At 66.0% G+C, this 54,832-nt stretch carries 58 protein-coding genes and 1 pseudogene (1 of these 59 cut by a window edge); 34 read left to right on the plus strand and 25 right to left on the minus strand.

Translation table 11 applies throughout. The features are described 5' to 3' along the window. Positions 1-171 precede the first annotated feature (171 nt). The 3 genes from ACVILH_RS17765 (at position 172) to flaF (ending at position 4,262) form a co-directional block, all read left to right on the plus strand. Positions 172-1,716, plus strand: a complete 1,545-nt coding sequence (locus ACVILH_RS17765; protein ID WP_456714042.1) for a flagellin N-terminal helical domain-containing protein — start codon at positions 172-174, stop codon at positions 1,714-1,716. Positions 1,717-1,945: 229 nt separating this feature from the next. Beyond that, positions 1,946-3,523, plus strand: coding sequence for a flagellin N-terminal helical domain-containing protein (locus tag ACVILH_RS17770; protein ID WP_456714043.1), 1,578 nt, complete (start codon positions 1,946-1,948; stop codon positions 3,521-3,523). A 373-nt stretch (positions 3,524-3,896) separates the two neighbouring features. Further along, on the plus strand, positions 3,897-4,262 hold the full coding sequence (gene flaF / locus ACVILH_RS17775; protein WP_315715999.1) for a flagellar biosynthesis regulator FlaF: 366 nt from the start codon (positions 3,897-3,899) through the stop codon (positions 4,260-4,262). A 310-nt stretch (positions 4,263-4,572) separates the two neighbouring features. Here the strand turns inward: flaF and ACVILH_RS17780 are convergent, their stop codons facing one another. From ACVILH_RS17780 to ACVILH_RS17795, 4 genes are all read right to left on the minus strand, one after another. Next, the gene (locus ACVILH_RS17780) at positions 4,573-4,959 is read right to left on the minus strand and encodes a hypothetical protein (RefSeq protein WP_456714044.1); all 387 of its coding nucleotides are present in this window, start codon (positions 4,957-4,959) and stop codon (positions 4,573-4,575) included. A gap of 219 nt (positions 4,960-5,178) precedes the next feature. Beyond that, the gene (locus tag ACVILH_RS17785) at positions 5,179-5,664 is read right to left on the minus strand and encodes a hypothetical protein (protein WP_456714045.1); all 486 of its coding nucleotides are present in this window, start codon (positions 5,662-5,664) and stop codon (positions 5,179-5,181) included. A gap of 57 nt (positions 5,665-5,721) precedes the next feature. Then, positions 5,722-6,132, minus strand: a complete 411-nt coding sequence (gene flgJ, locus ACVILH_RS17790) for a flagellar assembly peptidoglycan hydrolase FlgJ (RefSeq protein ID WP_456714046.1) — start codon at positions 6,130-6,132, stop codon at positions 5,722-5,724. Next, on the minus strand, positions 6,132-7,256 hold the full coding sequence (locus ACVILH_RS17795; RefSeq protein ID WP_456714047.1) for a flagellar basal body P-ring protein FlgI: 1,125 nt from the start codon (positions 7,254-7,256) through the stop codon (positions 6,132-6,134). Before ACVILH_RS17795 ends, flgJ begins: the two co-directional genes overlap by 1 nt. A gap of 271 nt (positions 7,257-7,527) precedes the next feature. Between ACVILH_RS17795 and ACVILH_RS17800 the strand changes: the two genes are divergently transcribed. After that, complete coding sequence (locus ACVILH_RS17800; protein WP_006614432.1) at positions 7,528-7,941, plus strand: flagellar assembly protein FliX; 414 nt, start codon at positions 7,528-7,530, stop codon at positions 7,939-7,941. A 92-nt stretch (positions 7,942-8,033) separates the two neighbouring features. Here the strand turns inward: ACVILH_RS17800 and ACVILH_RS17805 are convergent. Continuing rightward, a pseudogene (locus ACVILH_RS17805) lies at positions 8,034-8,410 on the minus strand (winged helix-turn-helix transcriptional regulator). A gap of 144 nt (positions 8,411-8,554) precedes the next feature. Between ACVILH_RS17805 and ACVILH_RS17810 the strand changes: the two are divergent. From ACVILH_RS17810 to ACVILH_RS17835, 6 genes are all read left to right on the plus strand, one after another. Beyond that, positions 8,555-9,166 carry an NAD(P)-dependent oxidoreductase gene (locus tag ACVILH_RS17810; RefSeq protein WP_456714048.1) on the plus strand — a complete coding sequence of 204 codons (612 nt, stop codon included), beginning with the start codon at positions 8,555-8,557 and terminating at the stop codon, positions 9,164-9,166. A gap of 227 nt (positions 9,167-9,393) precedes the next feature. Next, a complete protein-coding gene (dksA, locus tag ACVILH_RS17815) occupies positions 9,394-9,759 on the plus strand; it encodes an RNA polymerase-binding protein DksA (protein WP_172889752.1) in 366 nt (121 codons plus the stop codon). Positions 9,760-10,088: 329 nt separating this feature from the next. Beyond that, a complete protein-coding gene (locus ACVILH_RS17820; protein WP_456714049.1) occupies positions 10,089-12,107 on the plus strand; it encodes a sensor histidine kinase in 2,019 nt (672 codons plus the stop codon). 96 nt (positions 12,108-12,203) lie between these two features. After that, on the plus strand, positions 12,204-13,232 hold the full coding sequence (locus tag ACVILH_RS17825; protein WP_456714050.1) for an SDR family oxidoreductase: 1,029 nt from the start codon (positions 12,204-12,206) through the stop codon (positions 13,230-13,232). A 165-nt stretch (positions 13,233-13,397) separates the two neighbouring features. After that, positions 13,398-14,189, plus strand: coding sequence for a 2-keto-4-pentenoate hydratase (locus ACVILH_RS17830; protein ID WP_456714051.1), 792 nt, complete (start codon positions 13,398-13,400; stop codon positions 14,187-14,189). A gap of 74 nt (positions 14,190-14,263) precedes the next feature. Next, on the plus strand, positions 14,264-14,524 hold the full coding sequence (locus ACVILH_RS17835; protein WP_456714052.1) for a hypothetical protein: 261 nt from the start codon (positions 14,264-14,266) through the stop codon (positions 14,522-14,524). 718 nt (positions 14,525-15,242) lie between these two features. Here the strand turns inward: ACVILH_RS17835 and flgH are convergent. Genes flgH through flgF form a run of 4 tightly spaced genes read right to left on the minus strand, consistent with a single transcriptional unit; the run spans position 15,243 to position 18,693 of the window. Then, positions 15,243-16,022, minus strand: a complete 780-nt coding sequence (flgH, locus tag ACVILH_RS17840) for a flagellar basal body L-ring protein FlgH (protein ID WP_456714053.1) — start codon at positions 16,020-16,022, stop codon at positions 15,243-15,245. A gap of 5 nt (positions 16,023-16,027) precedes the next feature. Then, positions 16,028-17,095, minus strand: coding sequence for a flagellar basal body P-ring formation chaperone FlgA (flgA, locus tag ACVILH_RS17845; protein WP_456714054.1), 1,068 nt, complete (start codon positions 17,093-17,095; stop codon positions 16,028-16,030). Positions 17,096-17,114: 19 nt separating this feature from the next. Next, positions 17,115-17,903 carry a flagellar basal-body rod protein FlgG gene (gene flgG / locus ACVILH_RS17850; RefSeq protein ID WP_008962507.1) on the minus strand — a complete coding sequence of 263 codons (789 nt, stop codon included), beginning with the start codon at positions 17,901-17,903 and terminating at the stop codon, positions 17,115-17,117. A gap of 25 nt (positions 17,904-17,928) precedes the next feature. Beyond that, positions 17,929-18,693, minus strand: a complete 765-nt coding sequence (flgF, locus tag ACVILH_RS17855) for a flagellar basal-body rod protein FlgF (protein WP_456714055.1) — start codon at positions 18,691-18,693, stop codon at positions 17,929-17,931. Between the two features lie 377 nt (positions 18,694-19,070). On the opposite strand from flgF, the gene fliL reads away from it, so the two are divergent. The 5 genes from fliL to ACVILH_RS17880 all read left to right on the plus strand — a co-directional run bounded on the left by fliL (position 19,071) and on the right by ACVILH_RS17880 (position 25,893). Next, complete coding sequence (gene fliL / locus ACVILH_RS17860; protein WP_456714056.1) at positions 19,071-19,565, plus strand: flagellar basal body-associated protein FliL; 495 nt, start codon at positions 19,071-19,073, stop codon at positions 19,563-19,565. 19 nt (positions 19,566-19,584) lie between these two features. Continuing rightward, positions 19,585-20,787, plus strand: a complete 1,203-nt coding sequence (fliM, locus tag ACVILH_RS17865; RefSeq protein WP_456714057.1) for a flagellar motor switch protein FliM — start codon at positions 19,585-19,587, stop codon at positions 20,785-20,787. After that, positions 20,784-21,275 carry a DUF6468 domain-containing protein gene (locus ACVILH_RS17870; protein ID WP_456714058.1) on the plus strand — a complete coding sequence of 164 codons (492 nt, stop codon included), beginning with the start codon at positions 20,784-20,786 and terminating at the stop codon, positions 21,273-21,275. The genes fliM and ACVILH_RS17870 overlap by 4 nt, the downstream gene beginning before the upstream one ends. Beyond that, positions 21,272-22,042 carry a MotE family protein gene (locus tag ACVILH_RS17875; RefSeq protein ID WP_456714059.1) on the plus strand — a complete coding sequence of 257 codons (771 nt, stop codon included), beginning with the start codon at positions 21,272-21,274 and terminating at the stop codon, positions 22,040-22,042. Before ACVILH_RS17870 ends, ACVILH_RS17875 begins: the two co-directional genes overlap by 4 nt. Before the next feature lie 104 nt (positions 22,043-22,146). Continuing rightward, the gene (locus ACVILH_RS17880; protein WP_456714060.1) at positions 22,147-25,893 is read left to right on the plus strand and encodes a tetratricopeptide repeat protein; all 3,747 of its coding nucleotides are present in this window, start codon (positions 22,147-22,149) and stop codon (positions 25,891-25,893) included. A gap of 89 nt (positions 25,894-25,982) precedes the next feature. Here ACVILH_RS17880 and ACVILH_RS17885 read toward each other — a convergent pair whose 3' ends face one another. From ACVILH_RS17885 to ACVILH_RS17895, 3 genes are all read right to left on the minus strand, one after another. Beyond that, entirely contained in the window at positions 25,983-26,285 is a 303-nt protein-coding gene (locus ACVILH_RS17885) for a hypothetical protein (RefSeq protein WP_456714061.1), read from the minus strand. A 99-nt stretch (positions 26,286-26,384) separates the two neighbouring features. Next, a complete protein-coding gene (gene fliP, locus ACVILH_RS17890; protein WP_006614450.1) occupies positions 26,385-27,140 on the minus strand; it encodes a flagellar type III secretion system pore protein FliP in 756 nt (251 codons plus the stop codon). After that, positions 27,137-28,174 (minus strand): flagellar biosynthetic protein FliO, encoded by a 1,038-nt coding sequence (locus ACVILH_RS17895; protein ID WP_456714062.1) that lies wholly within the window; start codon positions 28,172-28,174, stop codon positions 27,137-27,139. The genes fliP and ACVILH_RS17895 overlap by 4 nt, the downstream gene beginning before the upstream one ends. A gap of 355 nt (positions 28,175-28,529) precedes the next feature. Between ACVILH_RS17895 and flgB the strand changes: the two genes are divergently transcribed. The 10 genes from flgB to ACVILH_RS17945 all read left to right on the plus strand — a co-directional run bounded on the left by flgB (position 28,530) and on the right by ACVILH_RS17945 (position 37,738). Next, complete coding sequence (flgB, locus tag ACVILH_RS17900) at positions 28,530-28,937, plus strand: flagellar basal body rod protein FlgB (protein WP_006614993.1); 408 nt, start codon at positions 28,530-28,532, stop codon at positions 28,935-28,937. A gap of 29 nt (positions 28,938-28,966) precedes the next feature. Next, positions 28,967-29,392 (plus strand): flagellar basal body rod protein FlgC, encoded by a 426-nt coding sequence (flgC, locus tag ACVILH_RS17905; protein ID WP_006614994.1) that lies wholly within the window; start codon positions 28,967-28,969, stop codon positions 29,390-29,392. A gap of 16 nt (positions 29,393-29,408) precedes the next feature. Further along, a complete protein-coding gene (fliE, locus tag ACVILH_RS17910; RefSeq protein ID WP_257169031.1) occupies positions 29,409-29,765 on the plus strand; it encodes a flagellar hook-basal body complex protein FliE in 357 nt (118 codons plus the stop codon). A 139-nt stretch (positions 29,766-29,904) separates the two neighbouring features. Next, positions 29,905-30,168 carry a flagellar biosynthesis protein FliQ gene (gene fliQ, locus ACVILH_RS17915; RefSeq protein ID WP_012028663.1) on the plus strand — a complete coding sequence of 88 codons (264 nt, stop codon included), beginning with the start codon at positions 29,905-29,907 and terminating at the stop codon, positions 30,166-30,168. A 233-nt stretch (positions 30,169-30,401) separates the two neighbouring features. Beyond that, positions 30,402-31,169 carry a flagellar biosynthetic protein FliR gene (gene fliR / locus ACVILH_RS17920; protein ID WP_456714063.1) on the plus strand — a complete coding sequence of 256 codons (768 nt, stop codon included), beginning with the start codon at positions 30,402-30,404 and terminating at the stop codon, positions 31,167-31,169. 14 nt (positions 31,170-31,183) lie between these two features. Further along, positions 31,184-32,263, plus strand: a complete 1,080-nt coding sequence (flhB, locus tag ACVILH_RS17925; RefSeq protein ID WP_456714064.1) for a flagellar biosynthesis protein FlhB — start codon at positions 31,184-31,186, stop codon at positions 32,261-32,263. A gap of 155 nt (positions 32,264-32,418) precedes the next feature. Beyond that, positions 32,419-34,989, plus strand: coding sequence for a cell cycle histidine kinase CckA (gene cckA, locus ACVILH_RS17930; RefSeq protein WP_456714065.1), 2,571 nt, complete (start codon positions 32,419-32,421; stop codon positions 34,987-34,989). 155 nt (positions 34,990-35,144) lie between these two features. After that, on the plus strand, positions 35,145-36,131 hold the full coding sequence (locus ACVILH_RS17935; protein ID WP_456717014.1) for a Tim44 domain-containing protein: 987 nt from the start codon (positions 35,145-35,147) through the stop codon (positions 36,129-36,131). Between the two features lie 170 nt (positions 36,132-36,301). Then, a complete protein-coding gene (locus tag ACVILH_RS17940; protein ID WP_456714066.1) occupies positions 36,302-36,979 on the plus strand; it encodes a lectin in 678 nt (225 codons plus the stop codon). A 54-nt stretch (positions 36,980-37,033) separates the two neighbouring features. Beyond that, positions 37,034-37,738 (plus strand): glutathione S-transferase, encoded by a 705-nt coding sequence (locus tag ACVILH_RS17945; protein WP_456714067.1) that lies wholly within the window; start codon positions 37,034-37,036, stop codon positions 37,736-37,738. Between the two features lie 74 nt (positions 37,739-37,812). Here the strand turns inward: ACVILH_RS17945 and ACVILH_RS17950 are convergent, their stop codons facing one another. The 3 genes from ACVILH_RS17950 to ACVILH_RS17960 all read right to left on the minus strand — a co-directional run bounded on the left by ACVILH_RS17950 (position 37,813) and on the right by ACVILH_RS17960 (position 39,140). After that, positions 37,813-38,025, minus strand: a complete 213-nt coding sequence (locus ACVILH_RS17950; protein WP_035648579.1) for a hypothetical protein — start codon at positions 38,023-38,025, stop codon at positions 37,813-37,815. Between the two features lie 161 nt (positions 38,026-38,186). Then, positions 38,187-38,600, minus strand: coding sequence for a hypothetical protein (locus ACVILH_RS17955; RefSeq protein WP_456717015.1), 414 nt, complete (start codon positions 38,598-38,600; stop codon positions 38,187-38,189). A gap of 216 nt (positions 38,601-38,816) precedes the next feature. Beyond that, a complete protein-coding gene (locus tag ACVILH_RS17960) occupies positions 38,817-39,140 on the minus strand; it encodes a hypothetical protein (RefSeq protein ID WP_456714068.1) in 324 nt (107 codons plus the stop codon). Between the two features lie 177 nt (positions 39,141-39,317). Between ACVILH_RS17960 and ACVILH_RS17965 the strand changes: the two genes are divergently transcribed. From ACVILH_RS17965 to ACVILH_RS17980, 4 genes are all read left to right on the plus strand, one after another. Further along, entirely contained in the window at positions 39,318-39,515 is a 198-nt protein-coding gene (locus tag ACVILH_RS17965) for a hypothetical protein (RefSeq protein ID WP_456714069.1), read from the plus strand. Between the two features lie 7 nt (positions 39,516-39,522). Further along, positions 39,523-39,825 (plus strand): type II toxin-antitoxin system RelE/ParE family toxin, encoded by a 303-nt coding sequence (locus tag ACVILH_RS17970; RefSeq protein WP_456714070.1) that lies wholly within the window; start codon positions 39,523-39,525, stop codon positions 39,823-39,825. A gap of 215 nt (positions 39,826-40,040) precedes the next feature. Next, the gene (locus tag ACVILH_RS17975; protein WP_456714071.1) at positions 40,041-41,696 is read left to right on the plus strand and encodes a fumarate hydratase; all 1,656 of its coding nucleotides are present in this window, start codon (positions 40,041-40,043) and stop codon (positions 41,694-41,696) included. 434 nt (positions 41,697-42,130) lie between these two features. Further along, the gene (locus ACVILH_RS17980; protein WP_456714072.1) at positions 42,131-42,811 is read left to right on the plus strand and encodes a DUF429 domain-containing protein; all 681 of its coding nucleotides are present in this window, start codon (positions 42,131-42,133) and stop codon (positions 42,809-42,811) included. A 1,052-nt stretch (positions 42,812-43,863) separates the two neighbouring features. Here the strand turns inward: ACVILH_RS17980 and ACVILH_RS17985 are convergent. The 5 genes from ACVILH_RS17985 to ACVILH_RS18005 all read right to left on the minus strand — a co-directional run bounded on the left by ACVILH_RS17985 (position 43,864) and on the right by ACVILH_RS18005 (position 47,730). Continuing rightward, positions 43,864-44,160 (minus strand): hypothetical protein, encoded by a 297-nt coding sequence (locus ACVILH_RS17985; RefSeq protein WP_012028651.1) that lies wholly within the window; start codon positions 44,158-44,160, stop codon positions 43,864-43,866. 115 nt (positions 44,161-44,275) lie between these two features. Continuing rightward, on the minus strand, positions 44,276-44,827 hold the full coding sequence (locus ACVILH_RS17990) for an inner membrane-spanning protein YciB (RefSeq protein ID WP_456714073.1): 552 nt from the start codon (positions 44,825-44,827) through the stop codon (positions 44,276-44,278). Positions 44,828-44,851: 24 nt separating this feature from the next. Continuing rightward, entirely contained in the window at positions 44,852-45,436 is a 585-nt protein-coding gene (locus tag ACVILH_RS17995; RefSeq protein ID WP_456714074.1) for a hypothetical protein, read from the minus strand. Positions 45,437-45,666: 230 nt separating this feature from the next. Next, positions 45,667-46,260, minus strand: a complete 594-nt coding sequence (locus ACVILH_RS18000) for a septation protein IspZ (protein WP_456714075.1) — start codon at positions 46,258-46,260, stop codon at positions 45,667-45,669. Between the two features lie 63 nt (positions 46,261-46,323). Then, positions 46,324-47,730, minus strand: coding sequence for a carotenoid oxygenase family protein (locus ACVILH_RS18005; RefSeq protein WP_456714076.1), 1,407 nt, complete (start codon positions 47,728-47,730; stop codon positions 46,324-46,326). Between the two features lie 109 nt (positions 47,731-47,839). Between ACVILH_RS18005 and ACVILH_RS18010 the strand changes: the two genes are divergently transcribed. Both ACVILH_RS18010 and ACVILH_RS18015 read left to right on the plus strand, forming a co-directional pair. Continuing rightward, positions 47,840-48,562 carry a TetR/AcrR family transcriptional regulator gene (locus tag ACVILH_RS18010; protein ID WP_456714077.1) on the plus strand — a complete coding sequence of 241 codons (723 nt, stop codon included), beginning with the start codon at positions 47,840-47,842 and terminating at the stop codon, positions 48,560-48,562. A 45-nt stretch (positions 48,563-48,607) separates the two neighbouring features. Then, positions 48,608-49,285 carry a DUF6321 domain-containing protein gene (locus tag ACVILH_RS18015; protein WP_456714078.1) on the plus strand — a complete coding sequence of 226 codons (678 nt, stop codon included), beginning with the start codon at positions 48,608-48,610 and terminating at the stop codon, positions 49,283-49,285. Here the strand turns inward: ACVILH_RS18015 and ACVILH_RS18020 are convergent. Continuing rightward, positions 49,282-49,893, minus strand: coding sequence for a hypothetical protein (locus tag ACVILH_RS18020; RefSeq protein WP_456714079.1), 612 nt, complete (start codon positions 49,891-49,893; stop codon positions 49,282-49,284). The two genes, ACVILH_RS18015 and ACVILH_RS18020, sit on opposite strands and share 4 nt — an antisense overlap. A 142-nt stretch (positions 49,894-50,035) precedes the next feature. On the opposite strand from ACVILH_RS18020, the gene ACVILH_RS18025 reads away from it, so the two are divergent. Further along, the gene (locus ACVILH_RS18025) at positions 50,036-50,728 is read left to right on the plus strand and encodes an SET domain-containing protein (protein ID WP_456714080.1); all 693 of its coding nucleotides are present in this window, start codon (positions 50,036-50,038) and stop codon (positions 50,726-50,728) included. 14 nt (positions 50,729-50,742) lie between these two features. On the opposite strand, the gene ACVILH_RS18030 is transcribed toward ACVILH_RS18025, so the two are convergent. Together ACVILH_RS18030 and ACVILH_RS18035 are read right to left on the minus strand one after the other, a co-directional pair. Further along, a complete protein-coding gene (locus ACVILH_RS18030) occupies positions 50,743-51,141 on the minus strand; it encodes a hypothetical protein (protein ID WP_456714081.1) in 399 nt (132 codons plus the stop codon). Positions 51,142-51,168: 27 nt separating this feature from the next. Next, positions 51,169-51,393: a hypothetical protein gene (locus ACVILH_RS18035; protein WP_456714082.1), complete on the minus strand. Its 225-nt coding sequence runs from the start codon at positions 51,391-51,393 to the stop codon at positions 51,169-51,171. Between the two features lie 100 nt (positions 51,394-51,493). Between ACVILH_RS18035 and ACVILH_RS18040 the strand changes: the two genes are divergently transcribed. Further along, a complete protein-coding gene (locus ACVILH_RS18040; protein WP_456714083.1) occupies positions 51,494-52,309 on the plus strand; it encodes a helix-turn-helix domain-containing protein in 816 nt (271 codons plus the stop codon). 68 nt (positions 52,310-52,377) lie between these two features. Further along, a complete protein-coding gene (locus tag ACVILH_RS18045; RefSeq protein WP_456714084.1) occupies positions 52,378-53,040 on the plus strand; it encodes a DsbA family oxidoreductase in 663 nt (220 codons plus the stop codon). Here the strand turns inward: ACVILH_RS18045 and ACVILH_RS18050 are convergent. Continuing rightward, positions 53,018-54,211 (minus strand): GNAT family N-acetyltransferase, encoded by a 1,194-nt coding sequence (locus ACVILH_RS18050; RefSeq protein ID WP_456717016.1) that lies wholly within the window; start codon positions 54,209-54,211, stop codon positions 53,018-53,020. The two genes, ACVILH_RS18045 and ACVILH_RS18050, sit on opposite strands and share 23 nt — an antisense overlap. Before the next feature lie 182 nt (positions 54,212-54,393). Next, positions 54,394-54,832: the 3' portion of an HD-GYP domain-containing protein gene (locus tag ACVILH_RS18055; protein WP_456714085.1), read on the minus strand. The gene runs 608 nt beyond the window's last position; 439 of the gene's 1,047 nt are visible here — the last part of the coding sequence; the start codon falls outside the window, past its right edge; it ends in the stop codon at positions 54,394-54,396.

Genomic DNA, 54,832 nt, shown 5'->3' on the forward strand with positions numbered 1-54,832 from the left:
GAGCGTGATGCGCGTCGGCGGTACCGCATGCAGCCGCTGCGCCGCGCTGCTTCACCCTTTGTTAGCCACTCCCATTTACCTTGATCCACGTCGCCCGGTTGCGAAGTCGATGCGGGCACAACCGATCTCCGAAGAGATCGGTCGTTTGAGTCACACCAGAAGGGTATGAAAATGTCAGGCATTGTTCTCTCGGCGTCGGTGCGCCAGAATCTGCTTTCGCTCCAGTCGACGGCTCAGCTCCTCGCCACCACCCAGAACAACCTCTCCACGGGCAAGAAGGTCAACTCGGCGCTCGACAATCCGACCAACTTCTTCACCGCCCAAGGCCTCGACAACCGCGCTTCCGACATCTCCAATCTGCTCGATGGCATCGGCAACGGCGTGCAGGTGCTGCAGGCTGCCAACACCGGCATCACCTCGCTGCAGAAGCTCGTCGACAGCGCCAAGTCGATCGCCAACCAGGTCCTGCAGAGCTCGGTGGGCTACTCCACCAAGTCGAGCGTGACCTCCGCCGCTCTCACCGGCGCCACCGCCACCAGCCTGCTGGGCGCCAGCACGACGGCTGTGACCGGCACGGCCGTGCTGAACGACAACACGACCGCTGTCGCGATCACCGGCAGCACCAAGCTGTCGGGCACCGCCGGCACCTCGTCGAACGACCTGGCCACCGGCATCACCTCGGGTGAGACGCTGGTCGTCAACGGCACCACCTTCAGCTTCGTCACCGGCACGTCCTCGACCGGCACCAGCATCGGCATCGGCGACACCGTGTCGAACCTGCTGTCGGCGATCCAGACCGCGACCGGCGTGACCTCGTCGATCACCGCGGGTGCGATCACCCTGACGCCGCCGGCGGCTGGATTGACGCTCTCGGGCAGCAGCGGCACCTTGGCCAAGCTCGGGCTGAGTGCTGTCGGCGACGGCTTGGCTGGCAAGACGCTGACGATCGGTGCCACAGGAGGTGGCACCGCCACGAGCATCACGTTCGGGCTAGGGACAGGGCAGGTCAACTCGCTGAACGATTTGAACACAGCGCTCGCCGCCAACAACCTCCAGGCCTCGATCGACTCCACCGGCAAGATCTCGATCTCGACCACCAACGACGCGGCCTCGGCCACGGTGGGTGCGATCAGTGGTACGGCTGCTGGCTCCAGCCAGGCCTTCAACGGCCTGACGGCGGCGGCTCCGGTGGCGGATTCGACGGCGCAGACGCAGCGTGCGAGCCTGGTCTCCCAGTACAACAACGTGCTGGCGCAGATCAACACGACCGCGGCGGACGCTTCCTTCAACGGCGTCAACCTGCTCAACGGCGACACGCTGAAGCTGACGTTCAACGAGAACGGCAAGTCGACGCTGTCGATCACCGGCGTGACCTTCAACACCGGCGGTCTCGGCCTCTCGAACCTCACCTCGGGCACCGACTTCCTCGACAACAACTCGGCGAACAAGGTGATCACGTTGCTGAACACCGCGAGCTCCACGCTGCGGTCGGAAGCCTCGACCTTGGGTTCGAACCTGTCGGTGGTGCAGATCCGTCAGGACTTCAATAAGAACCTGATCAACGTGCTGCAGACCGGCTCGTCGAACCTGACGCTGGCCGACACCAACGAGGAAGCGGCCAACAGCCAGGCGCTGTCGACCCGCCAGTCGATCGCGGTGTCCGCGCTGTCGCTCGCCAACCAGTCGCAGGCCAGCGTGCTGCAGCTGCTGCGCTAAGGCTAAGGCGTTCTCACACAAGCAGCGAAGGCGGCGGGGGAGACCCCGCCGCTTTTTTTCGCCTGGTTCAAGGACTTGGCCCGTATCAATACTGGATTGGAAAGAGGAGCAGACGGCCGGGCCGCGCCGTAACCAGGCGTTAAGCAAGAAATTTAAAGTGCCATTAACCATGTTTTAAAAGTACCTGTTCTAGAACCGCCTGGTGAATAACTAGGAAGGTTTCACAAACATGTCCGGTATCGTTCTTTCGGCTTCGGTTCGCCAAAACCTGCTGGCGTTGCAAAATACTGCATCGCTGCTGGCCACGACTCAAAACAACCTGGCCACCGGCAACAAGGTCAACACGGCGCTCGATAACCCCACCGAATTCTTCACCGCGCAATCGCTCAACAACCGCGCGAGTGACATTGCGAATCTGCTCGACAGCATCGGCAACGGCGTCCAGGTTCTGCAGGCGGCGAATACCGGTCTGACCTCGCTCCAGAAGCTGGTCGACAGCGCAAAGTCGATCGCGAGCCAGGTTCTTCAGGCCCCCACGGGCTACACCACCAAATCCAGCATCACGTCCGCGGTGATCCCCGGCGCGACCGCCAACAATCTGCTGGGCAGCTCCTCGAATGCCTTCGCGACGGGTGCCGCGGTCAACAACGACAATACGACGCCGGCCGCGATTACCGGGACGACCCGGCTGTCGGGCACCTCGGGCTCGTCATCCAACGACCTCTCGACCAGCATCACGACCAGTGACACGCTCATCGTCAACGGCGTGTCCTTCACCTTTGTGGCCGGCTCAGTCTCCGCCGGAACGAATATCGGCGTCGGCGATACCCTAAACAACCTCCTGGCTGCGATCGATTCGGTAACCGGCGCCAGCGCGACGCCGTCCTCGGTGTCAGGCGGCAAGATAGTCGTTGCCACAGGCACGGCGCAGGATCTTAATATTTCGGGTACAGTGCTGGGGAAGCTTGGATTGGGGTCCCCCTTAACCTATCCGTTCTCTCGAAGTCCACCGGCGCTGTCAGGCCAGACGCTGACCATTGCCTCGACAGGCGGCGGTGTCGCGACGAACATCACATTCGGCACAGGCGCCTCGCAGATATCGACGTTGGCGCAACTCAACACGGCGCTCGCAGCCAACAACCTGCAGGCGAGCCTGAGCACGACCGGCCAGCTCACGATCCTCACGACCAACGAAGCGGCGTCATCAACGATTGGTGCGATCGCCGGCTCCTCGACCTTGACGAGCCAGGCCTTCAACGGCGTGGCGGCTTCCACCCCGGTGGCCGACACCAACTCGCAGACGACCCGCGCAGGCTTGATCGCGCAGTACAACAACGTGCTGGCGCAGATCAACACCACGGCCCAGGACGCTTCGTTCAACGGCATCAACCTGCTGAACGGCGATACGCTGAAGCTGACCTTCAACGAGACCGGCCGCTCCACGCTGAATATCACCGGCGTGACCTTCAACAGCACCGGCCTCGGCCTGTCGTCGCTGGTGGTCGGCACCGACTTCCTCGACAGCAACTCGGCGAACAAGGTGCTGACCACCTTGAACAGCGCCTCGACCGCGATCCGCTCCGAGGCCTCCTCGCTCGGCTCGAACCTGTCGATCGTGCAGATCCGCCAGGACTTCAACAAGAACCTGATCAACGTGCTGCAGACCGGCTCGTCGAATCTGACGCTGGCCGACACCAACGAGGAAGCGGCCAACAGCCAGGCGCTGTCGACCCGCCAGTCGATCGCGGTGTCCGCGCTCGCTCTCGCCAACCAGTCGCAGGCGAGCGTGCTGCAGCTCCTGCGCTAAGCGCGACCGCGAACCCAACTCTTGCGAAGCGGCGGGCCTTGCCCGCCGCTTTTGCTTTTGCGCGTTGGTCGATGCTGTCGTTGCTGCATGCCGCTCTGTTCGCATTCGGTCTCCACGCGGCACATGCGCGAGGATGCGAGTCATGGCAGCATCGTCGATCGTTCGACGCGGCAAATGCACGGCGAATTTTTTCGAACAATTTGAAGCGGCGCGTTCGCATCATGTTAAGAGATCTCGCAGGCCCGGTTGTTTTCGGTATCTGCTGATATCGAGAGGCGAAATCCGCTAACAGCTGCTAACCATATTTTAAACGCGCGCAACGTACAAACTCCGTGCAGTTTGTTGGTGTCCCAGCGTCAGTCCGGAGTACTTGATGTCATATGCCGCTCAAGCCTATGCACGCACGTCGCAAACGACGGCATCACCACGGGAGATCGAAGCGCAAGCATTGTTGAAGGCGGCACGGCAGCTGCAGGAAGTTCAGGCCAATTGGAACGGTCCTGATCGCAACATGTACAAGGCGCTGCTGTTCAACCGGCGCCTGTGGACGATCTTCATGAGCGCGATGGAGGCGGATGACAATCCCAACCCGCTCGACATCCGGCAGAACATCGCCAATATCGGCGTCTTCGTCATGAAGCAGACCATCGAGATGCAGATGGATCCGGATCCGGCGAAGCTGAAGTCGCTCATCGACATCAACTGCCACATCGCCGCGGGCCTCTCCGGACGCAGCTGATCGGCCGGACGGACAGGGGCGGCATCGCCGTGGCTGATCTCACCAGCATCCTGTCCGCCTCCTCTAAGTCGAACGTGCTCAGCACGGCGCGCAGCAACAGCAAATGTCTCGCGGTCGACCCAACGCTCGATCAGGGCAGCAGGTCAGGAACGTGGTGACCGACGCCGCCCCCCGTCAGACCTATCTCGACACGACCGACGCGACCCAGAGCGGCTGAGCCCCGCAGGCATCACAGACCACCTCGTGACGGCGCCGCCCATTGGGCGGCGCGGAGATAGGCGAGTGCGGAGCTGTCGCCCCGCAATGTGTCTCAGGCGGTCCGATCGGTCGCCGTCACCCGCGGCACGTCTTCCTTTTGCAGGTCCTTCTGCATGTCGAGCGTATTGAAATAGGCACGACGGCGCAGCACGGCTTCGTCGGGATATTGCGCCACGACCTGGTCGTTCTTGCGGTTGACCACCTGGAACACCATCGCTGCCGCCGCCCGGTCGTAATAGGCCTGGTGCGACACGAAGAGATCGTTTGCAGCATGGGCGGGCACGTCGTTGCGCACCGGGACGCTGCTGTCGGCCGCGGTCACGGTCTGGCTCGGAGGAAGGTCCGTTGGAACAGCGCTCGCCACCGCCGGACTCGACGGTTGGATTAGCGGGGCCGCCGCAGGCGCCCCTACTGGTCTCACGCTGAAATCGGAACTCATGGCAGCCTCCTCATGGCCATCGAGTCAATTCCCATCCCCGTCCCGCTTGCAACTATGCCGATGACCAATCAACGTTATGTTAGGAAATAGGATGAACGTTGGGTTGTAGATCGTGCCGGCCTTTTAGGCTTATTGGAGCGTTAAACGGCGAAAGCCGTGCGGCCCGTTGGGCGGCACGGCTTTCCAATGGAGGGCGAAGGCGTCCCGGCGCCGCCGGCGTCAAAGCGTCCGGCTGACCGCGAGCGGGGTGAGGTGGCGCGCGCCGGGCGCGGCGCGGCGTCCGCCAGCGGTATAGGTGCTCGGGATGTTCTTTCGCTGCACCTCGGCATTGACCCCGCGCACGATCTTTTCCGAGATCGCATGCGCGGTCGCGAGCACTGTCAGGTTGACCTGCAGCATCGCTCGGAACGTGTCGTGGTGGCGGTGCAGCGTGGCGAGCAGCTCCGGCGCGGTCTGCTTCATGAAATTCTGGCTTGCCTTGAGGCGGCCTACCGCGGTGACGTAGTGACGCGAGAGCTCGGTCTTCTTCGGACCGAACGCCATGCCTTCGGCCAGCTTGCCGGCGCGGACCAGCTCGGTCTCCTGCTCGATGACCGCGATCAGCTCGCTCATGACGCTGACCATCTCGTCAGCGAGCGCGCGTGCCTCTGCCGCGGTTGCGGCGGCCGTGTAGGTCGTCTTCTTCGCCTGACCCTGTGCGCTCATTGAAAACTCCTGTCGGCGTGGGGCGCTGCGGACCCCGCGCGATGTCTACGCTTACGGTTACGGTGTGGCTGTGTTGGAGCTGCTGCCGGCGTTGTTGCCGGCGTTGTTGCTCTTGGCCTGCTGCAGGATGAGGGTGCGGAAGACGTCGTTGGAGATGCCGACGCCGCCGGCCTTGGCGAAGTTCTTCGAATATTGCTCGGTCAGCATCGAGCGCCAGACGCCGGTGCCCGGCGTATCGCCGAACGGACCGTCGCCCTTCACGCCGCTCGTCATCTGCGAGAACATCGAGTTGAGGAACATCGCCTCGAAGTCGGTCGCGGTCGCCTTGGCCTTGGCCTGCGCCTTGGGGGAGACCTTGGTCAGGGCCTCCGAAAGCTCGATATCGGTGCGCGGCGACGTCTTGGCGGCCGCGCTGGGCATGCTGAGCGGCGTGCGGCCGGCATAGGAGTCGATGAAGGAGGTAGCCATCACATCACCTCGATGTCGGCTTCGATCGCACCGGCCGCCTTGATGGCTTGCAGGATGCTGATCAGGTCGCGCGGGCCGATGCCGAGGCCGTTGAGGCCGTCGACGAGCTGCTGCAAGGAGACGCCGTCCTTGACGACCGCGAACTTCTTGCCGTCCTCCTGGACGCCGACGCTGGTGCGCGGCGTGACCACGGTGCGGCCGCGTGACAACGGATTGGGCTGGCTGACCTGCGGACTCTCGGAGATCGTGACGGTGAGGTTGCCCTGCGCCACCGCGACGGTGGCGACGCGGACGTCGCGGCCCATCACGATGATGCCGGAGCGCTCGTCGATGACGATCTTGGCGGCGAGATCCGGATCGACCTGCAACTGCTCGATCTCTGTCAGGAAGGCGACGACGTTGCCCTTGAACTCCGCCGGCACGCTCAACTGCACCGTCGAGGGGTCGATCGGCTCCGCGGTCTTGACGCCGAGGAAATCATTGATGGCCGCGGCGATGCGCTTGGCTGTGGTGAAGTCGGCATTGCGCAGCGCCAGCCGCACGTTGGGCAGGCGGTTCAGCGCGAACTCGATCTCGCGCTCGATGATGGCGCCGTTGGCGATGCGGCCGACGGTCGGCACGCCGCGCACGATCTTGGCGGCCTCGCCCTCGGCCTGGAAGCCGGAGATCGCGAGCGAGCCTTGCGCGACCGCGTAGACGTTGCCGTCGGCGCCGAGCAGGGGGGTGACGAGCAGGGTGCCGCCCTGCAAATTCTTGGCGTCGCCGAGCGCCGACACCGTCACGTCCATGCGCGTGCCTTGCGTGGCGAAGGGCGGCAGATTGCCGGTCACCATCACGGCCGCGACGTTGCCGGTGCGGATGGTGGCGCCGCGGATGTTGACGCCCATGCGCTCGAGCATCGCCTGCAGCGACTGCTTGGTGAACGGGATGTTGTTCAGCGTATCGCCGGTGCCGTTGAGGCCGACAACGAGGCCGTAGCCGATCAACTGGTTCTGGCGCACGCCTTCAATATTGGCGAGATCCTTGATCCGCGACGTCGCATGTGCGGACATGACGGTAGAGGCCAGCGCCAGCATGGCGGCGCAAGCGGCCTGAAACAGGCGCGTAGATCGGACGCGTCGCATCCTATGCTCCCCTCGAACTCTGCAAGTGATCACTTGGCCACTCCCATGACCGCATGATCGGCGTTAACTATGCGAGGGCCGTGCCAGCGCGATGCTCCCGGCTAACTCATTGATAGAGTGTGAAATCAATCGCGAGCCTTCTCGCGATCCCGGGCTACTCCGGAGGAACGAAGCTGCCGCCCCGGCAGAATTTGCCGGGCCATTTACGCACCGTTAACCACGACGCGGCCAATCTCCGCTCCGACACGCGAGAGCCTGCGGGGAGCCATTGATGCGCATCTACGGACCGAACGGCACGACGCTGGGCACGTCGACCAGCTCCACGCGAAAGACCTCGTCCGGCGGCTTCAAGCTGCCCGACGTCGGCACCACCCAGGAGACGCGCGCGACGCTCGCGCCAAAGCAGACCGCGAACATCGATGCGCTGCTGGCGCTGCAAGGCATCGAGGAGGATCCGGCCGAGCGCCGCAAGCGCTCGGTCCAGCGCGGCAAGCGCGCCCTCGACGTGCTGGACGATCTCAAGCTGTCGCTGTTGTCCGGCAAGCTCGACAGGACGATGGCGCTGCGGCTGCGGGACGCGGCGGCCGACCTGAAGCAGACCTCGGGCGAGCCGGGACTGGATGCGATCCTCTCGGAGATCGAGCTCCGCGTCGAGGTCGAGCTCGCCAAGGCGGGGCAGGGCTGAAGCGACCAAAGCGCGATGAGATCATCGCGCTTTGGGTTGTTGTTTGCGCATGATCTTTTCGGAAAACCGCTGCGCACTTTTCCGGATCATGCCTAGGCAGCCTTCGACGTCGCCTGTGCGTCGTAGCGCCGCTGTGCGGCCATGACGTCCTTCAGATGATGCTCGGCCCAGTCGCGCAGGGGATCGACGGCGGCGGCCAAGGTCAATCCAAGCGATGTGATCGAATATTCAACCGTCACTGGAACGGTCGCGATCGCGCGCCGCCGCACCAGCCCGTCGCGCTCGAGGCTCTTCAACACCTGCGACAGCATCTTCTGCGAAATGCCTTCGATCGAGCGCCGCAACTGATTGAATCGCAACGGCTCGTTGCGCAGCAGGATCAGGATCAGCACGGCCCATTTGTCGCCGACGCGATCGCGAGGATCTGTCGGGTGGGGCATTGGGCCGAATAGACGTTCGGGGCTCGCATCGGTTACTCCGGCGTGACCTGGTGATCTTAAAGTGCGCTCTTAACACCAGCATTCGTTCCGCTATCTAGTCACTATCGGATACCAAGGCGGCTCGTCCAGAGCCTCCGATCCGACCGAACGATCGCTCACGAAGGAGTTGCACCATGAAGATCGCCGTCGCCGGCGCCTCGGGCCGGGCCGGGTCGCGCATTACCGCCGAGCTTGCCAATCGCGGCCATCAGGTCACCGGCATTGCGCGAAATCCGGACAAGATCGAGAAGCACGCCAATGTCACCGCGGTGCAGGGCGATGCCAACGACCGCGCCGCACTTGCCAAGCTGTGGGCCGGACATGACGTCGCGATCAGCTCGATCCATTTCCTGGCCAGCGATGCCGAGGCGCTGATCGGCGCCGCCAAGGATTCGGGCGTATCTCGTTACCTCGTCGTCGGCGGCGCCGGCTCGCTGGAGGTCGCGCCGGGCGTGCGGCTGGTGACGACGCCGAACTTTCCGGCCATGTACAAGGCCGAAGCTGAGAAGGGCGCGGCGTTCCTGGATCGCCTCCGGCAGGAGACGGAGCTCGACTGGACCTTCCTGTCGCCCTCCGCGATCATCGATTTCGGCGCCCGGACGGGCAAGTTCCGGCTCGGAACGGACCAGCTGCTGGCCGACGCCGAGGGCAAGAGCTTCATCACCTTCGAGGACTTCGCGGTCGCAATGGCCGACGAAATCGAGCGTCCGGCGCACCGGCGGGCCCGTTTCACGGTCGGCTATTAAGGCAGTCCTTGGCGCCCCGCCGGCCGGCCGCAATTTGGGCTGGACAACGGCGGCATGGCGGGGCGCCCGTGTCGATGGAAATATTGTCTGTCACAAGAGGCCGCTATATAACGCGGCCGCGAACGGGCGTATTCCGTCCGCCGGTGCCGCGACCGGCGCCAGCACGTACAGATGGGCTGACCTTGGAAAAGTTGAAGAACTACAAACCTTCCGAAAAAGAGCCTTTCATGAACGACCGCCAGCGCGACTACTTCCGCGCCAAGCTGCTGGCATGGAAGGAGGAGATCCTGCGCGAATCGAAGCTCACCCTGCAGGCTCTGCAGGAGGAGAACGTGAACCACCCCGACCTCGCCGATCGCGCGTCGTCGGAAACCGACCGGGCGATCGAGCTTCGCGCCCGCGACCGCCAGCGCAAGCTGATCTCCAAGATCGACGCCGCGCTCCAGCGCATCGAGGACAACACCTACGGCTATTGCGAGGAGACCGGCGAGCCGATTTCGCTGAAGCGGCTCGAAGCCCGTCCGATCGCAACGCTCTCGGTGGAGGCGCAGGAACGCCACGAGAAGCGTGAAAAGGTCTACCGCGACGAGTAGGTCGCGGCGCGGACCTCGATGAGCAGGGATTGCGGCCGCCTGCCGGGAGCGGCCGCAGCGATCCGATATCGATGCGGCCACGCCGTTTTCGCGGCGTGATCCGATCTTGCGTTGCTGGGCGGCAGCACTTCGACTCCTCCATCAACCCGCTTGCCGCCTTTCTTCTTCCCCCAAGGAACTTTTCCGCAGTCTGGGAATTGTTCGCGGTTCCGTGTTGGAACGAGCCGCGGGGGACTATGCGGGAGCCGAACAGATCGGACGGTGCGGGCGGAGGCCTGCTGGCCGCGCTACAGCATTCATATGGCGGTTTGAGCATCAAGGGGCGGCTCTTGTTGCTGGCCGGAATCCTGTTCCTGCCCTGCGTCGGGCTGATCGCCTATGTGATCGTCTCCATGGCGCAATCGGCTGATGCCTCGATCCGTCGTGGCCTGTCCTACGCCGCTCAGACGATCTCCGGCGCGGTTGATGCCGAACTCCGGCGCTATCTCGCGCTCGCCGAGGTGCTTGGGAAATCTCCTGATCTCAGCGCGGCTGATCTTGCCGATTTCGAGGCGGAAGCGCGCCGCGTCGGAGCGGTCAGCGGCGAAGGCTGGATTATCGTCGCCGACGCCAACGGCCATCTGCTTCTCAATACCTTGGCACTTCCTGGCAAGCCGCTCGGCGAGCGGACGCCCGAAGGGCGCCGTTCGCAGGAGCGGGCCTTTGCATCGGGCCGGCCGTCGATCTCCGACATTTTCACCGGCCCGAACTCGGGCGAGTGGGTGGCAACCGTCGACGTGCCCGTGTTCAAGGACGGCAAGCCATTCCGGTGCCTGGCGATCGCCATGCCGGCCACGAACTACACGAGGCTGCTGGCCCAGCAGCAGTTGCCGGCGGACTGGCTGGTCGGCATCATGGACGGCCAGGGCCGCTACATCTCCCGCATCCCGAAGAATGCGACCACCACTGGGCAGCTGGCGTCGGCGGGGTGGCGGGCGACCTCCAGGGCCGACGGCATCGCTGAATTTCCGTCGATCGAGGGCGACCGCGTCATCAACGCCAACGCCCATCCGCAGCTCAGTGGCTGGACCGTCGGGGTCGGCATCAAGCAGGGGGCGTTCGCGCAGGCGATCTCCTCGACGGTGAAGACCGCGACGATCGCGGCGACCACCATCTGTGCCCTGGCGCTGCTGCTGGCCGCTGGCATCGGTCGAAGTATCGCCCGGCCGCTCGAAAGCATCGCGGTCAAGAGCACCAACCCCGGCGAGGCCGCACCCTCCGATCCACCGGAGGTGCGTGCGCTCAACGCACGTCTTGCCGCGGCCGAGAAGGCGCAGGCCGAGAGCGCGCGCATCATCCAGGAGAATTTCGCGATGCTGGCCAAGGCCAGGGACGATGCTGCGCGCACTGCCGAGCAGCTCAAGCTGGCCGCGAAATACGGCCGGCTCGGCACCTTCATCTGGGATGGCCAGGCCGGCACCAGCCGCTGGTCGGACGAGATCGAGGAGCTTTATGGCCTGAAGCCCGGCACGTTTCCTGGCACCTATGAGGCGTGGCTGTCGCTCGTCCATCCCGAGGATCAGGCGAATGCCGACCGGGACAACAAGCAGGCGCTGATCACTGGGGAGCTGGATTCGGAGTGGCGTGTGCAGCTGCCCGACGGCTCCATCCGATGGATCGAGGCTCGTGCCCGAACGCTGGGTGGCGAGAGCGGCAACGACCTCAGGATGATCGGAGTGAACATCGACGTCACCGCGGCCAAGGAGGCCGACCGCCGGCGCGAGCTGCTGGTGCACGAGCTGGCCCACCGTGTGAAGAACAGCCTCGCCGTGGTGCAGTCGCTAGCGCATCAGCTGCTGCCGCGGCACGACGCCAAGGTGCGTGACTTCACTTCGCGGTTGCACGCGCTCGCGACAGTGCACACCAGCCTCGCGGAGAACGATTGGCAGGGCGCCGATCTCGCCGGGCTGATCACCAGCCAGGTCGCACCGTTCGCCAGCACGCCGGATCAGCTCGCGCTGAGCGGCCCGACCATCCTGGTCCCGGTCGAGCTGACGACACAGCTGGCGCTGGTCATCCACGAGATGGCCTGCAACGCCAGCAAATATGGCGCGCTGACCACCCCGGACGGCCGTGTCGAGGTCGGCTGGTCGCTTGGGCCCGATGCGCTCCACATGAGGTGGCAGGAGACCGGCGGACCGCCGGCGACGGAGCCGCCGGTGGTTGGATTCGGCAGCCGGCTCCTGACCCGCACGGTGAGGCATCTGCAGCGCACCTTTGCCGAGACCGGATTGACTTGTCAGTTCGAGCTGCCGTGGCTGGAGACGCGCAACGAGGGCAGCATCGGCGCCATCAGCGAGGCGAACTGAACTGGGGCTGGGCGCCGACATCGCCCTGCCATCTCATCCTGCCATGACGTCTCACCGGGGATCGAGCGGTGGAGCGAGGCTGATGAGGCAATTGCGATGAGCGAGGTTCTCGTCACCGGCGGTTCGGGGTTTATCGCGGCGCATACGATCCTGCAGCTGATCGCAGCCGGCCATCGCGTGCGCGCCACTCTGCGCAATCTCGACCGCCAAAGTGAGATCCTGGCGATGCTCCAGCGCGGCGGTGCGTCTGATGCCGCCGCGGTGTCCTTCCATGCTGCCGACCTCACCCGGGATGACGGCTGGACCGCGGCCGCAGAGGGCTGCGACTACGTCCTCCACATCGCTTCCCCGCTGCCGGATTACGTGCCGAAGGACGAGAACGAGCTGATCGTGCCGGCGCGCGACGGCACGTTGCGGGTGCTGCGGGCGGCACGCGACGCCGGGGTCAAGCGCGTGGTGCTGACCTCGTCCTTCTCCGCCGTCGCCTATGGCCATAGTCCGCGGGACAGGCCGTTCGACGAGGCCGATTGGACCGACCTCGACGGTCCCGACGTGCAGCCTTATCCCAAGTCCAAGACCCTGGCCGAGCGCGCCGCCTGGGACTTCCTCGCCCGCGAGGGTGGCGCGCTCGAGCTTGCGACCATCTGCCCGGTCGCCGTGCTCGGCCCGGTGTTGTCAGCGGATTTCTCGCCGTCGATCGCGCTGGTCCAGGCGCTGATGCAGGGCCGGGCGCCGCTCGCGCCCCAGATCTATCTCGGGCTAGTCGACGTCCGTGATGTCGCCGACCTGCATCTGCGGGCCATGACCGACCCCGCCGCGAGAGGCGAGCGGTTCCTGGCGGTGGCCGGGCCGCCGCTGTCCGTGCTCGAGATCGCAGCCGTGTTGCGGAGGCGGATGGGCGCGGCGGCACGACGCGCGCCGCGGCTGGAGATGCCGAACTGGCTGGCCCGCATCGTGGCGCTCGGCGTTCCCCAGTTGCGTGACGTCAAGCCGCTGCTCGGATTGCGCCGCGCCGCCTCCGGCGACAAGGCGCGTCGGCTGCTCGGCTGGAATCCGCGACCGAATGATGAGATCATCACAGCCACCGCGGAGAGCCTGCTGACGCTCGGCCTGGTGCGGCCGTGAGGCGGTTCAAGCACCATCTGAGCGACCGGGGCGTGCGCTTCCGACCTGGTGCGAAGCAGCCACGACAAAGGATGAAGCGGGCAGCAAAAGCTGCGTCGTAACAAGCCGTTAACCATAAAATCTGAGAGGCCGCTTCGGGCGGCCGACAGCGGGAGTTGAACGATCATGGGAGCAGACGAGGTTCTGGCCGCCGCGCAACTGATCGTGGCCGCCCGCCGCGAGAGGACGAAGCTGGCGGCGCTGCCGTCTCACCTTCAGCCGAAGGATGAAGCAGCCGGCTATGAGATCCAGCATGAGGCTCACTGGCTGCTGGCCGAGCACATCGGCGATTTCGCCGGCTACAAGATCGGCTGCACCAGCAAGGTGATGCAGGACTATATTGGCATTCCGCATCCGTGCGCTGGCGGCGTGTTCACAGGCGGCGTGCACGCCTCCGGCGTCACGTTGCGGGCGGGGGATTTCGTTCGCGTCGGAGTCGAATGCGAGATCGCGGTGCGGCTCGCCAAGGACCTGCTGCCGCTGGACGCGCCGTTCACGATCGCCCATGTCGGCGACGCTGTCGGCGATTGCCATGCGGCGATCGAGATCGTCGACGACCGCTATGTGCAATGGGAGACCATGGGTGCCCCGACCTTGGTCGCCGATGATTTCTTCGCCGCAGGCTGCGTGCTCGGCCCCGCCGTCCCGCGCGACGCGGCGGGCGACCTCGGCGCGGTGCAGGGCCGAGCCTTCGTGAATGGCGCCTTGGCCGGGCAGGGCACCGGCGCCGACGTGCTCGGCCATCCGCTGCACGCGCTCGCCTGGCTCGCCAACCACCTCGCCTCGCGCGGCGACGGGCTGGAAGCCGGGCAACTGGTGCTGACCGGCAGCCTGGTCAAGACGATCTGGCTGAAGCCGGGCGACCGGGTGCGGATGGAGCTGGACGGTCTAGGCGTGGTCGAGGCGGCGTTCGAGTGACGGACGGACAGCTCCGACCGGGCATGTCTCGCGTTCCGGTCCAGGCGGGTCTATATTGGGGTCAGGAGACGTTCATGAGCGATATGGAAACCATCTGCCTCTCAAGATCCGTCGTTGTCGCTGCTGCTGAGCGGGCGGAGCGGGAGGGGTTGTCGGTCGAAGATTATGTCATGCGCGTGCTGCTGCGCGAGATGGAGCTCGACCCTGGCGAGAGGACCATCCTCGCTTACGATGCAGTTCAGCAGGGATCCGATTTTGTGCTGGATCGGGAGGACGGCGAGAGTGACGAGGCTTTTGCGGCGCGCCGGTCGGCACTCGGAATGTTGTTCTCCTGAGACATGCGGTCCGGCGACTACGTCCGGTGCAATTTCCCGTTCAGGGAGAGGCGAGGGCCCGGACCTTTCGCCCACATTGTTCTCGTTTTGGGCGTCGGCAGATCGGGAGACGGAGCCTACGCCGTCGTGGCCTACACGAGCATGCGAACGGCTTACGAAGGTGCGCGTCGGCCCCGCCAGCACCTGCTCGTCGATGAAGCACGCGCGCTCGCGCTCGGCCAAAACAAGTCCTTTATCGTCGACGTCAGTCGCATCGCTCGACTCCCGATCACGAGCGACTATTTTCCGGACCTCCACGATCAGCGCGTTCCGAACCTTGGTCCGGATCCGACCCTTGCGAACAAGGTCGTCGCCAAAATCCGGGAGCTGATCGCTGACGGATTCGAGGTGCTCCCGTCGACCTCACGACAAAACTGTAGACGGCCTCCAAACGAACACGGCCTCCGGCAGGGGAGCTACCGGAGGCCGCGTATACATTGCCCGCCGCGCCTAGGTTCGCATTGGGCAATGTGGGAGCTCGTGTTCAGGAGCAGGGCGGCGGCTGCGAGGTCATTGTCATGACCTGTGTCGCGCTCGGCCAATCCCTTGTCCGACCCTCCTGGAGGGAGGGATTTTCGTCGTGTCTCTTCGTCCTCGTTGCGATGCTCGACGGAGCCGTCGGCGGCTCTCTTGAACGACCGGGCGAGGGGCCGCCCGGTCCGTGACGTGGGAGTTCGCCTCAGAACGGCAGCAGAATGTCCATGACCTGCTGGCCGTAGCGCGGCTGCTGGACGTCGGAGATCTGGCCGCGGCCGCCATAGGAGATACGGGCCTGGGCGATCTTGGTCGAGTCGATCGTGTTGTCGCTCTGGATGTCCTCCGGCCGTACGATGCCGGCGACGATCAGCTCGCGGATCTCGTAGTTGACCCGGATCTCCTGCTTGCCTTCGACGACGAGGTTGCCGTTCGGCAGCACCTGGGTCACCACGGCGGCGACGCTGGTGGTCAAGGATTCCGAGCGCTGGATCGTGCCCTTGCCGTCGGAGGACGAGGTGCCGTCGGCGGTGAGGATGCGGCCCGGCAGGATGTTCTTGCCGGTGGCGCCGAGCGTCTTCGAGCCGACGAAGTCGGTGATGCCCGAATCCTCCTTGTTGGTGCGGCTGCGCTGGGTCTCGTTGGCGAAGTTGGCCTTGTCGGAGATGCTGACCGTGACGGTGAGGAGGTCGCCAACTTGGCGGGCGCGCTGGTCCTTGAAGAAGGAGCGGGAGCCGTTGCGCCACAGCGAGTTCGGCGCGTAGGACACCATCTCGGGCTTGGGCATCGGCATCTGCACCGGCTTGTAGCCCGGCTGCGTGGTCGGATTGTCGATCTCCGTCAGCTTCGGCCGCTCGCCGATCTGGCTGATACGGTCGATCGAGGAGCAACCGCCGGCAACCGACAGCACCGCGAAGGAGACCGAGATCAGCGCGACCCGCCGCAGACCCGAAACGCCCTGACCATCAAACTTGAACTTCGACATGAAACTTACTCGGCTTTCGAGGAGGCGTTGGACGGAAGGCGGCTGGCGACAGAGACGGGAGCTGTGATCTCGGCTTCGGAGGTCTGGGCCGGTTTGGCGACGGCGACCTCGACCGAGACCTGGCCGCGTCCGGTGACACGGCCGGTGATGGTGCGCTTGGACTGCAGGTTGAGCACGTTGACGACGTCGCCCTCGGTGCCCGACTCCAGCGCCTTGCCGCGCGTGGTGAGATAAATGCCCGCGGTCTGGTAGATCAGCGTCACGGCCTGGTCGCGCTGCACGAGGTCAGGCTTGGCGAGGTCGGTCGTCTTCAGCGCCTGGCCGGCGCGGGCCGGACGGCGCATCTGCATGCCCACGGCAAGCTCGCGGGAGGCAGGCTCGGCGCCGCCGAGCTCGACGCGCGGCCGGCGCTCCATCTGCAGGTCGCCGGAGCGGATCACCTCGTTGCGGTCGATGTTGCGCGTCAGCACGGCCGCCTCGACGGTCTCGATCGCGACGCCGCTGTAGCGCAGCTTGATGGGGTTGGCGCCGTTGCCCTGGCCGAGCTCGAAGGTGATGTCGAAGCGGCCGCTGCGCGGGTCGAAGCGGACATTGGTCGGCGCCAGCGCGCCGCTGCTCGCGGCGTCGAACTTCAGGTCCTGCACCGGCTGGTCGAAGCTGATGCTCAGATTCGCCGCATCACCAAGACCGTTGCGGTGATCCAGCGCCTGGGCGACGGCGGTGCTGATCTCCTTGGCATCGACGGCGCGGGCGAGCCGGGTGACCGCGACCTCCTTGATGTCACGGACGTCGACGCCGATCACTTGATGATTGCGCAGCGTCGCGATCACCTGCGCGGCCGGCAGGATGCCGGTCGTGCCGAGATCGGGAGCGCGGTAGACGGCGACGTTCGCCGCGACGCCGGCATTCTCGATCAGGTCGCCGACACGCACGATGTCGCCGGTGACGTTGACGGACGCGCGCAGCACGGGCGCCTTGATCTGGTCGTCGGCCTCGCCGGCGAAGGCCGACATCGCAGTCGAGGCCAGCAGCGCGGCAGCAAGAAGGAAGGGACGGGCGGTGCGGGTCATCATGGTGATCTCCCTTCAGCGCTCAGCGGAACAACGCGGTGGTGGATTGCATCATCTGGTCGGCGGCGGAGATGACCTTGGCGTTCATCTCATAGGCGCGCTGGGCGGCGATCAGCTCGCTCATCTCGCTGACGACGTCGACATTGGCCTGCTCCAGGCTGCCCTGGGTGATGCTGCCGAGGCCATCCTGGTTGGCGACGCCGTCCTGCGGCGCGCCGGAGGAGGGCGTGTCGGTGAACTGGTTGTTGCCGACCGGCTGCAGGCCCGCCTTGTTGATGAAGCGGGTGACCTGGAGCTGGCCGATGATGTTCGAGGTGGTCGAGCCCGGCAGCGTGACCGAGACCTGGCCCTGCGAGTTGACCGTGATGCCCGAGGCGTTCTGCGGGATCGTGATGGTCGGCTGCACCGGGTTGCCCTGCGCGGTGACGATGCGGCCCTGATTGTCCATCTGGAAGGTGCCGTCGCGGGTGTACTGGAAGGTGCCGTCCGGCATCAGGATCTTGAAGAAGCCTTCGCCGGAGATGGCGAGGTCGAGATCGTTGCCGGTCTGCGACAGCGTGCCTTGCGTCATCGAGCGCGGCGTGCCGACGGTCTTGACGCCGCCGCCGATGTCGATGCCCACGGGCAGGATCGTACCCTGGTCCGAGGACTGCGCGCCGACGCGGCGCATGTGCTCGTAGATCAGGTCCTGGAACGCCGCCGTCTGCTTCTTGAAGCCGGTCGTGCGCAGGTTGGCGATGTTGTTGGAGATCACCTGGACGTTGAGTTCCTGGGCCGCCATTCCGGTCGCAGCGGTGTGAAGCGCCTGCATCTTATGTCTCCTTCAATCTCTGCGGTCAGGCCGGAACGTCGGCGAGTTTCTCGATCGCGCTCTTGCGCATGTCGCTCTGGACCTGCAGCATGTTGGCGACCTGGGTGTAGGCACGCATCACTTCGACCATCTTGCTCATCTCGCCGACCGCACTCACGTTCGACTTCTCGATGTAGCCCTGCTGGACGGTCGACTTGGTGTCCTGTTGCGGCGTCACGCCGCCGGCAGCGGAGTAGAGGTTGTTGCCCTGCTTCTGCGCCTGTTGCGGGTCGGCGAAATTGACGATGCGCAGCTTGCCGCGGATCGAGTCGGTGCGGTTGACGCCTTCGACGACGGTCACGGTGCCGTCCGGCGAGATGTTGATGTCGTGATCGGTCGGCTGGAACACGATTGGGCCGCCGGTGCCGAGCACGGGGTCGCCGGCCGCGGTGACGAGCTGACCGATATTGTTCATGTGCAGATTGCCGTCGCGGGTGTAGCGCTCGCCGGCCGCGGTCTGCACCGTCAGGAAGCCGTCTCCCGTGATGGCGACGTCGAGCGCGTTGCCGGTGCGCTCCATCGAGCCCTGCGTGAAGTCGCGATAGGTGCCGCGGTCCTGGACGTAGGACACCTTGCGGGCGGCACCCGGAAAATTGTCTTCATGCGCGCCAGAGGAGAGATACTCCTCGAACAGCTGCTGATCGGCCTTGAAGCCGTTGGTGTTGACGTTGGCGACGTTGTTGGCAACGACGTCGAGTTGTCGCTCCAGCACCATCTGCCGCGACAATCCGATGAGAAGCGCATTCTCCACCGGTCGATCTCCCCTTTTAACGAATCCCGGTCGCGGCACCTCTCCCAAGGCGGTCTCGATCGGGTCTTCTGTGAACCGTTTGGCTCTCCCAAGCCGGCGGGTTCGCAAGGGGTACAGCGAAAGCCGTGCCAACTCTGAAATGTATTTGAATTCAGGGGGTTGTGTTTTCGGCCGCGGTCGAAACGCCCGGCAATAACGTCTCGCTAACCATAATTGCCCGGCAAGATTTTCCCACTCCGTTAATAAAAGAAAGCTTCCGTTAACCATTGTTACCGTAGCGTTCCCTCAACAAAGCGCAGATGCGCTGGGAGCGTTTGTTTCGCGTCATCAAGCTTTCTGGCGGCATCGGCTCGAATTTCCGGAAGGATCCGAAAGCTATGGCCGAGAACGAAGCCGGAGCAGCCGAAGGCGAGGAGCAAGTCGGCTCGCCCAAGAGCAAGCTCAAGCTGATCATCATGATCGTCGGTGCGCTGGCATTGCTCGGCGTCGGCGGCGCGGCCTATTTCTTTTTCTTCAGCCACAAGAACGACGAGCATCATGCCGAGGCGGCGCCCGCGCCGAAGCCGCCGGCCTTCGTCGAGGTGCCGGACCTGCTGGTCAACCTGGTCGGCAATCCCGGCGACCGCGTCCAGTATCTCAAGGTGAAGATCGTGCTGGAGGTGAAGGAGGAGAAGCAGGTCGAGACGATCAAGCCGACCTTGCCGCGCGTCACCGACATCTTCCAGACCTACCTGCGCGAGCTCCGGCCGAGCGACCTCAACGGCTCGGCGGGCCTGTTCAGGCTGAAGGAGGAGCTGACGAAGCGGGTCAACGTCGCGCTGGCGCCCAACCAGGTCAACGCGGTGTTGTTCAAGGAAATCGTGATTCAGTAAGGCACGGACGCGCAAGATCATGGCAGGCAACGATCCAGTCGACCAAGATGCGATAGCCGCGCAATGGGAGGCCTCGCTCGATTCGGAGGATCCCACAGAGGCCGCGGAAGCCGCAGCAGCTAACGAACTCACGGAATCGATGGCCCTGCAATGGGCCGCGATGGTCGAGGACGGCAGCCGCGACTTCGGCGCGACCAAGAACGGCGGCGAGCGCGTGCTGTCGCAGGAGGAGATCGACAATCTCCTTGGCTTCACCGCGGGCGAGGTCAGCCTCGACGACCATTCCGGCATTCGCGCCATCATCGATTCGGCGATGGTGTCCTACGAGCGTCTGCCGATGCTCGAAATCGTCTTCGACCGCCTGGTGCGGCTGATGACGACCAGCTTGCGCAACTTCACCTCCGACAACGTCGAAGTCTCGCTCGACCGCATCACCTCGGTGCGGTTCGGCGACTACATGAATTCGATCCCGCTGCCGGCCGTGCTCTCCGTGTTCAAGGCGGAGGAGTGGGAGAATTTCGGCCTCGCCACGGTCGACTCCACGCTGATCTATTCGATCATCGACGTGTTGTTGGGCGGCCGCCGCGGCAACACCCAGCTGCGCGTCGAGGGCCGGCCCTACACGACGATCGAGACCAATCTCGTCAAGCGCCTGATCGAGCTGGTGCTGAGCGACGCCGAGCAGGCCTTCCGGCCGCTGTCGCCGGTGCGCTTCACCATCGACCGGCTCGAGACCAATCCGCGTTTCGCCGCGATCAGCCGCCCCGCCAATGCCGCGATCCTGGTGCGCCTGCGCATCGACATGGAAGAACGTGGCGGCAACATCGAGCTGCTGCTGCCCTATGCGACCATCGAGCCGATCCGGCCGGTGCTGTTGCAGATGTTCATGGGCGAGAAGTTCGGCCGCGATCCCGTCTGGGAAGGCCACTTCGCCACCGAGATCGCGCAGGCCGAGATCGCCGTCGATGCCGTGCTCTATGAGGCTGACGTGCCGCTGAAGCAGCTGATGCGGCTGAAGGTCGGCGACACCCTGCCGCTCGACATCCGTCCCGACGCGCTGGTCGCGGTCCGCTGCGGCAGCACGATGCTGACGGAAGGACGGATGGGCCGGGTCGGCGACCGCGTCGCGATCCGTGTCACCAAGAATTTGCGCAAGCCGAATACGACGCTTGCGATGTTTGAAGGCGCCGAAGGCCAGAACAAGTTGATGGAGGCCCAATGAACCACTCCCTCGGATTGATCATCGAAAGCCTGGTGGCGGTCCTTCTGGTGCTGACCATCGGCTATTGCATGCTCTTGAACTCCAGGCTGAAGCGGCTGAAGGCCGACGAGCATTCGCTGAAGGCTGTCATCGCCGAGCTGATCACCGCGACCGAGATCGCCGAGCGCGCGATCGGCGGGCTGAAGCTCGCGGTGCGCGACGTCAACGACAATCTCGGCAATCAGCTCGCCGCCGCGACGCAGATGTCCGACCAGCTGCGCAAGCAGCTTGCCGAGAGCGACGGCGTGGTGCGCCGTCTGTCGCGCATCGCCAGCGCCGCGCGCCCGATCACCGCGCCTGAAGCGGCCCCTGAGCCGGTCGCAGCGCCTGTGCCTGCTCCGGTGCCGGCGATCACGACCGAGCCGGTGCGCGTCTCCGGCGCCAAGGCGGTTGCCGCGGCCGCCCAGGCATTCTCTGAACGTCGAAGGACTGGTGGCCTTGCCGCATGAATGCGTTCCGTAACATCCGCGTCATTCCCGTCGTCCTGATCGCGGTGGCCTGCCTCGCGGTGCTGAAGGTGGCCGGCCTCGTGATCGATGGCGGCTATGTGTTCGACTATGACCCGCAATCCTCGAAGCGGTCCTGGGCCCAGGAGAACCTGGGTTACCCGGGCCGCGAGGACAATGACATCATCACCGGCTCGACCCACGGCGCTCCGAAGGAGAAGAAGGAGGAGGCGCCGAAGCCTGCCGCTCCCGACACCAAGCCCGACGGCATCGTGATCAAGCCCGAGGAGAACCAGCAGCAGGTCTCGCCGGCGGAGAAGGCGATCCTGGAGCGGCTGCAGTCGCGGCGCCAGGAGCTCGAGGCGCGCCAGCGCGAGATCGACATCCGCGAGAGCCTGTTGCGCGCCGCCGAGCAGCGCATCCAGTCCAAGACCGATGAGATGAAGGCGATCGAAAGCCGCATCTCCGGCGCGCAGGCTGCGAAGGCCGAGGCCGACAATGCCCGCTTCAAGAGCATCGTCACGATGTATGAGGGCATGAAGCCGAAGGACGCCGCCAAGGTGTTCGACCGGCTCGAAATGTCCGTGCTGATCGAGATCGCCTCGCAGATCGCGCCGCGCAAGATGTCGGACATTCTCGGCCTGATGACGCCGGAGGCGGCCGAGCGGCTTACCGTCGAGCTCGCCCGCCGGGCCGGCGCCGACAAGCCGGAGGCGAGCGCCGAGCTGCCGAAGATCGAAGGCAAGATCGTGCCTGTGAGAAGCAATTGAGCCGCATGTTTAATGCGCCCTTAAACGCCGAATCCTAGACTTCCGGCGTGACGGGGCAGGCGTATCCGTCAGTCCTGCGGATGTCGAACTGGAAGCTTGTGACCATGGCGCGCACGTCTCCCCTCGGATTGCGGTCGAAGGCCCGTGCGCGCGTGCGCGCCGGTCTCGCGCTGCTGTCGGCGATCGTCATCGGTCTCGTGCTGTCGACCGTTGCGGCCGGCGCGGCGCCGGTTCCCGGCGAGGCCAGCCTGTCGGCCCAGAACGGCTATGCGCGCTTGGTGCTGAAGTTCAGCGAGGACGTCGGCGCCGACGTCACCACTGCGGGCTCCATCCTGCTGATCAGGTTCGACCGTGCCGCCAATGTGCCGATCGACCGCTGGGTCGACGCGGCCCCGGATTACATCTCCTCGGCGCGCGGCGATCCCGACGGCTCGGCGCTGCGGCTGTCGCTGTCGCGGAAGGTGCGCGTCAACACCATGACCGCGGGCGAGCGCGTCTTCATCGATCTGCTGCCGGACAGCTGGACCGGCCCGCCGCCGCCGCTGCCGGCCGAGGTCGTGCGCGAGCTTGCCGAGCGCGCCCGCGCCGCCGAGAAGGCGCTGCGCCTGCAGCGCGCCGAGGCCGAATCGAAGCGCCGGCCGCCGATCCGCGTCCGCGCGCTGGTGCAGCCGACCTTCGTGCGCTTCGTGTTCGAGATCCCCGATGGCGTCGGCATCTCCTCGGTCATGAACGACCAGAAGATGTCGCTGTTCTTCAACGCGCCGCTCAATTTCGATCTCGCCGACGCCAAGATCGTCTCGCCGCCCAACGTCGCCGCGATCAACCAGCGCATCGACGGCAGCAAGACATTGGTCGAGATCGGCCTGATCGGCGAGGTCGACGTCCACGCCTTCCGCGAGGAGAAGAACTACAACATCGACATCGCCTATCAGCAGCCGGACAAGAAGGTCGCCGCGGTCTCCTCCGATACGCTGCCCGGAGCCAAGGCGGCTGAAAAGCCTGCCGCTGAAAAGTCTGCCGCCGAGAAGGCCAATGGTGACAAGGCCAATGGCGAAAAACCAAATGGCGAAAAGCCCAGGGCTGCCGCACAGCCCGAGATCGTGCCGCCGACCTCCGAGACCATCGCCAAGGAGATGAAGGCCGAGGCCAAGCCAGCGATCGCCGCGCCGGCGACCGAGCCTGCACAAGTCGTGGCTCCCGCGGCTGCGCCGAAAGCGGACGCCGCGCCCGAGGCCGTCAAGCCAGAGGCCGCCAAGGTGGAGGCTCCGAAGACCGAGATGGCCAAGGCGGAGACGGCCATGCAGCCGGAGCCGGCCAAGCCTGAAGCAGCCAAGCCTGAAGCAGCCAAGCCTGAAGCAGCCAAGCCGACGGAGAAGCCCGCCGAGAAGCCCGCCAACGGCGCCGCCACGCTGGAGGCCCTGCGCGACAGCGAGGGCCTGCGGCTCACCTTCGGCTTCGGCCAGGTCACGCCCGCGGCGCTGTTCCGCCGCGGCGACACGGTGTGGATGGTGGTCGATTCCACCAAGCCGGTCGACGTCGAGCCGATCAAGGCCAAGGGCGGCGCCATCATCGGCGAGGTCAACCGGATGCCGCTCGACAAGGGGCAGGCGATTCGCATCCGCCTCAACCGGCCGCAGATGCATTCGCTCGGCAGCGACGACGGCGGCCGCAGCTGGACGTTGTCGTTCGCCGACAAGGGACTGACCAATCAGCAGCCGCTGATGGTGATGCGCAACGTCACCGATCCCGCGCTCGCCAATGTGATGATCCCGCTCGCCAACCCTGGCGCTGGGATGCTGCACCGGCTGACCGATCCGGACGCCGGCGACACGCTGCTGGTGGTGACGGCGCCGCCGCCGATCCGCGGCTTCATCAAGCGCCAGGACTTCGTCGATCTGTCGCTGCTCGATTCCATTCACGGCATCGCGGTGCGTCCGAACTCGGATGACGTGGCCGTCGAGATCGCCCCCGACAAGGTGATCCTGGGGCGACCGGGCGGCCTCACGCTGTCCTCGATCGGCTTCTCGCCGGAGCGGGCGCCGACCGCCGTCAGGCCGATGTTCGACATCGACGAGTGGCAGCAGAACCAGACCCAGCCCTTCGTGCCGCGCCAGGATTTGCTGATCAAGGCGGCGGCGAGCGCCGAGCCAGAGCGGCGCGCCCAGGCGCGGCTTGCGCTGGCGCGCTTCTACATGGCGCGCGGGATGTATCCGGAGGCGCGCGGCATCACCAATCTGATGATCTCGGACGACGATCCGCGCACCGACGAGACCGCGATGCTGATGATCCATGCGGTCTCCAGCATCCTGATGGGACGTCCGGATCAGGGCCTCAAGGATCTCGCCACCTCCTCGATCGGCAACAATTTCGATTCGCAGATGTGGAAGGGCCTCGCCTTTGCGCGGCAGGGCAAGTTCGCCGATGCGCGCGAGAAGCTGAAGAATGTTGAGTTCGCCATCGCCTCGCTGCCCCTCGACCTGCAGCGGGTGGTGATCGCGGATGCGATGAAGTCGGCGCTCGAGATCAAGGATTTTGCCGGCGCCGCCAAGCGCCGCGCCGAGCTTGACGTGATCGGCGTGCCCGCGGACATGAAGCCCGACGTCGCCGTGCTGCGCGGCCGTCTCGCCGAGGCGATGGCGCAGGAGAAGGATGCGCTCGATGAGTATCGTGTCGCCATCAACTCCAACGACCGCATGGCCGCGGCCGAGGCCAAGCTGTTCGAGATCAAGCTTCTGCAGAAGCGCGGCGAGATCAAGCCGGCCGATGCGCTGAAGGAGCTCGAGACCCTGCAGGCGACCTGGCGCGGCGACGCCATCGAGGTCCAGACCCTGCAGATGATGGCGCAGCTCTACGAGGAAGCCGGGCGCTATGCGGATTCGCTCGAAGCGGCGCGCCAGGCCACCCGGCTGATGCCGAACTCCGACATGGCGCGTCAGGCCCAGGACGCGGCGCAGCGGCTGTTCTCGCAGCTGTTCCTCAGCGGCAAGGCCGACGAGCTGCCGCCGGTCGACGCGCTCAGCATCTTCTACGGCTTTCGCGAGCTGACCCCGATCGGCCGGCGCGGCGACGAGATGATCCGCAAGCTCGCCGATCGTCTGGTCGGCATCGACCTGCTCGACCAGGCCGCCGAGCTCTTGCAATATCAGGTCGACCACCGCCTGGAAGGCGCCGCGCGCGCCCAGGTCGCGGCGCGCCTCGCGATGGTCTACCTCACCAACCGCAAGCCCGACCGCGCGCTGGAAGCGCTGCGCACCACCCGCATCGCCGATCTCTCTGGCGAGCTGCGCCAGCAGCGCCTGCTGCTCGAGGCCCGCGCCAACAGCGACATCGGCCGCCACGATCTTGGGCTCGACATCATCACCAATGTCGCCGGCCGCGAGGCGATCCGGCTGCGCTCGGATATCTACTGGGCGTCGCGGCGCTGGCGCGAGGCGTCCGAGCAGATCGAGCTGTATTACGGCGACCGCTGGCGCGATTTCCGCCCGCTGAATCCCGCGGAGCGCGGTGACATCCTGCGCGCCGTCGTCGGCTACGCGCTGGCGGACGATGCCATCGGCCTGGCGCGCTTCCGCGAGAAATATGCGCCGCTGATGACCGGCGAGGCCGACAAGCTCGCCTTCGACGTCGCCAGCAAGCCGGCCAGCGGCTCCAGCGCCGAGTTCGCCCAGATCGCCAAGATGGCGGCGGGCGTCGACACGCTCGACGGCTTCCTGCGCGACATGCGCGCGCGCTTCCCCGACGCCACCGGCAAGGGCCCGGACGCCGGCAAGGACGCCGCGAAGGCTCCGACGGAGGCGACCGGCGCCCTGCCACGCATCCAGGGCGTCAAGCAGGCGATCGCGGGCCGTTGATCTCGCGTCCGAGCCGGAGACTATTCAGGGGGCGATCTCGCCGAAGAAGCGCCCGCTGACACTCATCTTGGCTACGAGGTGCTGGCGCATCAACGCGTGCTGGCGGTCGGCGTCGGCCAAACTCGATTGTCCGACATGCGAAGCGTCCCCGAAAAGACCAGAACGTTGACGAGGAGCACGACGCCGCACAAGATCGCGCCGCAGCTCGCGAAGATGCGAAAGTATTTCCGGTTGTACGGTTCTAGAACGAAGGCCCCGGTGAACAAGCGGAAGAACGTGAAACGTTCATCCCTCAACCCGCCGAGTAAGCTCATCAGCAGCGCCCACATCGCGACCAGCCAAACGGGGGCCATGAACAGCAAGACAATCAGCGTCCATGTACGTTCTTCCATGACGAGGCTCCAGAGGACGCGTGCTCCGCTTTCGAGACTAGCACGGCTCGGAAGCGTGGTGCATGCGGCGCTGCCCGCCTCGACGGTCCCGAGCCGCCGCTACCCCCCGTAGCTCTGCACCAGGCTTCCCGCCACCAGCGACCAGCCGTCGACCAGCACAAAGAAGATCAGCTTGAACGGCAGCGAGACCACGACCGGCGGCAGCATCATCATGCCCATCGACATCAGCACCGAGGCGACGACGAGGTCGATGATCAGGAACGGCAGGAACAAGAGGAAGCCGATCTCGAAGGCGCGCTTGAGCTCGGAGATCATGAAGGCCGGCACCAGGATGCGCAGCGACAGGTCGTCGGGCGTTGCCGGCGGGGCCTCGCCGGAGAGGTCCACGAACAGCTTCAGGTCCTTCTCGCGCACGTTCTTCTGCATGAAGCCGCGCAGCGGCACCGAGGCCCGCTGGAGCGCATCCTCGACGGTGATCTGGTTTTCGATCAGCGGCCGGATGCCGTCGTCATAGGACTTCTGCAGCACCGGCCCCATCACGAAGGCGGTCAGGAACATCGCCAGCGCGATTATGACCGTGTTGGGCGGCGCGGTCGCTGTGCCCATGGCGGTGCGCAGCAGCGACAGCACCACCACGATGCGCGTGAACGACGTCATCATGATCAAGATCGACGGCGCGATCGACAGCACCGTCAACAGCGCGATCAGCTGGATTGCCCGCTCGGTGACGCCGCCGCCGCCGGCGCCGCCGAGATTGATGCTGATGTCCTGCGCAGCCGCGCTCCCCGCGAACGCGCCGGCGGCAATCAGGACAGCGATGAAGACAACTCTACGCGGGAGGCTGCGCGATCTCACTGAGAGGACTTCGGACGTCCGAGCAGCGAGGCCATCTCGTCCTCCAGGTTCTCGAAGCTCGTCTTGGCCGGTGCGGCTGCGGCGGGCATTGGCTCGCTGCGGGCGGGACGCAGCGGCGCGGCGGCAGCAGGCGCCTCGGCCGTCGGGCGCCGCAACGCCGCCTCAAGGCGCTGTGCCATCTCCGCGAGATTGGCTTCGGCGCTCTGATCCACGGGCGCGGGGGCCGGCGGAGCCGGAGGCGGCGGCGGGGCCGGTGGCACCGGAGCGGCCACGCGCTCGGGCCGCTCGATCCGCTCCGCCCGCTCGGCAGCGCGGACCGGCGGCAGCCGGGGACCTTCCGGCGGGCGCGGCGCTTCGGCCTGGCGCTGCGGCTCTGCGGGCCGCAGCGGGCGCGGCATCATCGGCTCGCCACGCGGCGCTCCGCGCTCGGGGCGCGGCTCCACCATGCGGGGCTCATCACCACCGCGCGGCTCGGCGCGGACCTCAGGTCGCGGCGCGGGGCGACGCGGCGGGATCGGCGGCTCGGGCGGGAAGGCCGGCGGCGGCTCGCGCCGCTCGGCAGCGGCCGGCGCGGTCCTGCGGACCTCGTCGATGAAGGAGGGACGCTGCGGCCGAGGCGGCAGCTCCGGAACCGCAGGCTCGGACAGCTCGACAGGCTCGGGCTTCGGCTCGTTGTCGCTCCAGGCCGGCACCTCCGGCGCGGGCGCGATGCGCGCGGCCGGCGGCTCGGCATTGATGCCGGGACGCTGCGGCAACTGCTCGCGCGCGGGCATGGCGCGCACGATGTTCGATTCGACGACGATGTCGCTCGGGCCGCCGATCATCAGGAGATGCTCTATGTTATCCCGGCGCACCAGCACCAGACGGCGGCGGCCGTCGACGGCGGCAGCATCGATCACGGCGAGCCGGGGCATGCGGCCGCGATTCGGGTTCGTGCCGAGGCGATTGCCCGCGAATCGACGAACCAGCCATGCGGCTAGGCCAATCAGTGCCAGCACGGCCACGAATGCAAAAAAGAACGTCAGCGCCTGCATCTCTGTCCCCGGCAAATACCGCGTCCTTTCGAAGTCTCCTGTGTCCAACGCGACAGCGTCAGTGAACGAGGCCTTCAGAACCGGAACCAACCCGTTAACGCAAAACGGCAGGATCTGCCGCTTGGTATCTTAATAACCCATGAATCGGCCGGGCCAAAACGACTTCTTGGCCGCGTCCTCCGTCCCGAATTGATGCATGGCTGCACGCCGGGGGCGCCACTTTCCTAAGAAATCGTCAAAACTCCGGGATCATCCCGGGGTGCAGCGCATCGTTTCTTAACTGTTCATTAACCATACGCACGGCAATTTCTACCTACCGAAAACGTCCGGTAGTCGGACACAACCGAGCGACGCCATGTCCATCAACGATCTTCCCGTGCTGTCGGCGTTGCGCACCAAGATGCAATGGCACCAGGAGCGCCAGCGTGTCCTGTCGGAGAACGTCTCCAATTCGGATACGCCCAACTTCAAGCCGAAGGACCTGGTTGAGCCGAAGTTCACTGCAACCGGCCAGGCGGTGGGCGGCTTCGCCGCGCTCCCGCTGACGCGCACCAGCACGGCGCATATCGCGCCGGGGTCGGGCGACAGTGCAAGCTTCGACCAGAATCGCAAGGTGGGATTTCAGACGAGGCCGGCCGGCAACGCCGTCAGCCTCGAGGAGGAGATGCTCAAGGTCTCCGCCAACCAGATGGACTATGCGGCCGCGACCTCGCTCTACGGCAAGAGCCTGCATCTGTTGAAGACGGCGATCGGCAAGGGCTGAGCCGGAACTAAGGACGGAGACCGACAAGCATGGCAAACGACTCCAGCGATTTCCTGCGCTCGATGAGCATCGCGACGTCAGGCCTGCGTGCGCAGGCCGGGCGGATGCGCGTCATTTCCGAAAACATCGCCAATGCCGATTCGACCGCCGCCAAGGCCGGCGGCGATCCGTATCGCCGCAAGGTCCCGACCTTCACCACGGCGCTCGACCGTGCGCTCGACGCCAAGGTCGTCGCGCTCGGCAAGGTGGTGCCCGATCAATCTTCGTTCCGCGTCAAATACGACCCCAGTAACCCGGCCGCGGACGCGTCCGGCAATGTCAAGTACCCCAACGTCAATCCGCTCATCGAGATGACCGACATGCGTGATGCTCAGCGGTCCTACGAGGCGAATTTGAACATCATAGGCGCCACGCGCCGCATGATCCAACGCACACTCGACATTCTGAAGACCTAGGACAGGAACGAAAGTCATGGCCTCCCCAATTTCCGCAGCGAATGCCTATGCGAATTCCGCCCGCGTGCTCGACACCAGCGGTTCGGGCAATGCCTTCGGCGGGCTTGCGCGCGTGCGCGATGTTCTCGGCAACGGCGCCGGGGCCGACAAGGGTGGTCCGTCGTTCAGCTCGGTGCTGAAGGATGCGATCGGCAGCGTCGTGGAGAGCGGACGCAAGTCCGACAGCCAGGCGGTCGCGATGGCCTCGGGCAAGGCCAACGTGATGGATGTCGTCACTGCGGTCGCCGAGACCGACGTGGCGGTGTCGACCCTGGTCTCAGTGCGCGATCGCGTGATCCAGGCCTATGAAGACGTGATGAAGATGACGATCTGAGCTCGCTTCCGAGCGGATCGGACGTGACGCGAGAGGGCACGCGTCACGTCACGCGAGGTGCGGCGCCGGCTGATGCCGGAGCCGCGTGCAAAGCAAGGGCGCCTGATCAGGTGCCGACGACCATGAGGGACGACAGGACATGACCGGAGCTGAAACGCTCGACGTCGCGCGCGACGCGATCTGGACGATCGTGATCGTCTCCTCGCCCTTGATGGTGGTCGGGCTGGTGGTCGGCGTGGTGGTGTCGCTGTTCCAGGCGCTGACGCAGATCCAGGAGCAGACGCTGGTATTCGTGCCGAAGATCATCGCGATCTTCGTCACGCTGCTGCTGGGGCTGCCGTTCATGGCCGACGCGCTGCATCAGCACATGATGCGGATCTCGTCGCGAATCATCGGCGGATGAGGCAATGTCCGGCGCGGCAGAGCCGTCCTTTGCAAGGGCGCTGCGACCGGTCGTGAGGGGCGGCGCGGGGGGGCGCTGCTGCTTTCGACCGGGCGTGAGCGGCCTTTGCGCTCGGCTCTTCTCTGATCGCCGCTCTCTGGTCACCACCTCTTTGGTCACCAGCGGGGAGGCGATCGATTCGCAGGCCGGCCTGCCGCTTTCGTCTGCGGCCGTCCGGACCGGGACCGCCGACGATGCGCATCGACATCTCGTTTCTTCCGACGCTGGCGGCCGCGTTCATGCTGGCCTTCGCGCGCATCGGCGCGATGGTGATGCTGATGCCCGGGTTCGGCGAGGTCAACATTCCCGTCCGCATCAAGCTCGCCGTCGCGCTGCTGCTGACGATGGTCGTGCTGCCGCTGCATCGTCAGGCTTATCAGATCGATCTGCAGGCGATCTCGCCGCTCGTGGTCATGATGGTGCACGAGATCCTGATCGGGATCGTGCTCGGTGCGACCGCGCGGGTCACGCTGTCGGCGCTGCAGGTCGCAGGCTCGGTGATCGCCCAGCAGATGGGGCTCGGCTTCGTCACCGCGGTCGATCCGACGCAAGGCCAGCAGGGGGTGCTGATCGGCAACTTCCTCACCATGCTCGGCGTGACCTTGCTGTTCTCGACCGACAGCCACCATCTAGTGATCGCGGCGCTGAGCGACAGCTACAAGATCTTCGCGCCCGGCGAGTTGATTCCGAGCGGCGACGTCGCCTCGCTGGCGACCAAGGCGTTTGCCGGCGCCTTCAAGATCGGGCTGCAATTGTCGGCGCCGTTCCTGGTGTTCGGCCTCGTCTTCAACATCGGCCTTGGCGTGCTGGCGCGGCTGATGCCGCAGATGCAGGTCTATTTCGTCGGCGCGCCGCTCTCGATCCTGATCGGCTTTCTCATCTTCGCGGCCGTGCTGACTGCGATGATGGGCTCGTTTCTCGGCTATTTCGAAGGCGTCATTCACGAAATGATGCCGCGGTGAGGGGAGCCTGACCGATGGCCGACGAGGGTGATTCCGAGGACAAAACAGAAGACCCGACGCAAAAACGCCTCGACCAGGCGCTCGAGCGCGGCGACGTCGTCAAGAGCCAGGAGCTCAACACCTGGTTCGTGATCGCGGCCGCGACCTTGGTGATGTCGACCTTCTCGGGCTCGATCGGCGCCGCCGTGCTGGTGCCGATGCGCAATCTGATCGCCAATTCCTGGATGATCCATACCGACGGCGCCGGCCTGCTCGCGCTGGCGCGCAGCCTGTCCTTCACCGTGATCGCCGCGATCGGCGTGCCGATCCTGATGGTGATGCTGGCCGCAATTGCCGGCAACATGATGCAGCACCGGCTGGTGTGGTCAGGCGAGCCGCTGAAGCCGACCTTCAGCAAGATCTCGCCGCTCTCCGGCGCCAAGCGGCTGTTCGGCAAGCAGGCGGCGGCGAATTTCGCCAAGGGCGTCTTCAAGCTGGTGCTGCTCGGCACGGTCATGGTGATGATCCTCTGGCCGGAGCGGCTGCGTCTGGAATCGCTGCTGCATCTCGACATCAGCGAGCTGCTCGGCGTCACCATCTCGCTGACCAAGCACCTGATGGGCTCGGTGGTCGCGCTGCTCGCGCTGGTCGCGATCGGCGACTACCTGTTCCAGTACCGGCAATGGTACGAGCGCCAGAAGATGTCGCTGCAGGAGATGAAGGAGGAGTTCAAGCAGTCCGAAGGCGATCCGCACGTCAAGGGCCGCATCCGCCAGATCCGCCAGCAGCGCATGAAGAAGCGCATGATGGCCGCGGTTCCCAAGGCCTCCGTGATCATCACGAACCCGACCCACTACTCGGTGGCGCTGTCCTATGAGCGCGGCATGTCGGCGCCGGTCTGCGTCGCCAAGGGCGTCGACAACATCGCCTTCAAGATCCGCGAGATCGCCAAGGCGCACGACATCCCGATCGTCGAGAACGTGCCGCTGGCGCGCGCGCTGTATGCCACCGTCGAGATCGACGAGGAGATCCCGGTGGAACATTATCACGCGGTGGCGGAGATCATCGGCTACGTGATGGGGCTGCGGCGCAACCTCTCGGGGCGCCCGCGATGACAACCGAGCAGGTCCCGGAACGGGCCGCAAAATACGGATAAACCATGGAATATCGGCTTGACGGGCTTGCGCTTGACCCGTCGATTCAGGCAGGTGGAAGCGGGAGCCGCGTGAACGGGCTGGGGCTCCTAGCCGACAGGTCGCGTCCTCACGCCATGAGCGCCGATAAAGACAACGAAGCGTCACCGGACCAGGTGAGCCTGCCGGAGCGGCCGCGCCGCAGCGGCAGCATTCTGCTGATCCTGCTGGTGGCGTTCGGCCTCGTCGCGGTCGCGATCGCGCTGATGACGATCGGCCGCAACCAGGCGCAGCCCTATATTCTCGGCCTGCTGTCGCTGCTCGCCACCGTCGGCCTGTTCAACCTGTTCGCCTTTGCCGCCGGCATCGTCCGCTTCGCCGACAAGGCGACGGATGATCCCGTGATGGGCGCGATCGCCGATCACGCCTTTGACGGGCTCGCGGTCACCGATGCGCGCGGCCATGTGGTCTACGCCAACGCCGCCTATCTCAGCATGACCGGCGCTGCGAGCCCACAGGAGGCGCGGCCGGTGGAGCGCGTCTTCATCGGCAATCCCGATGTCTCCGAGGCCGTGTTCCGCCTCCTGAAGGCGGCGCGCGAGGGCAAGCGGCAGCAGGAGGAGGTGCGTATCACTGCGGCCGAGGGCGGCCAGGGCCGTTGGCTGCGCATGCGCGTGCGCCCGCTCGGCCAGACCAAGCGCTACGCCCGCTACGCGGTGTGGTCGATCGCCGACATCACGCGGGATCGCGAGCGCCAGGAGGACGTGTTCCAGGAGCTGCAGCACGCGATCGAATATCTCGACCATGCGCCGTGCGGCTTCTTCTCGGTCAATCCCGAGGGCAGCCTTGTCTACGTCAACGCCACGCTCGCCAACTGGCTCGACTATGATCTCGCCGAGATCGGTTCCGGCGGGCTGAAGCTCGTCGACGTCGTCTCCGGCGACGGCGCCTCGCTGCTGACCTCGATCGTCGCGGTGCCCGGCGAGGTCCGCACCGAGGTGTTCGACATCGACCTGAAGATGCGCGGCGGCAAGACCATGCCGGCGCGGCTCTATCACAAGCTTGCCTTCGGCGCCGACGGCAAGCCGGGCGCCTCGCGCACCCTGGTGATCAGCCGCGCCCGCGACGAGCGCTCCGATCCGGAGCGCGCCGCCGAGGTGCGCTTCATGCGCTTCTTCGACCATACGCCGATGGCGATCGCGACCGTCGACCGCGGCGGCGCCGTGGTGCGCGCCAATGCGCGCTACGCCAAGCTGGCGCAGAGCGTCAGCGGCGATCCGGCGGCGGCGAAGTCGATCTTCCGCACCGTCAGCCAGCGCGACCGGCACCTCTTGATCGCCGCGATCAATCAGGCCTCGGAAGGGCAGGCGGACATTCCGCCGGTCGAGGTGATGCTGGAGGGCGCCAAGGAGCGCTTCGGCCAGTTCTTCGTCACCGCCGTCGACGAGGACGAGCGCGAGACGGAAGCTGCGATCGTCTACATGCTCGAGACCACCGAGCGGCGCGCGCTCGAGAACCAGATCAACCAGTCGCAGAAGATGGAGATGGTCGGCCAGCTCGCGGGCGGCATCGCCCACGACTTCAACAACGTGCTCTCGGCCATCATGATGGCCAATGATTTCCTGCTGAACGCGCACAAGCCGACCGACCCGTCATTCCAGGACATCATGCAGATCAAGCAGAACGCGACGCGCGCCGCGACGCTCGTGCGGCAGCTGCTGGCGTTCTCGCGCAGGCAGACCCTGCGGCCGCAGGTGCTCGATCTCGGCGACGCGCTGTCGGATCTGACCATGCTCTTGCGTCGGCTGATCGGCGAGAAGGTCAAGCTCGACCTCGTCCACGGCCGCGACCTCTGGCCGGTGAAGGTCGACGTCTCGCAGTTCGAGCAGGTGATCGTGAACCTCGCGGTCAACGCCCGCGACGCGATGCCCGACGGCGGCAAGCTGTCGGTGCGCACCGCCAATGTGACGGCCGAGGAGGCGGCGCAGGGCGGCTACAAGGGCATGCCGGTCGCCGACTACGTCAAGATCGAGATCAGCGACACCGGCACCGGCATTCCAGCCGAGATCCGCGAGAAGATCTTCGAGCCGTTCTTCTCGACCAAGGAGGTCGGCAAGGGCACCGGCCTCGGCCTGTCGACCGTCTACGGCATCATCAAGCAGACCGGCGGCTTCATCTATGTCGACAGCGAGGTCGGCAAGGGAACCGCGTTCCAGATCTTCCTGCCGCGCCACATCGTCGTGCCCGAGGTGCAGCCCGAGCCGCACGCGACCAACGGCGCCGCGAAGGAAACAGCTCCGGCCGCCGAAGCGCCGAAGCCGCGCGCCGACCTGACCGGGCAGGGGACGATCCTGCTGGTCGAGGACGAGGAAGGCCTGCGAGCGCTCAACGCGCGCGGCCTGCGCTCGCGCGGCTACAGCGTCATCGAGGCCTCCAACGGCATCGAGGCCATGGAGGCGCTGGAGGAGTGCAACGGCGAGCTCGATCTGGTCGTCTCGGACGTCGTGATGCCGGAGATGGACGGGCCGACGCTTCTGAAAGTGATGCGGGAGAAGAATCCCGACATCAAGATCATCTTCGTGTCGGGCTACGCCGAGGACGCGTTCGAGAAGAGCCTGCCGGAGAACCAGCAGTTCGCCTTCCTGCCGAAACCCTTCACGCTCAGCCAGCTGGTCGCGGCGGTGAAGGAAACAATGGCGCCGCAATAGGTTACCAGAGGAGCCGGACAAGGCGGGCGAGCGGGATCATCCCGCGACCCAGAGCCGCAGCCGCGCGGCTTCGTGCCGCCTTCCTTTTCGGCCCGGACTGCCCATCTTACGGGCATCCCCATTCCGGGGACTTATGGGAAACGAAGATGAGCTTCATGCAGCGCAAAAGCGGCCTCCTCAAGGCGATGGCCGTGGCCCTTTCCTTGGCGCTGCCGACGGTGCTCGCCGTCTCGGCGGCCGACGCCCGGATCGGCGGCGGCTCCAGCTCGGGCTCCCGCGGCACGCGCACCTTCTCCGCGCCGCCTCCGACCGCGACCGCGCCGGGATCGGCGTCGCAATTCAATCGCACCATGACCCAGCCGGGCCAGTCTGGCGGCTTCAATCAGGCTGCGCCCTCGCGCGGCGGCCTATTCGGTGGCCGTGCCGGTGGTCTCCTCGGCGGTCTCGCCGCTGGCTTCCTCGGTGCCGGCCTGTTCGGCATGCTGTTCGGCGGCGGCCTGTTCTCCGGACTCGGCGGCTTCGCCTCGATCATCGGCCTGATCCTGCAGGTCCTGCTGGTGGTGGTCGTCGTGCGGTTCGCGATGTCCTGGTGGCAGCGCCGCAACCAGCCGGCCTACGCCGCTGGTCCGACGCCTGGCCCCAATGACGGCCAGCAGAGCTTCCGCTCGGGCCTTGGCGGCCTCGGCGGCGGCCTGGGTGGTGGCTTCGGCGGCTTCGGCGGCGGCAGCAACCAGCCGCCGCTGCAGATCCAGCCGGCCGACTACGAGGCGTTCGAGCGGCTGCTCGGCGAGATCCAGTCGGCCTGGTCGAACGAGGATGTCGGCCGCCTGCGCCTGCTGTCGACGCCCGAGATGGCCTCGTATCTCGAGCGCGATCTCGAGCAGAATCAGGCCCGCGGCGTCGTCAACAAGGTCACCGGCGTGAAGCTCTTGCAGGGCGACCTGGCCGAGTCCTGGCGCGAGAACGGCGCCGACTACGCCACGGTGGCGATGCGGTTCACGCTCGCCGACAAGACCATCGAGCGCGCCTCGGGCCGCGTGGTCGAGGGCTCCGATCAACCGCAGGAGGTCACCGAGGTCTGGACCTTCCTGCGCCACCCCGGCGCCGACTGGCAGCTCTCGGCGATCCAGCAGGTCAGTTGAGCCGAGCGATAGCAACGAATATCAGGCGCCGCGGAGCGATCCGCGGCGCCTTTGTTTTGCGCCGGGTGCGGAATAATCCAGCCCCCAACGGGTTCCATGCTCACGAACGACATCGCGTCCAAGCGATGCGCCAGCACCCGTCCAAGAACAGGTCCACGAGGGAGGACAATATGACACCGCTCCGCAGCATCATGATCGCGAGCGCGTTGCTCGCCGCAGCACCCGGCCTGATCGCGACCGCATCCGCCGATAGCGCCGATATGAGCTTCTTCCTGACCAGCAACGGCCCGGGCAATGGCGGCAATCTTGGCGGCCTCGCCGGCGCCGATCAGCACTGCCAGGCCTTGGCGCAGGCGGCAGGCGCCGGCGCGAAGACGTGGCGCGCCTATCTCTCTACCCAGGCCGCTGACGGCCAGCCCGCGGTCAACGCCCGTGACCGCATCGGCAAGGGACCGTGGCAGAACGCCAAGGGCGTCGTCATCGCCAAGGACGTCGCCGACCTGCATAGCGCGTCGAACAATCTCACCAAGCAGACGGCGCTGAGCGAGAAGGGCGAGGTCATCAACGGCCGCGGCGATACGCCGAACCGCCACGACGTGCTGACCGGCTCGCAGGCCGATGGAACGGCGTTCGCCGCCGGCGAGGACCGCACCTGCCGCAACTGGACCAGCTCCACGCAAGGCGCGGCCATGGTCGGCCATTCCGACCGCATCGGGCTGCGCGACGACGAGCCGTCGAAGTCGTGGAACACCTCGCATCCCTCGCGCGGCCCCGACGGCGGCTGCTCCCAGGCCGATCTGAAGAGCACCGGCGGCGACGGCCTGCTATACTGCTTCGCGGCGAACTAACCGCGTCCCGTCTCCGTCGCATCACGTATGGGCGCATCACATCGAGGATGGCCCATGCGTTATGAATTGTACTACTGGCCGATGATCCAGGGCCGCGGCGAATATGTCCGGCTTGCGCTCGAGGAGGTGGGGGCCAGCTATCGCGACGTGGCGCGCGAGGAGGGCATCGCGGCCATGACCGCGATGCTCGAGGCGGAGAGCGATACGCCGCCGTTCGCGCCGCCATTCCTCAAGGCAGGTCGGCTCGTCATCGGCCAGACCGCGAACATCCTGTTCTTTCTCGGCGGCCGCCACGGACTCGCGCCGAAGGCCGAGGCAGGCCAGCTCTGGGTGCACCAGCTGCAGCTCACGATCACCGACTTCGTGGTCGAGATCCACGACACGCATCATCCGCTCGGGCCGACGCTGTACTACGAGGACCAGCGCGCGCCTGCCAAGAAGCGCACCGCCGAGTTCTGGAGCGAGCGCGTGCCGAAATTCCTCGGCTATTTCGAGCAGATCCTGGCGAGAAGCGGCGGCGCCTACGTCACCGGCCGAAAGCTGACTTACGTCGACCTGTCGCTATTCCAGATCATCGCCGGCCTGCGCTACGCCTTCCCCAACCGGATGAAAGCGTTCGAGCGCAACATCCCCGGCCTCGTCGCACTGCACGACCGCGTCGCTATCAGACCGAGCATCGCAGCCTATCTCGAAAGCGACCGCCGCATCCCCTTCAACGAGGACGGCATCTTCCGCCACTACAAGGCGCTGGATGCGTGAGGATCCAACACGTATGACGGCGCACGCCCGGGGGCGCCGCCGTCATACGAAGTTGGCCTGATGGTGTGGGGTCTTCAGGCGATGATGTCGACGCGCGTGCCCTGGCCGGGCGGCAGCGGCGGACGCTGAGCCTTGTTCTCGGCAGCGTTCTCGTCGCCGGTCTTGTCGGCCTTGAACGACTGCGTCTGTTGGCTCTGCGCCTGTTGCGTCTGCTGCTTGTTCGTCTCGGTCGAGACCGGCGGCGGTGAGGGCGGCGGTGAAGACGTCGAAACGCTCGAAACGGACATGGTCCAGCTCCTCGCTTGGTGTTGGGCCAAGCGTCACCATGTCCAACCAAGGAAGAGTCAACCGGATCGGTCGAATTGTCTGCAACTGTGAGTGGCGGCCGCCATTAGTGAACGGCACGCTGATCGCCGCGCAGAAACCGGCGGCACCCTGGTCCGCCGGTCTATTGATCCTTGCTGCGGGTGATCGTGATCGACGATTCCGTCTTGGTCCTGGTGCAGCGCATGTCGAGCCGGCGGTAGCGGCTGGGGACGTCGTCGCCGCGGAAGATGCCGAGCCGGCGGTAGCAGCGCGAGACGCCGCGCGCCATGTCGTCCTTCGGCAAAGTGAACACGATCGCCGCCGCGCTCGCCATCAGCTCAATGAAGGCCGGCGGCGGCTTGCGGTCGGTCTTGCCGAACAGCTGGCTGGAGAAATTCTTCGACGAGCAGCCGAGCGTCAGCTCGCGCGCCTTCGGATGGGCGAGATAGACCGTGCCGGCCGCGGTCTGGCCGATCTTGATGCCGTCGATGCCGTTCTTCAGCTCCTTGGCGACGTCGTCGCAACGATCCGCCCGCGCGGCCTGCGGCGCGAGCATCGCGCCGAATGCGATGAGGATGACAAAGCCGGCCGCGCGGCCAAACGAATAAAGATATGATTTCATTCCAAATACCCCCGCGCCATTGTCGCGTGCGCGCGGAAGTCATGCAAGCGCGATGCGCCGCAGCCGCACAACATCATCGGCGGGTGTGGCCGCGTGTCGACGGACCGCAGCCACCGTGCCGTGCGGCGCAATCGCTATGTCAGCAATTCGCTACGTCAGAACGTGCAGCGGCCCGGATGCGACAGTGAGACGCCCGGCGGCGCGACGCTCGCAATCATTGCCGTAGGTCTGGAAGTTACAGCCACACACCGGCATGTAGATCCTGTTGCAAAACGTCGGCGTGCGGCGGCACACACCCATCATGTCGAACCGGCCACATTGGCCGGCCGGAAACTCGCAAAACAGCCCGGCATTGCAGGGAATGCCGGCAAAGCCGCCGCAGGCCCGCCCGGGACCGACGGCGCCGGCTTGGCCAGGGAGCAGGGTGATCAGGGCGAGCGCAAAACTGATCGCAACACAGAGACCTCGTGACATGACGCCTCCAGAATGAAAATGAATAGGACAACAATCTCAGGTTACATTTCTTGGCACTCTCTTGCAATCCGTCTCGACGGCTTGGCTGAACCAGCCGGCATCGCTCTGTTGGCCGTTCTTTTCGTTCTGTGCTGAAGCTGCTATGCTTCAATCATGACAACGTTACTCGAGCAGGCTTTGCAGCAGGTTCAACGGTTGTCCGCAGACGATCAGAACGCTGCGGCCGGCGCACTGCTTGACTACGTCAAGCACATGCGTGACGTCAGCCTGTCTGATGCGCAGCTCGAGGAAGTCCGCCGCCGCCGGGCCAATCCCGATCGGAAGATCGTGTCACACGCGGAAGCGCGGGATCGCATCGGCAGGCTGGGGTCCTGATCCTTCAATGAAGCTCGTTTTCGATGATCAGGCCCTTGCCGATATCGAAGACATCTTCAGGTGGATCTCTCAGGATAGTCCCGCGGCGGCGAAGGCCGTCGTCGACCGACTGCTGGGCAGCATCGAGCTGCTGATCTCGTTTCCGCTGATCGGTCGCGTCGGGCGTGAGCCCGGAACCTTCGAGTGGGTCGTTCCGCGACTTCCTTATATCGTCGTCTACGAACTCCATCAGCAGGCAGATCAGGTGTTGATCACCGCTGTGTTTCACGGCGCGCAGGATCGTAGCCGAGATACCGAAGATTCGGAGTAGGATTGTAAACACAGCAGGGCGGTCGCCCCGCAGGCGCATGCAGCTTCCCTGAGCCGATCCCTTCCCATCAAACACCGCTCTTCAGGCCAAACTAGGCATGGTCCCGCCCCGGTGCCGCCATGCCGAACCATCTGTTGCGCCCCAACGCCAGGGTGATATCAGACCTGTCAAGACCGCTTTGGGCGGCCATCTTTAGAACCCCTGCGAGATTCGCCATGAACGCGCCCACCGCTTTCCCCGACCAGTCCAAGCCCGTCCCGCCGTACAAGCACACGCCGCTGTTTCCGCTCGGGCCGGACACCACGCCCTACAAGAAGATCACGACCGAGGGCGTGCGGGTCGAGAAGGTGCTCGGACGCGACATGCTGGTTGTGTCGCGCGAGGCGCTGCGGACGCTGTCGGAGGCCGCCTTCGGCGAGATCAACCACTTCCTGCGCCCAGGCCATCTGAAGCAGCTGCGCAGCATCCTGGAGGATGCGGAGGCCAGCCCGAACGACAAGTTCGTCGCGCTCGACTTCCTGAAGAACGCCAACATCTCTGCCGGCGGCGTGCTGCCGATGTGCCAGGATACCGGCACCGCGATCATCATGGGCAAGAAGGGCTGCAACGTCATCACCGACGGTGACGACGAGGCCGCGCTCTCCGAAGGCGCGCGCGACGCTTATCTGCGCCGTAACCTGCGCTACTCGCAGGTCGCGCCGCTCTCGATGTACGAGGAGAAGAACACCGCCAACAACATGCCGGCGCAGACCGAGATCTACGCGGAAGGCGAGGACGCCTACAAGTTCATGTTCATGGCCAAGGGCGGCGGCTCGGCCAACAAGAGCTTCCTGTTCCAGGCGACGCCGTCGGTGCTGACCAAGGACCGGCTGCTGGCGTTCCTGAAGGAGAAGATCCTGACGCTCGGCACCGCCGCGTGCCCGCCTTATCACCTCGCCATCGTCATCGGCGGCACCTCGGCCGAGCTGTGCATGAAGACGGTGAAGCTCGCCTCCGCCCGCTATCTCGACGCGCTGCCGACGCAGGGCTCGGCCGACGGCAATGCCTTCCGCGACCTTGAGATGGAGCAGGAAATCCACAAGATGACGCAGTCGCTCGGCGTCGGCGCCCAGTTCGGCGGCAAGTATTTCTGCCATGACGTCCGCGTCATCCGCATGCCGCGGCACGGCGCGTCGCTCCCGATCGGACTCGGCGTGTCGTGCTCGGCCGACCGCCAGGTGCTCGGCAAGATCACCAAGGACGGCGTCTATCTCGAGGAGCTCGAGCATCATCCGGCGCAGTATCTGCCGGAGGTCGAGCAGGCGCTCGGCGGCGAGGTCGTGAAGATCGATCTGAACCAGCCGATGAAGGACATCCTCGCCACCTTGTCGAAGAACCCGATCAAGACCCGGCTGTCGCTGACCGGCACCATGATCGTCGCCCGCGACGCCGCGCATGCCAAGCTGCGCGAGCGCCTCGACCGCGGTGAGCCGCTGCCGGACTACTTCAAGAACCATCCGGTCTACTACGCCGGCCCCGCCAAGACCCCGGACGGCTACGCCTCCGGCGCGTTCGGCCCGACCACCGCGGGCCGCATGGATTCCTTCGTCGACCAGTTCCAGGCGGCCGGCGGCTCGATGGTGATGGTCGCCAAGGGCAACCGCGCGCCGGCGGTGCGCGAAGCGTGCAAAAAGCACGGCGGCTTCTATCTCGGCTCGATCGGCGGCGCGGCGGCGAACCTCGCCGAGCATTGCATCAAGAAGGTCGAGGTCGTCGAATATCCCGAGCTCGGCATGGAAGCCATCTGGCGCATCGAGGTGGTGGACTTCCCGGCCTTCATCATCATCGACGACAAGGGCAACGACTTCTTCAAGGAGCTGAACCTCGGCTGAGGTCCGGCGGGGAGTAGCGTTTGTTGCAGCGGCCGGGAGAAGTTCCGGCCGTTGGTATGTGGGGCAGGGCGGGGCGTCGAGCTTAACACGTCGAGAGCTCTGACTGGATTTGGGAGCCGAGAGCTTCGGCCCGCACGGTGCGCTCCCCTCCCCCTTGCGGGGAGGGGTCGGGGGTGGGGGTCCGCGAATCCCGCTCTATCGAGGGTAACAGATTGCTAGGTGCGAAGCGGACTGGCTCTTTCGACGCTGATCTATCTAAATGTGCGCTCCGCGAAGTTCAGCGCCCGGAGACCCCCACCCCCGACCCCTCCCCGCAAGGGGGAGGGGAGCGCACTGCCATCGTGGTGGGCAGCTCGGCTCCGACGCCGAGTGAATGAGTTCACGGTGCCAGCAAGAAGAGGCAAGGCCGACCGGCGCATTGGGAGTTGAACGCAATGCATCCCCAACGCTTCATCGGCCTCGACGGCTTCTCGCGCGGCTGGGTCGCTGTGTCGATCGAAGGCGACAACCGCGACGTCGCTTTCCCCGCCGACGTCACCACCGCGCTCGCATCTACGTTCACCCGCGCCTTCATCGACATCCCCGTCGGCATGACCGCCGACGGCACCCGCGCCTGTGACAAGCTCGCGCGCGAAAAACTCGCGCCGCATCGCTCCCGCGTCTTCACGGGCGCGCGCCGCTGGCTGTGGGAGGACTACAGCGATCCCGACGAAGCCAACCTCGAAGCCACGCGTCGCGGCCAGCCGCGCGCCTCGCGCCAGCTCTGGCATCTCGGCCGCAAGATCATGGAGGTCGACGCCTTCGTCCGCGCGCATCGCGACCTCGATGTCCGCGAGGCGCATCCCGAGCTGGTGTTCCTGCGCCTCAACGGCGCGCCGCTGCCGTCGAAGAAGACGGAGCAGGGCGCCCGGCTGCGGCGCGACCTGTTAGCCGCGGCAGGCTTCTCCGGCATCGGCGATTGGCTGACCCGGGCCCGCCTGGGCACCGGCGCCAAGCCCGACGACGTGCTCGACGCCTGCGCCGTCGCGCTCGCCGCCCGCGACTGCGTAGGCTGCGTGCCGGAGGGCGAGCCCGTCCGCGATGCCCATGGCGTGCCGATGCAGATCTGGTTCTGAACGCGGCATGCGGCCGTGACGCGGCATCTGGCCCCCACAGCGGCTCCAGACTCCGCCGTCAGTCCGGGGCGACGCGCGCTGCGCGGCGAGCCCGGAATCCACTTCGCCGCGCAGTCCGCCGCAGGACGGAGTCCGGGCTCGTGCTGCGCACGCCCCGGAATGACGGAGGAGAGAGTGGGACGTCCGCGGAGCTGTCCGCCTCGAGCCGAGATCTTCAGCGTCTCCTTAATCCTGCACTCGGAAAAAAATAATTATCTTGCTATTTTCCGGAAATCGTGTTTTTCTCTCGCCATCCCGTCCCATGCAAGGGGCGTTGCGCGCGATCGTCACGACACGCGGGGCGGGGAGCGATGGCCATGATCGAGCCGCAGCGTGTCCTGAAGCGATGCGCGGACGAACGGCTCGGCGCGGACGGGAAGTCGCAGCGGCCTGACACCCCGAAGCTGGTGTCTCCCGCGCAATGCGCAAGCATTGCCGCGGCATGGTGGCCAACACGCCGGCGCACCAGGGCGACTGCGTATAACCGGAAAAACCATCGCGCAGGGAAGGCCGGGCGTTTCTCGGCTGCACCTGTGGTACCTGCCGCCTGCATTCTTTCTCGCAGGCGGGCCGCAGGCGTCAGCCGACGCCTGGCCTTCCCTGCGCCCTTTGCGTTGTCGAGGGGCATGACGATGCATCCCTCGGGCGTTATCAGCCGCGAGGTCGCGGACGCTTGTCCAGGCTGTTTGAAATGTGAAGCGGGGCTGCCGCGGCAAAAAACGGTGTCGTCCCGGCCGCGAGCCGGGACCCATACGCCGCGGCGGATGTGATGGGCAAAAAGCTAGTCACCAGCCTGCCTCGAACCGCTCCCTGGGGGGATGGGCCCGGCTCGCAGGCCGGGACGACGGCAGAGGACGTGGCGCTGTAGGGTGGGCAAAGCGGCCGCCCGAAAGGGCGGTCGTGTGCCCACCGTCTGTCTGCGCATTCGGAGGGAATGGTGGGCACGGCGCGGATGCCATCTCGCCCTTCATCAGGCAGCTTGGCGCGCCTTTGCCCACCCTACAGAATGATGCTCAGCCGCGGGCGCCGGTGAACGGGAAGCTGCCCATGAAGCCGATGCCCATCTCGCCCGAGATCGTGTCGCCGGCGACCTTGCCCTTGAAGTCGAGGGTCAGCGGCATCGGGCTGGTGATCGAGACCTTCCAGGCGACGTCGTCGCCGTTGACGGTGCCGTCGAAGATCTCGGCGGAATCGCCTTCCGCCGCCTGGGTGCCGGTCAGCGTCGAGCCGGAGCTTGTCAGGCTCAACGTCGCGCTGCGCTCGCCCATCGGCGTGTTCAGGGTCAGATTCCAGTTGCCGTCCACAGCCATCGATCGTTCTCCTGGCGTTGCCATCCCCCGCCGCGAAGCAGCCTTCGAGCGGGCCTTCGGGCGCCCCTATAGCGCATCTTGGCGCATAAGCCCAATGCGGCGATCAGGCCCTTGTTCAAGCCCTGGCGGCGCGCAGGCGGTTGGCGACGACGAAGCGGAAGGCGATGAACTGCAGGGCGAAGGCGGCGACCTTGGCGCCGCCGGCAACCACGGTGATGTAGAGCACCCACAGCTTGATGTCGCCGGTCATGGCGACCGCGACGGTGCCGAGCCCGAGCGCGAACATCAGCGCCGCCCAGGCGTAGCCGGCGACGGTGACATATTCCGGAATGGTCTCCGCGACGATCGGCGGCACGTAGCGCAGCATCCAGCCGCGCTTGAGCATGACGAGGCCGATGGCGAAATGGCCGATCGCGGGCTTGGCGAACATGAAGCGGGGATCGTTGGTCAGCAGCGTCACGCCGCCGAGCACGATCACGAGCGCGACGCTGGCATAGGCCATGAAGCTGAGGCTGACGCCCTTGATGCGGGCCCAGACCACCTGGACGATGGCGACGCCAACCGCGGCCGCGGTGGCCAGCACGACGTCATCGGTGGCGATGTAGAGGATGAAGAAGACGGCGGCAGAGAGGAAATCGGCCGTCAGCTTCGTAAACACGTCTTTCACGCACGTCTCCCTGGGACCAAACCGTCACGAATCCTGGCCGGACATTGCGGCAGCAGTCTGCGCGGCGATGTCTTTCGTCTTACGATACTCAGGATACCAGCGCGTGAAATAAAGTGCACTGTTGCGGGCGGCGAAGGCAATGGCGAGGCCGGTCCAATAGGGCAGGCCGGGGACGTACAGCGTCATCAGGTTGCCGACGATCATCAGCAGCGCAGACGCCGTCCAGGCGCCGCTGATGACGTAATTGGCGCGCAGAAAACCGGGAATCGCCGCGGTTTCCGGCGGCACGGCCTCGATCGCATATTGCAGGGTGAACGGCATGCGCAGCAGCATCGAGCCGAGCGACAGCGCGAAAATGCCGCAGTCGACCGCGAGCCGCACCGCCGAGGCGCTCATCTCCGGCTCGACCAGCTGGAGGTAGGCTGCTACGGCCGCGAACACGATCGCCGAGCCGAGCCCGAGAATCTTGACCGACCGCCCCTTGATGACGTCGAGCGCCACCACCGCCAGGCACAGCGCGGTCGCCACCGCCAGGCTGAGCGTGGCCGAGACCACCATCATCAGCGCCGCGTAGACGCCGTAGGGCGCGAGGATGAGGAAGATCGTCATCGGTGGCTCCTCCCGAACCCATCTTTACAATGGAAAGATGTGTACGGGGAGCAGCGCGCCGGGTCAAGCGAATCTTGACGGTGTCAAAATGTTGTGAGAAGCGAGGTATGACTGTTTTATTTCAATTGCTTACAAGCAATTCGGGCGCCGGCACGCCAACCGTGCGTCCGGCGCTCTGCGTTGGCCGTCCGTGCGCAAAGGATCCGGCGCAGGATGGCCTCCAGCCATCCCTAAAGCAGCTGGAGGCCGAGCAGCCCAGCCTGGCCACCGGCCGCGAGCCGGGCGGCACGGATGCGACGCCGGACGAGTACGCGGAAGGTGACGAACTGGATCGCGAAGGCCGCGATCTTGGCGCCGACCGCCACGACCGAGATGTACAGCGCCCACAGCTTCAGATCGCCGGTCAGGGCCACGGCGATGGTGCCGAGGCCGAGGGCGAACATCAGCGCGGCCCAGGCATAGCCGGCGACGGTGACCGCGCCCGGGATGTTGTCGGTCACGATCGGCGGCACATAGCGCAGCATCCAGCCACGCTTGAGCATGATGAGCCCGACCGCGAAATGGCCGATCGCCGGCTTGGCGAACATGAAGCGCGGGTCGTCGGTGAGCAGCGTGATCGCGCCGAGCACAACCACCAATGCGAGGCTCGCCTGGGTCATGACGTTGAGCGGCCGGCCCTGCATTCGCGCATGGACGAGCTGTCCGATCGCCACCGCAATCGCGAGCGCGCTTCCCAGCGCCGCGCTGCCGGTGGCGAGGGTGAGCACGAAAAAGACGATGGCCGAGAGGAAGTCGGTGCACAGCTCGATCAAGGCGTGTCGCATGGATGTCTCCGATGTGTTCGGCGATGGCGGGTGTGTCGCGGAGATGGTCGTCGCAGCGCCGTGTCAGGCCGCGCCGACCCAGTTGCCGTGGAAGCCGTCGGGCACGCGGTGGCCGAGATGCACCAGCGCGGTTGGTCCGCTGCCGATGTCGGTCGCGTTGAACACCGCGAGGTCGGAGGTGTTCGTCCCGGCGCGCCAGACCACGGTGAGCAGCCAGCCACAGCCTTCGGCGGCGTCATGGCTGCACGGCACGAACACCGGCTCAGACAGGCTGTCGCCGTCCGGCAGCCAATAGGTGCCGCGGCGAGTGCCGGCGCCGTCGACATGGGCGAGGCCGGAGAGTGCGCCGAACAGCGGGCCACGCGGATTGGCGCAGGCGTACCAGCCATGGCCGCTCACGAGCCCGGCACGGCGGTCGTCGATGCGCGGGAATTCGCCGGTGAGATCGTCCAGATAGGTTTGCGTGAAGCGGTCGCTGCCGCCGTCGAGATCGAAGCTCCAGCGGCCCAGCCGCGCGCGCGACTTCGTGGGATCGGTGGGGCGGCCATCGGGATGTGGAAACAGCGGCGGCTCGTCGAACTGCATCACGTCGGCGACGATGCGGCCGCCGTCGTCCCAGGCGTTCATGATGTGAAAGACGTAGCAGGCGTCACCGCGAAACCAGACGATGTCCTTGATGTCGCCGCTCCGCTTCATCACACCAACATAGGCGCCCTTGTCCGGCTCCCACGCATAAGGCGGCTTGCCGGACATCGCGCGCTGCATGCTGCCGGTGAGCGGGAGGATCGGAAACAGGACGTGGTTCGCGGTGACGATGAAGTCATGCACCATGCTGGCATAGGGCGCCTCGAAACGATTGAGGCGCGTCAGTTGGCCGGCGGCGTCGATGGTGCCGTAGGACAGCGCCGGCGTCAGCGGGCCCGCCGCGTTGTAGCCGAAGAACAGCAGCTCGCCGGTCAACGGATCCGTTTTCGGATGCGCGGTGAAGGCGCCGCGCAGGCGGCCGCCGAAATCCTGGTAGCCGGTTGTCGCCAGCGTGCCGGGCTCGATCTCGGTTGGCAGATGCGCCTCCTCGAGCGCGAGCAGCCTGCCCGCATGCGCAATGATGTTGGTGTTGGCGACGCCGCCATCGGTGACGTCCTCCGGCGCGTCGGGCAGCTTGCGGCCGAAGCCGCCGAACAGCGCGCGGCCAGCCTTGCGCTCGGCCTCGAATTTCGGCGTGCGGACCCAGCGATTGCGATAGGAGGCGCGGCCGTTCTCGAGATGGAAGGCGTGCAGCATGCCGTCGCCGACGAACCAATGCGCGCCGGGCGAAGAGAACTGCGGGTTGGGGCCGTTGCGATAGAGCGTGCCATTGAGCTCACGCGGCAGCTCGCCGGTGATCGTCAGGATGGGCGCGTCGCATTCGAACGGGATCGGCCCGATGTTGTTGCGGGTCTGTGGTGCCGTCATCTCAAAGCCGTCGCTCATGGCCGTTCCTCCGGTTTATCTTTACGATGTAAAGATAAACCTATCGGGTGGCTGCAGGCCGGTCAAGCCGAATCTTTACGCTGTCAAAATTGTCTGTATAAGGAGGCTCATGACGACCAAGACAGAACAGGCTCGTGCACAACCGCGACGCGCCGCAGCCTCGGGAGCGAGAGCGCGGCCGCGCACGGCGGGCAGGCCGACAGGCGAAGCGGCGACGCCGTATCATCATGGCGCGCTGCGCGATGCGTTGCTGGAAGCCGCCGAGCGCGTGCTGGAGCGCGATGGGCTCGCCGGCCTCACCTTGCGTGCCGTGGCGCGCGAGGCGGGCGTGTCGCATGCGGCGCCGACGCATCATTTCAAGGATCTCACCGGCCTCGTCAGCGAGCTCGCGGCGATCGGCTTCACGCGCTTCAACGCCGCGATGAAGGCGGCGGGCGAGCAGCCAGGCACGCTGATCGAGCGCGCGATGGCGCGGGCGCATGCCTATGTGGCCTATGCGCAGGCCAATCCCGGCATGTACGGGCTGATGTTCCGCACCGAGCGGCTCGACTATTCGCGCCCCTCGCTGCACGACGCGGCGGAGGCCTCGTTCGCCGGTCTGGCGGGCTCGGTGGCCGCGCGCAGCGAAGGGCAGGCCGGCGGAGAGGAGCTGTCGATCGATCAGGCTGCGGCGATCGCTCGCGCGTGGTCGCTGGTCCATGGCTATACGATGCTGCTGCTCGACGGCCGGCTCGCCGACATCCTGCGCCGCTCGCCCGCGGGCACGACGGCCGATTCGCTGCTCGATGCGATGTTGCGGGCCACCGTGCCGAGGCTGCCGCCGGGCGCGTAGGTCGTCGCACCGGAAACCGGCGCGGGGATCATGCGTTGATCACGCATGGCACGATCACCCCGCGCTCCCTGGAGCAAGGCCAATCCGCGCAAGCGCGCCGGCAAGGCCTCCACCCATCTGACATCCGCCGAGAAGGCCACGGCCAAGGCCCGCGCCCGCCGCGCCGGCCGGCCCTATCCCAATCTGGTCGACAACATGCGCGTCGCGGCCAAGAAGGCGGGCAAGACCAAGACCAGCGGCCGCAAGCGGTCGGCTGCAAAGGCCACGACCAAGAAGGTCACGACCAAGAAGGCCGCAAGCAAGACGCGCGCGGCATCCTCGGCCAAGACGCGGTCCGCACCGCGCAAGGCGAAGCCGCGCAAGACGGCCAAGCGCAAGCGCGAGAAGGATCCACGCGGCGGCCTGACCGCGGCGGGACGCCAAGCGTTCGCCGAACGCGAGGGCGCGCATCTGAGGCCGGGCGTCAGCAAGAAGGTCTCGGAGATGACTCCGCAGGACATGCGGCGCAAGGGCAGCTGGGCGGTGCGCTTCTATGGCCGCGATCCGCTGCCGCCGCTGCTCGACGCCAAGGGACGGCCGACCCGGCTCGCGCTCTCGGCGCATGCCTGGGGCGAGCCGGTGCCGCGAACGGTCGCCGCCGCACGCAAGATTGCCGCGAAGGGCGAGCGGCTGCTCGCGCGCTATCATCGCATCAAGGACAGACGCGCAGGCAGCACAGGCTAGGGCAAAGCGAGATCGATCGCGCGGCCGCGCGTGCCCAAGACCTTCACCTTGTCCTTGCCACAGGCGAAGCTCCGCGCGCTCGCATCGGCCGCCTGCCGCGCCAGCTCGTTGGCGTTGGCATTGGCGGCCGCATCGACATAGGCGACGTGGCACACCGGTCCCGGCGGCAGCCGCGTCACCACCAGAAGCGGCTTGTCCTTCGGCCCCTTCTTGCCCTGGTCGTCATTGTCGGCGATCTGCCAGCGCTGGATGATCGCGAACGGCTTGCCGTCGGCCATGCGCCATTCGATGGTCTTGCCGGCGGAGTTGAACGGGCCGAACCAGGTCTGCGCGGCAGGCTCCTTGGCGGCGGCGCTGATGGTGCGCCCCACCGACACGGTCTGGCGAAGATCACCTTCGGTGACCAGCACGATAAGTCCGTCCTTGCCCGGGCAGCTCTGCGTCGAGCTGTCATTGTCCGGCTTGCCGATCGTGCGGCAGTCCTTTTCGGCCGCGGAGGTGTAGGCGCTGGCGACGGTCTCCGCGCGGGCAGGATTGAGCCAGGTCCAGCAGAGCAGGAGCGCCGCACCGATTCGGACCGTCGCGCGATGACTGAAGGATTCGGACATGCGGTGGCCCGTGATCGCCGGAACTTGCGCGCAAGATGCTGCAAACTGGGGACGGCGCGAAACGGTGCAGGGAAACACCTGACAGCGCCACGAAATTATCCTAGAACGACGGCCTCGCGAGGTCCATCTCTTCTCACAGATCATGCCCGTCATTCCCTCGACCAAACCCTATCGCATCGGCCGCTCCAAGACGGGGCTCGGTCTGTTCGCCACCCAGCCGATCAAGAAGGGCAGCAAGATCATCCGCTACTTCGGACCGCTCCTGGATTCGAAGAAGGCGGAGGACGACGCGATCGAGAACAAATATCTGTTCGAGCTCGACAACCGCTGGACCATCGACGGCTCGATTCGCGAGAACGTCGCCCGCTACATCAATCATTCCTGCAAGCCGAACGCGGAGTCCGACGTCAAGCCGCGCAAGAAGAAGATCTTCATCCGCGCCATCAAGAACATCGAGCCGGGCGAGGAGATCAACTACGACTACGGCACCGACTACTTCAAAGCCTATCTGAAGCCGATCGGCTGCAAATGCGACGCCTGCGAGAAGAAGCGGGCCAAGAAGAAGCTCGAGGCACGCGCCGAGCGCGCCAAGCAGAAGGCCAGGGACGAGCGCAAGGACGAGCGCAAGGCCGCCAAGAAGTCCAAGAAGACATCCGACAAGCCAGCAAAAGGGACGGTGAAGGCCAAGCCGCGCGCGAAGACGAAGGCTTCGACCGGTGGCGAGGCGAAGCCGCGCGGCAAGGCGAAGAGCCGACGGCCGGGCGCGACCGTCGGCAAGCGGGTGAAGACCAAGTCCACCGTCAAGACTGTGACCAGCCGCGCAAAGGCGGCCTGATCGACACCAACGGCTCAGGCCGGGACTGCTCTGGAGCTGCGGCGCAAGCCCATATATTGCAGCTCGGCGAACACGCCGGTCCCCACCGCCTGGGCCGCGACGAAGATCTCGCCGAGCACGTTCGGCGTGACGAGGCCGGAGAACAGCAGCGCGATGCTGCCGACGGTCCAGGCCGCATTACCGGCGATGACCAGCAGGATCAGCGGCTTTGGCGCCAGCGCGCGCGAGCCGAGCCAGCCGACGAAGCAGGCATAGACGATCAGGAACAGCCCGGTCTCGCGCAGCAGCGCATCAGGCAGTTGCATGAGCGCCGCCAGCGGCGAGGCGTCGAAGGTCAGCGCGAGGCCGGCCACGCCGCTGAACACGGCATCGGCGATCAGGGCGCGGCGGAGCAGGGTGGACGAGGCAATCATGTCGGTCTCCTTCGGTTTGGGGGCGGTTCAACGGAACCAGGCGAGGAGACGACGGCGCAGGCGCCTCGGGCACAGCGAGCGTGCCGCCCGGGTCTCGATCTCGGTGACCTGCGCGACGACGAGGCTGCCCGTGGCGTGCAGCAGCGGCTCCGGCAGGTTGAGCGAGCGCGCCAGCAGCGTCGTCACGAGGTCGGCCAGCCAGCGGCGGGCCGTGTTGAAAGCGAAGGTCTCGGGACTTTGCTGCCTGCTCATGGTCATCTCCTGTGGTGCAGAGGATGGCTGCCCGCGGGAGGCAGTTCGATTACCTCTGAGATCATGGAGGCGCTGACGTCTGCGTGATAGGCCTTGGCTCATGACACAGCTCGCTTCGGCGCGCGCCGACCGCGCCAAACCCGTTCATGTCGGAGAGCATCTGCGGCAATGGCGGCAGCGCCGGCATCTGTCGCAGCTCGATCTGGCGCTCGATGCCGAGATCTCGGCGCGGCATCTGAGCTTCGTGGAGACCGGCCGCGCCGCGCCGTCGCGCGACATGGTCCTCAAACTGGCGGAGCGATTGGACGTGCCCCTGCGTGAACGCAACGTGCTGCTGGTCGCCGCGGGCTACGCGCCGGCGTTCCAGCAGCGACCGCTGGAGGATCCGGCGCTGAAGCCGGCCCGCGAGGCGATGATGCTCGTGCTCAAGGCGCACGAGCCGAACCCGGCGGTCGCCGTCGACCGGCACTGGAACCTGGTGGCGGCCAACCGGATGATCGCGCCGCTGCTGACAGGTGTTGCGGAGCGGCTGCTGGCGCCGCCGCTCAACGTGGTGCGCGTGGCGTTGCATCCGGACGGCCTGGCGACGCGCACCGTCAACCTCGCCGAATGGAGCGGACATCTGCTGGAGCGCCTGCACCGGCAGTGCGAGGCGACGGCGGATGCCGAGCTGCTGAAGCTCTATGAGGAGCTGAAATCCTATCCGATCCCGGCCCGATCGGCGCCGCTGTCGGCTGACAGCGTCGCGATCCCGTTGCGCCTGCGGGTAGGGACGGACGTGCTAAACTTCTTCTCGACCACGATGGTGTTCGGCACGCCCGTGGACATCACGCTGTCGGAGCTGGCGCTGGAGACCTTCTTTCCGGCCGACGACCTCACCGCCGCCAGGCTGAAGGAGATGGTTACCTCGCTGTGACTCCCGCTTGTGCTGGCGTGGCACAGGCTCATCTTGGGCGCAACGCCAAGCGAACCGGAGCGACGCGCATGAGCCTGAAGCCGCTGATCATCGACGTTGTCTCCGACGTCGTCTGTCCCTGGTGCTACATCGGCAAGCATCGCATCGAGGAGGCGCTGAAGCTGGTGCCGGACGTGCCGGTGGAGCTGAACTACCGGCCGTTCTTCCTCAATCCCTGGGTGCCGCGCGAAGGCATCAGCCGCGAGCAGTATCTGACGACCAAGTTCGGCTCGGTCGAAGCCTACAAGGGCATCGCGGGCCGCGTGGTCGCGGCGGCGGAGGAGGAGGGGCTGAGCTACCGTCCCGACAAGGTCGCGCGCCAGCCCAACACGACCGACTGCCATCGCCTGATCCACTGGGCCGGCCAGATCGGAAAGGCGCCGGAGATGAAGCAGCGTCTGATGGAATTGTACTTCCGCGACGGCGGCGATCTCACCGACACCGAGGTGCTGGTGCAGGCCGCGGCGGATTGCGGTCTCGATCCGGCCGTCGTGCGCAAGATGCTGGCGAGCGAGGAAGACGTGGCGCGGGTGTCGGCGCAAGCGCAGGAGGCGGCCGAGAAGGGCATCTCCGGCGTGCCGACCTACGTGTTCGCGCAGAAATATGCCGTCTCCGGCGCGCAGGATCCGCAGATGCTGGCGCGCGCGATCCGGCAGGTGTCGGCGGAGGTCAATGCCGAGGCTGCGGAGTAGCCGTCCGGTTCTTGCCGACGGCGCGCATCGTATGGACTGCCCGCCGCGCGAGCGCCACGCTCTCGCGGTGGACGATGAGCGCGGAATGGATGAGCTCGGCGATCGGATCGCGCGGATAAAGCGGGATCAGCACGTCGCCGATCGCGAGCCGGCCGCGCCAGATCGGATTGATCATGGGATGGTCCGGACCCGCGGTGGAATCCGCAGAGGTGATCGCGGGATCGCTGCAGAGATGACGCGTCAAGTCCAAGGTGAGTTGGACCCCGGGCGAATATCTCGCGAAGCGCTCGTCGACGCCGAGCTTGAAGAAGAAGGCGCGGCCCTGGTGACGTAGCACGACGCCAGCGGCGATCGCGGCGTCGCCGACCAGGAGGCTGATGATCTCGCAGGCGCCTTGCTCGGCGAGATCGGGGGCGGCGCGCCGGATGAAGGCCGCGTCGCCGGCGTTTTGGATCAGCGCGGTGCCGCGGCGTCCCTTCCAGCCGCTGGCCTCCAGCGTCAGGAAGGTCTCGAGCGCGGCGGCCACCTCGTGAGGCGCGCGCGCGACATCGAAGCGGACCTCGCCATGCTCGGCCAGCCGGTGACGCAGCCGGCGCAGCTCCTTCAGCTTCTTGGTGCCGAGCGCATCCTGCAGCACCGCCTCGCCATCGCCGCTCGCATCGAGGCAGGCGCGCTCATAGGATTGCAGCAGGCGCGGACGCAGGCCGTCGCGGCGAAGCACGGTCTCGAATGCCTGCATCACCGGGCCTGCGACCGACATGTCGCGCAGCAGGATCGCGCGGGCGGGCGTTTGTCTTGCGACGTCGAGCAGACCTCCTGCGGCCCGCTCCGCATCGTCGCGATCGAGCAGCGGCGTGCACAGCGTGCCATAGGGATGGCCGCTGGCAAGCGCGGGCAGCGGCAGCTTGCAGGCCCGCCACAGTGAGGTGATCGGCATCAGTCCGGTGAGGCGCGATGGCTGTTCGTCGCTCCAGGCGCACAGCGCCGAGTTGCCGGTGCGGCCGCGCGCGGAGGCGTTCACTGCGCGCTCCCAGCCGGGCAGGTAATAGCCGTTCGGCTCCAGCGTGCGGCCGGCCAAGTCCTGCCAGGCTTGCGCCAGGACAGCGTCCAGAGGGACCAATCGCTGGGCTGGCGCCGGCATGCCCGCTTCGGCGCGTCGCTGCTCCGCCATGGATGGCGGATGTGCAAATGAGCGATCGATGATCTCGGCCACGTCCCGACGTCCCCTTGCTGCGCCTGTCGTCACGCAGCCCGGTCGAATGGTAGCGCAAAGCTGACAAGAGAGGCCTTGCCGATCGGCTCAAATTGATCCGGCCGGCTTAACGCCGCATTCACCACGAGCTCGACGCGCGATCAGCGGATCAGCGCGACATCGCGGAAGGCGCCGATCAGCGGCTTCTCGAGCTTGCCCTCCATGCTCTGGAGGATCTCGTACGCCTTGTCGCGGGCCATCACCGGCTTGTAGCTGCGATATTCGATCAGCGCCGAGAAGATGTCGGAGATGGTGAGGATGCGCGTCAGATCCGGAATGTTGTTGGCCATCAGCCCGTCGGGATAGCCGCTGCCGTCGAGGAATTCGTGGTGGTGACGAACCGCCTTGAGCACCTCCTCGGTGATCGCCGCATTGCCCTTCAGCGCATCGTAGCCCGCCGCCGGATGGGTCTCGACCAGCGCGCGTTCCGCGACATCGAGGCGGCCGGGCTTGTCGAGGATGGCGAGCGGAATCTTGGCCTTGCCGATGTCGTGAAACATCGCGGCCATGTAGAGCCGCTCCAGATCGGAGCTGTGAACG

It is taken from the genome of Bradyrhizobium sp. USDA 4353 (assembly GCF_054063215.1).

Excerpts from the sequence above, each read along its gene's own strand:
- ACVILH_RS17770 (WP_456714043.1), top strand. The coding sequence starts at position 1,946 with ATGTCCGGTATCGTTCTTTCGGCTTCGGTTCGCCAAAACCTGCTGGCG.
- flgA (WP_456714054.1), bottom strand. The coding sequence starts at position 17,095 with ATGATGACCCGCACCGCCCGTCCCTTCCTTCTTGCTGCCGCGCTGCTG.
- ACVILH_RS17970 (WP_456714070.1), top strand. The coding sequence starts at position 39,523 with ATGAAGCTCGTTTTCGATGATCAGGCCCTTGCCGATATCGAAGACATC.
- ACVILH_RS17980 (WP_456714072.1), top strand. The coding sequence starts at position 42,131 with ATGCATCCCCAACGCTTCATCGGCCTCGACGGCTTCTCGCGCGGCTGG.
- cckA (WP_456714065.1), top strand. The coding sequence starts at position 32,419 with ATGAGCGCCGATAAAGACAACGAAGCGTCACCGGACCAGGTGAGCCTG.
- flgJ (WP_456714046.1), bottom strand. The coding sequence starts at position 6,132 with ATGGCTACCTCCTTCATCGACTCCTATGCCGGCCGCACGCCGCTCAGC.
- ACVILH_RS17870 (WP_456714058.1), top strand. The coding sequence starts at position 20,784 with ATGAACCACTCCCTCGGATTGATCATCGAAAGCCTGGTGGCGGTCCTT.
- ACVILH_RS18015 (WP_456714078.1), top strand. The coding sequence starts at position 48,608 with ATGGCACGATCACCCCGCGCTCCCTGGAGCAAGGCCAATCCGCGCAAG.
- ACVILH_RS17880 (WP_456714060.1), top strand. The coding sequence starts at position 22,147 with ATGGCGCGCACGTCTCCCCTCGGATTGCGGTCGAAGGCCCGTGCGCGC.
- ACVILH_RS17940 (WP_456714066.1), top strand. The coding sequence starts at position 36,302 with ATGACACCGCTCCGCAGCATCATGATCGCGAGCGCGTTGCTCGCCGCA.
- ACVILH_RS17895 (WP_456714062.1), bottom strand. The coding sequence starts at position 28,174 with ATGCAGGCGCTGACGTTCTTTTTTGCATTCGTGGCCGTGCTGGCACTG.
- ACVILH_RS18020 (WP_456714079.1), bottom strand. The coding sequence starts at position 49,893 with ATGTCCGAATCCTTCAGTCATCGCGCGACGGTCCGAATCGGTGCGGCG.
- fliR (WP_456714063.1), top strand. The coding sequence starts at position 30,402 with ATGCGCATCGACATCTCGTTTCTTCCGACGCTGGCGGCCGCGTTCATG.
- dksA (WP_172889752.1), top strand. The coding sequence starts at position 9,394 with ATGAACGACCGCCAGCGCGACTACTTCCGCGCCAAGCTGCTGGCATGG.
- ACVILH_RS18010 (WP_456714077.1), top strand. The coding sequence starts at position 47,840 with ATGACGACCAAGACAGAACAGGCTCGTGCACAACCGCGACGCGCCGCA.
- fliM (WP_456714057.1), top strand. The coding sequence starts at position 19,585 with ATGGCAGGCAACGATCCAGTCGACCAAGATGCGATAGCCGCGCAATGG.
- ACVILH_RS17835 (WP_456714052.1), top strand. The coding sequence starts at position 14,264 with ATGAGCGATATGGAAACCATCTGCCTCTCAAGATCCGTCGTTGTCGCT.
- ACVILH_RS18040 (WP_456714083.1), top strand. The coding sequence starts at position 51,494 with ATGACACAGCTCGCTTCGGCGCGCGCCGACCGCGCCAAACCCGTTCAT.
- ACVILH_RS17885 (WP_456714061.1), bottom strand. The coding sequence starts at position 26,285 with ATGGAAGAACGTACATGGACGCTGATTGTCTTGCTGTTCATGGCCCCC.
- ACVILH_RS17975 (WP_456714071.1), top strand. The coding sequence starts at position 40,041 with ATGAACGCGCCCACCGCTTTCCCCGACCAGTCCAAGCCCGTCCCGCCG.
- flgH (WP_456714053.1), bottom strand. The coding sequence starts at position 16,022 with ATGTCGAAGTTCAAGTTTGATGGTCAGGGCGTTTCGGGTCTGCGGCGG.
- ACVILH_RS17765 (WP_456714042.1), top strand. The coding sequence starts at position 172 with ATGTCAGGCATTGTTCTCTCGGCGTCGGTGCGCCAGAATCTGCTTTCG.
- ACVILH_RS18035 (WP_456714082.1), bottom strand. The coding sequence starts at position 51,393 with ATGAGCAGGCAGCAAAGTCCCGAGACCTTCGCTTTCAACACGGCCCGC.
- ACVILH_RS17950 (WP_035648579.1), bottom strand. The coding sequence starts at position 38,025 with ATGTCCGTTTCGAGCGTTTCGACGTCTTCACCGCCGCCCTCACCGCCG.
- ACVILH_RS17985 (WP_012028651.1), bottom strand. The coding sequence starts at position 44,160 with ATGGCTGTGGACGGCAACTGGAATCTGACCCTGAACACGCCGATGGGC.
- ACVILH_RS17780 (WP_456714044.1), bottom strand. The coding sequence starts at position 4,959 with ATGAGTTCCGATTTCAGCGTGAGACCAGTAGGGGCGCCTGCGGCGGCC.
- ACVILH_RS18025 (WP_456714080.1), top strand. The coding sequence starts at position 50,036 with ATGCCCGTCATTCCCTCGACCAAACCCTATCGCATCGGCCGCTCCAAG.
- flgG (WP_008962507.1), bottom strand. The coding sequence starts at position 17,903 with ATGCAGGCGCTTCACACCGCTGCGACCGGAATGGCGGCCCAGGAACTC.
- flaF (WP_315715999.1), top strand. The coding sequence starts at position 3,897 with ATGTCATATGCCGCTCAAGCCTATGCACGCACGTCGCAAACGACGGCA.
- ACVILH_RS18030 (WP_456714081.1), bottom strand. The coding sequence starts at position 51,141 with ATGATTGCCTCGTCCACCCTGCTCCGCCGCGCCCTGATCGCCGATGCC.
- flgC (WP_006614994.1), top strand. The coding sequence starts at position 28,967 with ATGGCAAACGACTCCAGCGATTTCCTGCGCTCGATGAGCATCGCGACG.
- ACVILH_RS18045 (WP_456714084.1), top strand. The coding sequence starts at position 52,378 with ATGAGCCTGAAGCCGCTGATCATCGACGTTGTCTCCGACGTCGTCTGT.
- fliL (WP_456714056.1), top strand. The coding sequence starts at position 19,071 with ATGGCCGAGAACGAAGCCGGAGCAGCCGAAGGCGAGGAGCAAGTCGGC.
- ACVILH_RS17875 (WP_456714059.1), top strand. The coding sequence starts at position 21,272 with ATGAATGCGTTCCGTAACATCCGCGTCATTCCCGTCGTCCTGATCGCG.
- ACVILH_RS17955 (WP_456717015.1), bottom strand. The coding sequence starts at position 38,600 with ATGCTCGCGCCGCAGGCCGCGCGGGCGGATCGTTGCGACGACGTCGCC.
- ACVILH_RS17960 (WP_456714068.1), bottom strand. The coding sequence starts at position 39,140 with ATGTCACGAGGTCTCTGTGTTGCGATCAGTTTTGCGCTCGCCCTGATC.
- ACVILH_RS17795 (WP_456714047.1), bottom strand. The coding sequence starts at position 7,256 with ATGCGACGCGTCCGATCTACGCGCCTGTTTCAGGCCGCTTGCGCCGCC.
- ACVILH_RS17785 (WP_456714045.1), bottom strand. The coding sequence starts at position 5,664 with ATGAGCGCACAGGGTCAGGCGAAGAAGACGACCTACACGGCCGCCGCA.
- ACVILH_RS17945 (WP_456714067.1), top strand. The coding sequence starts at position 37,034 with ATGCGTTATGAATTGTACTACTGGCCGATGATCCAGGGCCGCGGCGAA.
- ACVILH_RS18050 (WP_456717016.1), bottom strand. The coding sequence starts at position 54,211 with ATGGCGGAGCAGCGACGCGCCGAAGCGGGCATGCCGGCGCCAGCCCAG.
- flhB (WP_456714064.1), top strand. The coding sequence starts at position 31,184 with ATGGCCGACGAGGGTGATTCCGAGGACAAAACAGAAGACCCGACGCAA.
- ACVILH_RS17810 (WP_456714048.1), top strand. The coding sequence starts at position 8,555 with ATGAAGATCGCCGTCGCCGGCGCCTCGGGCCGGGCCGGGTCGCGCATT.
- flgB (WP_006614993.1), top strand. The coding sequence starts at position 28,530 with ATGTCCATCAACGATCTTCCCGTGCTGTCGGCGTTGCGCACCAAGATG.
- fliE (WP_257169031.1), top strand. The coding sequence starts at position 29,409 with ATGGCCTCCCCAATTTCCGCAGCGAATGCCTATGCGAATTCCGCCCGC.
- ACVILH_RS17935 (WP_456717014.1), top strand. The coding sequence starts at position 35,145 with ATGCAGCGCAAAAGCGGCCTCCTCAAGGCGATGGCCGTGGCCCTTTCC.
- ACVILH_RS17800 (WP_006614432.1), top strand. The coding sequence starts at position 7,528 with ATGCGCATCTACGGACCGAACGGCACGACGCTGGGCACGTCGACCAGC.
- ACVILH_RS18005 (WP_456714076.1), bottom strand. The coding sequence starts at position 47,730 with ATGAGCGACGGCTTTGAGATGACGGCACCACAGACCCGCAACAACATC.
- ACVILH_RS17825 (WP_456714050.1), top strand. The coding sequence starts at position 12,204 with ATGAGCGAGGTTCTCGTCACCGGCGGTTCGGGGTTTATCGCGGCGCAT.
- ACVILH_RS17995 (WP_456714074.1), bottom strand. The coding sequence starts at position 45,436 with ATGACGATCTTCCTCATCCTCGCGCCCTACGGCGTCTACGCGGCGCTG.
- ACVILH_RS17830 (WP_456714051.1), top strand. The coding sequence starts at position 13,398 with ATGGGAGCAGACGAGGTTCTGGCCGCCGCGCAACTGATCGTGGCCGCC.
- ACVILH_RS18000 (WP_456714075.1), bottom strand. The coding sequence starts at position 46,260 with ATGCGACACGCCTTGATCGAGCTGTGCACCGACTTCCTCTCGGCCATC.
- fliQ (WP_012028663.1), top strand. The coding sequence starts at position 29,905 with ATGACCGGAGCTGAAACGCTCGACGTCGCGCGCGACGCGATCTGGACG.